Here is a 53,788-nt window from a genome sequence, read left to right as displayed (position 1 = left end):
GGAGGGTGGAGATGATCCTTTCTACCATCTGAACCAAATCACGATATCTTTCCCGAAAATATTCGTCCGGGAGTTCGGAGAAGGCCTTCTCGTATCTTTTCAAGACCTTAAAGAGCGCCCATTCCGCGTTGAAGCCCTCCCGGATGAGTTCCTCGGCCTCAGAAATCAAAGAGGGATCTTTGACTATCAGACGCTGGGCTTCAAGGATGGCATGGACTTCTCCTAAATTGGGAGGAAGCTCTTTCTTGAGTTTTTCGATTTCTTCGGCGGTGGCCTCAATGGCCTTTTTGAGCCGGGCAATTTCGGACTCGGTTTCCTCTGGAGCGATCCGAGTACGAGAGACCTTGATGTGTCCAGGGAACATCAAATGGGCTGGTCCTACAGCTACTCCAGCCGAAACCCCGAGCCCCCTCAAGACCTTCATGCGTAAGCCTCGAGCACGCGTTTTATTTCGTTTAGCGCTTTTTCGGCCTCCTCACCCTCGGCTACAATCCTGAGTCGAGTCCCGGCGGAGGCCGCCAGCGTGAGTACGTCCAAAATGCTTCGGGCGTCCACGAGTTTCTCACCACGGCCAATCAGAACCTGGGCCTTCAAGCCGTTCAAGGCCTTGGCGAGTTTGGCCGCCGGACGGGCATGTAGCCCTAACCGTCCCTTGATCTCTATCTCCTCCTCAATCTTCATCTTCACCTAGGCCTCCGGCCTCCTCCTTTTTCTCGCCTGAAAGTTCGCTTTCCATCTCCTCCCGAGCTCCCTCCATGACCTCGTCGAACTCGTCCCCAAGTTCCTCTCCGAATTCCGCCCCCATTTTTTCCATGAATTGCATCATACTCTTAGGGTCTTCCTCATCAATTCCGGAAAGAAGGGCTGGATCTGCAAGCCGCTCAAGCCTGGTATCCAGGGAGAGTTTTACTCTCACTCGAGAGACCAGTTTTTTTACTTTGCGGGAGCCGCAGCCTCGGCAGTAGGGCTCGAAATCTTCTTCTCGAAACACTAGATGTTCCGAAATTTTTCGGCACTCGAGACAAAGATATTCAAAAATCGGCATTTTTTTTGGCCTCGTTTTTGAGATCTTTGAAATGCTTCTTGAGAAGCTTGATTAAGAAGAGGGTGTTGATGGTCTTATCCCCATTTAGTTTTAGATTTTCAAGAGGGATTTCCGCCCGGGCCTTTTCCCGATGTCCTCCGGCATACCCTAAAGAACCGAAGGCCCGTTCCGCGAGTCTGCCTGCATTTTTGCGATAGCCGTCGCACCGGATGATGATAATGAGTCTTTGGCGGTGTTCTCCGGAGACGAAAACCCAGCCGGCCTCTTGGACGTGATTTAGAAGGTCAGCAATGACCACCAGGATGTCGGCGTTGGGTACTTTCCCTACATGGGTAAATAGCCTTTGTTTGCGAAATTTCATATTGTCCAGGGCCAGGCGGATATATTTCAGCTCCGAGCGACGAATGTCTGAAGACTCTATCTTGTGAAGGAGGTGACGATTGAGCCGTTTGAAGAGATAGTGGAAACAGATGACATCCTGGAGGGCACAGTGTTTCTCGAAGTTGTCGGTATCGGTCTTGATGCCGTAAACCAGGGCCGTAGCCAAGGCTACCGAAGGTTTGATGCCAGCCGTTCGTAAATATTCCGTAAGTATGGTGGAAGTAGCCCCATATTCCGGGCGAATGTCGGCAAAGGCGGCTTGCCAGCCATCGTTTAGGGGATGGTGATCAATGACCACGTCGAAATCGATATTCTCGAAAGCAGGGTTGTGTGTGGGTTGCGAATCTAGAAGGACTTTCTTGGTGAAATCATTTACGGCCACTTGAGACTTCTTCATTACTGGGATCTTGAGGAGTTTGATCATAAGTTGGTTGTTCACCCGCCGGATTTCATTTACGTGCGCGATGACCACCTGGGACACTCTTTGCGAAAGCAGGCGTCTCATGGCTAGGGCGCTAGCCAGGGCGTCCGGGTCCGCCCAGATAAGGATGAGGACTCGGTCTTCCTTCTTGAAAAGGGAAAGAAGGGCGTTTAGCCGTTCCCGGTTAGAACGAAACCGAGGAAAACGGTTCCCGTTTCCGTTTTTACTTCGACCAGCCATCCCTATAAAAAAAGCCTCCCTCATAGATCGCCAGGGAGGCCGCCTCATTTCGGTATTTAATTAAGCCCCCATTTAGATAAAAATCAAGCCCCTCGAGGTCCATTTTGCCATTAATAAAGTCCACTAATTCCCTTTTACCAAGAATTATTTCAATAGGTAAGTGTTTTTCTTCGAATTCGTAAGGGGGAAGTCTGAAGGTAAACTCCGGGTGTGTTTCCCTAATAATCCTGAGAAGCAGCAAGGTGGTCTTTACCGCTTGAAAGCGATAAGGGGCTTGGACGTGGATTTCAAAGCCGTAGCAGATTCGGCCTTGCCATTTGTCGAACACGGGTTTAAAGGCCGTTGGTCTTAAAACTGCACCGGGAAGATCGAATCTTTCAATTCTCTTGAGGACAATTCTTTGGTCGAGCCAAGGGGCCCCGAAGAGCTGAAAGGGGCGGGTGCTGCCACGGCCTTCGGAGAGATTGGTGCCCTCAAGGAGGACTTGCCCGGGATAGACCAAGGCGGTCTCAAAGGTGGGCATGTTGGGAGAGGGCATGACCCAAGTAAGCCCGGTTTCGGGAAAGAGTCGGTCCCGACGCCAACCTTGAACCTTGACCACTCGTAGGGGAAGCGAGAGTCTTCGGCGAGTCTTGAAGAGTAAAGCCGCCTCACCCAGGGTGAGGCCATGCCTCAGGGGGAGCTCGGAAAGCCCTACGAAGGAAAAATACTCCGGGGAAAGCAGCGGACCTTCCAGGAATCCCCCCAGAGGATTAGGACGATCCAGGATGGCTATCTCCACCCCGGCCTCCTCCGCGACTTCCAGTAGAAGATAGAGGGTCCAGAGATAAGTATAGACCCGGCAGCCTACATCCCAGAGATCAACCAAGATAAGATCCAGATCTTCAAGATGGGCCTTCTCGGGTTTGAGACGAGGGCCGTAGAGGCTTACCACCGGAACCCCGGTCAAGGGATCAGTAAAATCTTCGGAAGAGATCATGTTGGCTTGATCGGTACCGTAAAGACCGTGCTGGGGGGAAAATAGTCGCACAAGACCTTTCCCGAGGAGCTCCTTTAAGGCCATATGGGCTGGAATGAGTTCGGCGGTTACCGAGGCCTGATGGCAAAGTAGACCTACTCTCCGGCCTAAAAGCCAGTTGGGGGCATCTTTTAAGATGCGGTCGAGTCCGGTAAGAACTTTCATTTCCCCGCCACCTGGATTTCCCTCACGTAGTTCTTTATGCCTTCGGCAATGCCTCGCGCTACCTCTCGGAGATAGGCTTCAGAGCGCAGTCTTTTGGCCTCGGTGGGATTGGTGATGAAGGAGATCTCCACCAGGATGGCCGGCATTCGCGTGCCCACCAGAACTACGAAGGGGGCCTTTTTTACCCCTAGATTTCGTACTCCCCGGTATTTTCTGGAGAGCCTTTTTACCAGGGCGGTTTGAACTTTTTGGGCCAGTCTCTTTGATTCCTCGATCTTGGTGTTTCGAAGGATTTTTTTGAGGAGGTTTTGGAGATCGCTTAACGATTGGTTGGAGACCGCATTTTCTAGGGCCGCTACCCGCATGGCTTCAGGATCGGTAGTAAAACTAAGGTAGTACGTTTCTATGCCCCGGCTTTTCCGATTGGGAGCGGCGTTCACATGGATGGAAACGAAGAGATCGGCTCTCTTTAGATTGGCTATGGCTGGCCGTTTGATGAGGGGAAGGAAGATGTCACGATCCCTGGTGAGAATGACTTCGCAGCCGAGACAGTTCTTGAGTTCCTCGGCTAGATATTTAGAGACCTTAAGGGTGATATGTTTTTCCTTTAACCCGTAAAGTCCAAGAGCCCCTGGATCGCGGCCTCCGTGTCCGGGATCTATCACGATACGGTGGATTTTGAGTCCGAGTTGCTGGGCCAAGGAGTATTTGCCTGCCGGAAGAGGTTTGAATCTGGCCTTTTCGGCCTCTTCCCCGATGAGGTCAATGACGAGTCTCGGAGGATCGCCAAGGTAAAAAGTGCGGTGAGAGGTGAAACTTTTGAGATCCAGTACTACCCTTACGGTATCCGGGAGATACTGGCCCAGACGAACCCTGGTAAGGAGCCCATCCTGAATGGGAATTTCGGGTTTCACGTAAGGGGAGAGTCTTGCCGGCTTAAGGTCCACATAGACCCGAGGAGGTTTGCCCTGATGGGCTTTGAGCACGTGATCATCGAAGTGAATCCTTTTGGTGAGATCTACTACTACTCGACTGTAATCCTCACCTGACCAGTGTCTCACTCCCTTGACTAGAGCCTTTCCAGAGATTTTTGGTTCTTTGTCCGGCTTTTTCGGAGAATAGGTTTCCGGGGTGGACTTTGGCCCCCTAACCTTGGGAGCCATGTCACCGTTGGGGTAACGTTTGAGGAGGATATCCCGTAATTCCTGGACCTTTTGAGGGTCCTTGAGAAACTTTTCGTAGATCTCCGCAGCTTCATAAAGGGCGTCATCCGCAAGTGCACTCTTGGGATAATGTTCCCAAAGCATGCGGTAGCGCCGCAGGGCCTCCTTGAGATCTTTCTGGTTGTGAGAGTAGCCGTAAAGGTTTCGGTACAGACGAGCGGTCCAGATTAGGGCCTTGGGGGCCTCAGGGCTTTCGGGATACCTCAGATATACCCGACGAAATCGGTTGATGATGTTGAGCCAGTAGCGCCGGTATTTGACCCTGGGAGATTTGGCAAACCTTTCGAGTTCCTTTTTGGCTGAGAGAAAAGCCTTCTCCGAAGCTGTCAAGGCCTGGAGCTTAAGGGGGAACAAGAAAATAAGAAAGAGGAGGAGAAAGACACGCCACAGAAGAAAGTTCATAGTCCTGATTTTACAAGAAAGTCCCGTAATTCGAAAACCAAGTTTAGGGCCTCACGGGGAGTGATTTCCTCGGGATTTAGGGCCAGGAGTTTTTCTTTTAAGGGGAGATAGGGATCGAAGAGGGGAAGTTGTTTCGGGCTTTCTTTGGGTTTTCTCACTTGATGAAGGTTTCCCTTGGCTTCGAGATCTTCTAAGATCTCGCGGGCCCTCTCGATGACTTCCCGTGGCAGACCTGCGAGTGCCGCCACTTGGATCCCGTAGGACTCACTGGCGGGCCCGGGCTGTAGCCGATAGAGGAAGACCACCTCCTCGCCCCACTCTTTGACCGCCACGTTGTAGTTTTTGACCGCCGGGAGTTCTCTCGCAAGTTCTGTAAGCTCGTGATAATGGGTGGCAAAGAGGGTGAGGGCCTTCTTGCGGTGGAGGTATTCCGCTACCGCCCAGGCGATGGCCAGACCGTCGTAAGTGCTGGTTCCTCGGCCGATCTCATCTAGGATCACGAGGCTTCTCTCGGTGGCGTTATTGAGGATGTTGGCACATTCCGCCATTTCCACCATGAAGGTGGAACGACCGCGCGAGAGTTCATCCGAGGCCCCTACTCGGCTGAAAATCCGGTCGCAGAGTCCGATGCGGGCGGACTCCGCCGGCACGAAACTTCCCAGGTGGGCCATGAGTACGATGAGGGCGGTCTGCCTCAAAATCGTTGACTTTCCGGCCATGTTCGGCCCGGTGATGATGAGAAGCCGCGCTTCTTCGGGATCGAGCCTGACGGTGTTCGGCACGAAGTTGCCAACCGGAAGGACCTTTTCCAGCACCGGATGTCGACCTTCTATGATTTCTATCCCGGGGGTCTCGGTGATTTCCGGGCGCACGTAGTCGTTTTTCTCGGCTACCTCGGCCAGCGACAACAGGGCATCGAGCTCCCCCAAAGCCCTTCCGGCCTGCCGCAGGGCCTCGGCCTCCTCAGCTACCGCCTCCCGCAGTTCGAGAAAGATTTCGTATTCTAATTCCTTTATCCGCTCATCGGCTGAAAGGACCTTGGCCTCAAATTCCTTGAGCTCCGGGGTGATGAAACGCTCGGCGTTGGTCAGAGTCTGCTTGCGTAGATAATCCTTAGGAATACGGTCCAAATAGCTTTTGGTGACCTCAATGTAGTAGCCGAAGACCCGATTGTAGCCTAGACGGAGATTAGGAATCCCGGTGCGTTGGCGTTCCCTGGCCTCGAGTTCCGCAAGGTACTTGAGGGCATTTTCTTTGAGATCCCTAAGTTCATCAAGCTCGACATGGACTCCCGGGCGAACGAGTCCCCCTTCCTTGGGGCTGGCCGGAACCTCTTCTAACAGGATGCGGACTAGTTTTTCGTAAAGGGTGGAAAAGTCTCCGAGTCTTTCCCTAATGCTAAAAAGTAAGCCCTCTGTTCCAGTAAGGTATTCTTTGATCTCCGGGATCACCGATAGGGCTTGACGCAGGGCTACCAGGTCTCTGGGACCGGAAAGCTTCAGGGTGCATCGGGTAGTAAGCCTTTCCATATCTGTGACCCGGGAGAGGGCTCGGCTTAAGGCCCCCCGTAGGTCTGGATTTTCGAGCAAGTACCGTACGGCTTCCTGTCTTTCCCGGATGGCGGAAAGATCGCGAAGGGGATATAAGATCCAGTGTCTTAACGTCCTTCCTCCCATGGGGGTTTTGGTGTGGTCAAGGACCCAGAGGAGGGTGAAACGCCCGGTACCATCGAACTGGTTGCGGACGAGTTCGAGATTGCGTTTGGTGGGCTCGTCGAGAATGAGGTAGTTTCCCAAAAAATAGGGCTTCGGAGAGGAGAGACGGTTCAGGGCCTCTTTTTCGTTTTCGCGCAGGTACTCTATGATGGCGGCCACGGCCGGAAGGGCCTCCGGTATTTCCGAGAGTCCGAAACCGGCGGGATCCGCCACCCCGAAGAGTTCAGAAATGAGCTCTCGCCCCCTCTTTTCTGAGAACCATTCCGGAGCCACCCTTGTAAGATGAAGGCGGGGGAGGACCTCTTTGAGCTTTTTAGTAAGGGCTTCCTCCTTTTCTTCCGGTAAGAGAAGTTCTCGCGGTTCGAGCCGGAATATCTCGTTTAGGAGCTCGTTTTCGTCTTCAAGGGCGGTTACACGGAAGTCTCCGGTGGAAAGATCAAGTACCGAAAGACCAAAGCGTTTTCCTTGCGAGAGGGCGCAGAGATAATGGCTTTCCTTTTCGGAGAGACCTTCGAGATCCACGAAAAGCCCGGGAGTGACGACCCGGATGACTTCCCGTTTTACCAAACCTTTGGCTTCTCGAGGATCTTCCACCTGTTCACAGATGGCCACCCGGTGGCCGGCCTCGACTAATTTCCGGATATAAGGGGCCGCGTTTGACACCGGTACCCCGCACATGGGCACCCGTTTGCCCCCTCCGGCCTCCCGTGAAGTAAGGGCGATGTTGAGGATGCCGGCGGCCTTCTCCGCATCCTCAAAGAACATCTCGTAAAAATCACCCAGACGGAAAAAGAGAATACAGTGCGGATAGCGGCGTTTGATCTCAAAGTACTGTCGGAACATGGGGGTGAGTTTCTGCATGGCCATTAAAACTTTAAAGGTAAAGACGGTGTTTCTCAATGTATAGGCGGACGCTCTCCGGAACCAAGTATCGGATGGAACGACCGGCCCAAAGACTCTGACGTATGAGAGTAGAGGAAATTTCCAAGGGCGTTACTTGTAAAAAGAGGATCTTTTGATTTTTAGGACCCAAAAGACGATCTCTTCGGAACTCGAAAGTCGGGAAAAGTTGTCTAGCCTTATTGACAGCGGATTTAACGCCTAGGGGGCCTCGGTTGATGACTACCAGGGCCGCCAGTTCCGGAAGTCGGTGATACTCGTGCCAGGTCTCGAATTCAAGGAAGGCGTCTAGCCCCAGAATGAAGTAGAATTCGTATTGAAGATGAGACTTGCGGAGCTCGGTCAAGGTGTCCACGGTGTAGGAAGGGCCCTGCCTACGGCCTTCAATATCCAGGACCCGAAAGGCCGGATTTCCCTCGATCGCAAGCTCAACCAGTTTTAGGCGTTCTTTAAAAGGGAGGTGAGGGGCGTTTCTTTTGTGAGGTGGGGTCCCCGCTGGAATGAACCAAACTTCGGAAAGACCAAGACCCTCCCTTACCTCTTCCGCTACCCGCAGATGGGCTATGTGGATGGGGTCGAAGGTCCCGCCGAAAATTCCTATTTTCATGAGTTCCGCTCCTTTTCCCAAAGGATATGGGGTAGAATGATGAAAGTCAATTATGGAGAAGGAAAGACTCGATCGGCTTCTAGTCCAAAAAGGTCTGGTTGAAAGTCGGGAGAAGGCCCAGGCCCTCATTATGTCTGGAGTGGTTTATGTAGATGGCCAGCGGATGGAGAAGGCCGGTACCCGGGTGTCGGTGGCTTCACAGATTGAGATCCGAGGGTCAGGGCTCCCCTATGTTTCTCGAGGTGGACTTAAACTCGAGGGGGCCCTCAAGGTTTTTGATCTCAAAGTCGAAGGCCTGGTGTGTGCGGATATAGGAGCCTCAACCGGTGGTTTTACGGACTGCCTTCTAAAACACGGGGCCCGGAGGGTTTATGCCATCGATGTGGGCAAAGGCCAGCTTCATGAGAAATTGAGACAAGACCCCCGGGTGGTGGTCATGGAGGGGGTGAATGCCCGCTATCTCAAAGCTGAGGATCTTCCTGAAAGGGTGGCTCTCGTGACGATTGATGTCTCTTTCATTTCATTAAAGAAGATCCTTCCTGCGGCCAAATCTCTTTTGAGACCCGAGGGCCTGATATTGGCTCTCATCAAGCCTCAATTCGAAGTTGGCCCTAGGGAGGTCGGTCGCAAGGGGGTAGTCAAGGATCACCGTAAACACCGACGGGTGATGGAGGAGATATGGGCCTTTGGTGAAGACGAGCTTGGATTTCGAGCTCTGGGAGTGGCCGAAAGCCCCCTTCCAGGTCCGGCTGGTAACCGAGAATTTTTTATTCTTTTTCGATTTTTGCCTTTACAATCACGGGAGACCTTGTTATTTTGCCAGGAGAACGGCACGGAAAGGGAGGGAAGCGGTGAAGATCATCTTTGATCCTGAGATACCGGAAGACTTGCGCGAGGATATCAAAGCCGCGGTAGAAGAGGAGGGACTGGAGGAAAAATGTCCCGAATGCGGGGCCAAAGAAATATATGTGGCCCTTCTTGGAAAAGTTTTAGATGTCAAATGTTACGATTGTGGCTATTCTTATGCAGAAATTGAGATGGAGGAGGAATAGATCTTAGTCTTTCCAACGTTCAAGGTAGGCGTAGGCGTTGTGAGCGTGGATGGATTCCAGATTTTCGGCGGAGACGGCAAACCAGATGATGTCTGGATGGTCAAGTAACCTTCGGCCTACTTCTCTTACCACATCCTCCACAAAGCGAGGTCGCTGGTGGGCCCATTCCGTAACGTATTTTTCATCCGGTCTTTTGAGTAAGGGATAGACCGGGCTTGAGGCCGAGGCCTCCACGATTTCGATGAGCTCTTCGAGCCAAACGAATCGTTTGAACCTCACCTTTAGGGTCACTTCCCCTCGTTGATTGTGGGCTCCGATTTCACTTATAGCCTGTGAACAGGGGCAGACCGTCATAACCGGTACCCTAACCCCCAACACGATATCGAGTTCTTCTTCGCTTTTGGCCCCGGAGATAAAACACTGATACTCCATGAGAGAAGGAGCCTGGGTTACCGGGGCTTCTTTTTTGAGAAAATAAGGAAACGAGATCTCTAAATGAGCCACTTTAGCGGAGAGCTTTTCCCGCATGCGATCTAGGATAAAGGGGATGTTCTTGATGTAGATCTCCTCCCGGAATTCATTTAGGATTTCGATGAAACGGCTCATGTGTGTGCCTTTGAATTCCCGGGGAAGATCTACGTACATGTTGATTTCGGCCACGGTGTGTTGCACTCCGCGGCGTTTGTCTAGTACCGAGACCGGATAACGGATGCCTTTTATACCGACCTTATCGATAGAAATTTCGCGAGGATCGTAAAGACTCTGGACGTCTTTAAGTTCCATAGCTCGAAAGCTTCTTTACCAGTTCCCGGGCCTTCTCCCGGGATGGTCCGGGAAGCTCCAGAAGACTTTTGCCTTTCCGCTCGGCAAGGAGTACCTCCCGATCTTCCGGAAAAGACACTAAGGGTTCAACCCCTAGAGTTTCCTGAATGAAGGCCTCGTCTTCGGTATCCCTTACGGCGTTTCCCACTACGACCACCCTTTCCATTTTAAGTTCCTGGGAGAGCCTGAGGATCTGTTTGGCGGTCTCAAGACTTCCTCGGTAAGGTTGCGCGACCACCAGTATGAAGTCCATAGGGACTACGGTAGCCCGTCCGAAGTGTTCCACTCCGGCTTCCATGTCCACTACCACCGCCTCCTTGGCCTGAAGGATGAGGAAGGAAAGTAGACGTCTAAGGACGGTTTGCTCCGGGCAGGCGCATCCGCCGCCGGCCTCCCGAATGGCCCCGAGGACCATGAGCCGGAGCCCGTCTTTTTTGAGCATAAATTTTTCGGGTAAATCGTCAATCTTGGGGTTCAAGTTGTAATAAGGCCCCTGTTTTTCCGCACGTTCAGCAAGCAAATCTCGCATTTCCGCTAGAGGCGTAAGGCTTTCGGCCTCGGCGAACCCTAAAAGGCGGCCTAAGTGTGGGCTAGGGTCGGCATCGATGGCGAGCACTCCGTAGCCAGATTCTAGCAACGCCCCGCAGAGCAGGGCCGCAATGGTACTTTTCCCTACGCCACCTTTGCCGCAGAAGGCGATCTTCATGGCTCTATTTTACCACTTCTTCCCAGGGAATAACCCCCGGGCGCAAAAGCACAGGCTTGCCTTCGACCACCGAGACCAGGGTGGAGGGCCTTTCCCCCGGGCTTGGGCCCCCATCGAGGACGAGATCTATTCTCGGGAAGTATCCTTCGACTTCTTCAGCGGTGCGGGCCGGAGGCTGGCCCGAGGGATTGGCGCTGGTGCCCGTGATCGGTTTCCCAAAAAGTTGTGGTAATTTCCGGGCCACCGGATGAGAGGAAAGCCTTACGGCTATCGTTTCCGTTCCTCCGGTGATCCATGGCGGGACTTCCGGCCGGGCTCGAAAGACCAGGGTAAGGGGGCCAGGCCAGAAGCGGGCCGCCAGTTCTTGGGCTATCTTCGGGATTTCGGTCACAAGTTGCTTCAAGTCTTCGAGATCCCCAATGAGAAGGATTACCGGTTTCCCTGGCTCGCGCTTTTTAAGGGCGTAGAGCCGCTTCACCGCCGACTCCGAAAAGGGATCCACAGCCAGGCCGTAAAAAGTTTCCGTGGGGAAAGCCACCACCCCACCCGAAGAAAGTATCTTTACGGCCTCGTCCAAGGCTTCTGGACTTTCAGCCTTGATTGTGCGCTTCATGCCGAGGCCAGGGCCTTCCGGTAGTCCTTGAGCTTGGCTCTCAGTTTTTCGTCCGAGAGCGAGAGAATGGTAACGGCCAAGAGAGCAGCGTTTTCCATGTTGCCGATACCCACGGTAGCCACCGGGACCCCCTTCGGCATCTGCACGATGGAAAGAAGGGCGTCCATACCGTTGAGAGGGCCGGCTGCTACCGGCACGCCGATTACTGGAAGAGTGGTGTGCGCGGCCACTACTCCGGGAAGATGGGCCGCAAGTCCGGCGCCGGCGATGATGATCTTGAGTCCTCTTTCCTCAGCGGTTTCGGCATAACGTCTCACCTTTTCCGGGCTCCGGTGGGCGGAAGCCACCTCTACCTCATAAGGTACGCCGAACTCCTCCAACACCTTTTGGGCCTTTTCCACCGCCGGCAGATCACTCTTGCTACCAACCAAAATGCCTACTAGGGGTCTTTTTAAATGCCTTAGGGCCTTGGAGCCAATGTCTCGACGGAAATGGGCGCCCTCGAAATGGATCTTTTCTACGGCCTCATAGGCTCGTTTGATAGCGGAAGGAATATCCGGCGCAATGGCTGTGACCCCTAGGACCCGTCCTCCAGCAGTGACAATCTTGCCGTCCTTTTTGGCCGTTCCGGCGTGAAAGACCTTAACCCCCGTCATTTGAGCGGCCTCTTCAAGGCCTGTAATCACCTTGCCTTTTTCGTACTTTCCGGGATACCCCTGGCTAGCCATCACCACGCAGACCGCGGCCTCCGGGCGAAGCCGAATCTCGATTTCGGAAAGTTTGCCGGAAAACGCCGCTTCCATTAGTTCCACGAGGTCGGACTCCAGACGCATGAGCACCGGCTGGGCCTCGGGGTCCCCGAAACGGCAGTTAAACTCTAACACGTAGGGCTTCCCCTCACTTATCATGAGTCCACCATAAAGGACCCCGAAGTAAGGAGCGCCTTCCTTGGCCAGGGCTTCGATGGTTGGGCGCATGATGGTTTCCATGATAGTTTCGGCAAGCTCAGGCGTTACTACCGGAGCTGGAGAATAAGCCCCCATGCCTCCGGTATTGGGCCCTTGATCTCCATCGAGAAGGGGTTTGTGGTCTTGAGAGGTTGGCAACGGAAGCACGGTTTCTCCATCCGTAATGACCATGAAAGAGGCTTCCTCTCCGAAGAGACACTCTTCGATGATTACCCGTTTGCCAGCCTCACCGAACACCTTTTCTACCATGATACGGTCGATGGCTTGCAAGGCTTCTTCCACCGTACGACAGACTACCACCCCTTTCCCGGCGCAAAGGCCATCGGCCTTGACGACGATGGGGGCTCCTTTCTTTTCTACATAGCGTTTGGCCGCTTCTGGATCGTCAAAGACTTCAAAGGCTGCGGTGGGAATACCATAACGGGCTAATAGCTCTTTGGTGAAGACTTTGCTGGCTTCTATCTGGGCGGCCTTGGCCGAGGGCCCAAAGACGCGAAGCCCCTTCTCTCGAAAATAATCCGCAAGCCCCCGGGCCAGCGGATCCTCCGGGCCCACCACCGTGAGATCAACCCCTTTTTCTCGGGCGAATTGAGCCAGGGCTTCAAAATCAAGAGGAGAAAGAGGAACACATTCGCACTTTTCCTCCTCGGCGATCCCGGCGTTTCCCGGGGCACAGAAAACCCGTTCCACCTGGGGACTCTGGGCCAGTTTCCAGGAAAGGGCGTGTTCCCGCCCGCCTCCTCCGATCACCAAGATCTTCATCTCTAGACCTCCTCCGGTATGGTTTCCAGACGCACTAGATCTTCGTAGGTTTCCCTTTTTCTTACCACAAAGAAACGCTCGCCGTCCACCAGGACTTCCGCGGCTCGAGGCCTCGAGTTGTAGTTAGAGGACATGACAAAGCCGTAGGCCCCGGCGCTGAAGACGGCCAGCAAGTCTCCAGGAGATATCGGCGGTAGGGTCCTTTCTTTGGCCAGGAAGTCTCCACTTTCACAGATAGGCCCCACCACATCGGCCACTATCGTTTCTTCTCCGGAAATCTCTCGTACAGGAAGGATGCGATGATAGGCCTGATAAAAGGCCGGGCGGATGAGATCGTTCATGCCGGCATCTACAATCACGAAGTTTTTACCTTCCTTTTCACCGGGCGAGGGAGGATTGCTTTTGACATAAAGTACCCTGGTTACGAGTATGCCGGCGTTTCCGGCGATTACCCGTCCGGGTTCAAGAATGAGGGTACAGGAGAGGTCCCGGAGCTCTTGCTTCAGGGCTTCGGCGTATTCAGCCGGGGGGGGCGGTTCTTCGTTTCCATAGACAATCCCTAACCCTCCTCCGAGATCCAAGTAGCGGAGCTCAAAGCCCTCGGCAAGGAGCCTCTGATAGAGCTCCTTGAGACGTCTTAGGGCCTCGGTAAAAGGAGAGATCTCGGTGAGCTGAGAGCCGATGTGACAGTCTATGCCCAGCGGGTGGAGGAAAGGATCATCTTTAGCCTTTCGATAGGCCTCGAAGGCTACTTCCTCCGGCAACCCAAACTTGTTCTTTTTTAGACCGGTTGAGATGTAAGGATGGGTCTTGGGGTCTACGTTGGGATTTACCCGGATGCTGAAAGGGGCGGGCTTTCCTATTTTTTGGGCCACGCGACGTAAGGCCTCTAGTTCCCCTAGGCTCTCTACATTGAACATGAGGATGCCGGCCGAAAGGGCTTCCTCCATTTCGCGTTCGGTCTTACCCACTCCGGAAAAGACGATCTTTTCGGGAGGGATACCGGCCTTTAAAGCCCGGTAGAGTTCGCCACCGGAAACGATATCCGCTCCCGCCCCCAGTTTTCCCAGTAGTTTGAGAATGGCCAGGTTGGAGTTGGCTTTGACTGAATAGCAGATGAGATGCGGAATGTCGGAAAAGGCCTCTGAGAAAACCTGCAAATGGCGCCTCAGAGTGGCTGCGGAGTATATGTAGACCGGGGTTCCCACTTCTTCCACGATCTTTTTGACAGGTACCTTTTCGGCCAAGAGTTCTCCATGATGATATTCAAAATAATGCATGCGCTTCGGCCTCCTTTACGGTCTTGCGCAAATCTCCGGGGTTCTGAAGCCCGGAATCAGGGTGCCGTAATATGGTAAAAGAGGCTCTACGGAGTAGCAATAGGTTTCTCCTGCCTGGACGGAAAGATCGTAAAAGGCATTATCCGGGATTGGTGGGAAGACTCGAGTTTCTCTAGAAGAGCGTCGGTATATTCGATAGAGGGGTTTGCCCGGGAGTGCGAAGTCGTTCAGATCCCGAGTTACCGGTTTCCAGGTGAGGAAGACTTGGTGAAGAGGCAGGGTCTTGATCTCAAAACCCTCAGGCGTCTTGGGAGGCGTGAACCAGCAAAATTTTTGGGGAGGAGTCCAGTCACTTTCGGACCGGAAACCCTTTATCGCCGAGACTCGGTATTCGTAGCAAAAACCCGGTCTCAGGTTTCGGTCGCGATAATAAAATCTTTCTTCTTCGCTCAGTTTCCCCCGAAAGGGGATTTTGAGGGTCTGAACCATGGTAAGGCGCGGATTTTCGGCAGGGTAGCGCCGTTTTTCGATCCGAAAGGCCTTGATCCGGGAGAGGGCCTGACCTCGGATGTTTTCGACTGGAATTTTAAAAGAAAGTTCGGCAAAGAAGGGTTCGAGCCGAATTCGGAAATCCTTTGGAGGTTCAGGTCTAACCGCTTCTGGGGGCAGAGGAGGGCCTTTCTTTCCACAACCCGTAACTCCGGAAATGAAAAGGAATAGGACGAAAAGCCTGATAAACATTGAAAGAATAAGCCCCTCAATGGAGCCGGCGGGGGGACTCGAACCCCCGACCTGTGGATTACGAATCCACTGCTCTACCTGCTGAGCTACACCGGCTTGAGCAGCAGAATTTTTTGCTATTTGCGAAAATTAACATGCTTAAAGGTCTTTCGCAAGTTAGCATAGGCTTTTGGTACGATTTTAATCGCCCTTGCCCTAATAAATGAGCCGTGATAAATTCTTTGAAAAATTAGAGTATTTAAAGCCCTGCCCCCGTAGCTCAGGCGGATAGAGCACGGGATTCCTAATCCGCTCAAGTCCTTTAGAAAATTAAGCCTTTTCATTCTGGTGCAAGCAAACTGCAAGCGAAATTTACTTCCGACCGCCTTCTATCACCCGCAAGTGCGGCTCCTGCCCGAGGTTAAGCCGCTCCATGGCTTCCCGCAGGTGGTCCGGGCTCAGCTGGGCGTAAACCATGGTGGCCTTGATGTCCGCGTGGCCCATTAGCTTCTGCACCGTGCGGATGTCCACTCCGGCCATGACCAGGTGGCTGGCGAAGGTGTGCCGCAGGTCGTGGAGCCGAACCCCGGAAAGCCCGGCTTTCCGAGCATACCTCTGGAACCGGTGGCTCACATAGCTCCTGCTCCAAGGAAAGAGCCTGCCCTTGACCCCCAAGGCTCTCAGGTCCTCGATCACCTCCCGCAGGCGGCTTGAAATGGGCAGAAACCGCTCCTCCGTGCCCTTCCCCAGCGGAACCCGAACGAAGCCCCGTTTGAGGTCCAGGTGCTCCCAAGTGAGGGCGAGGAGCTCGCTCCTTCTCAGGCCCGAAAAGAGGGCGAACCTCACGAAGGCTCGGAAGTGCGGGTCCTCGATGGCCCGGAGGAGCCGCAGGATCTCCCCCTGGGAGAGAAAACGCGGGAGCTCCCTCTGGACCCGCAGGGGGTTCCCCCTCTTGACCGGGTTCTCCCGCAGGTAGCTCCACTCAACGGCTTTGGAAAAAGCGGCCTTCAAGTGCCGGAAGACTTTGTTCACTGAAACCGGGGAGAGGCCCTTTTGGCGCAGGTGGACGAGAAGGGCGTCGAGATCCCGGCTCCTGATGGAGTCAAGCGTCCGCGAGGCCCCGAAGACCTCCAGGGCGTGCTTCAGGGCGTGGCGGTAGGTCTCGGACGTGGCGGGCTTGAGCGTGCTCTCGGCCCAGCGCAGGAACTCCTCCACAAAGCGCCCAAAGGGAACCTTCGGCCCCCGGTCGAGCTCCACCAGCTTTCCGGCGAGCCACTGGCGCTTGAACTGGTTGAAGATGCGGCGGGCGAGAGCCTTGTCCCGGGTGCGGGTGGAGCGCATCCGCTGGCGCCCGTCCCGGTCCCGCCAAACGATGTAGTAGATGCCGTTTTCCCGCCGCCAGAGGTGCATCAAGATCTTCATAGCATCCTTTCCACCACCCTGGCAATAAAGCCCGCCTCAGAGCCGTAGAAGGCGTCGATGGAGAGCCGGTCAACTATCCACTTTCCGTCGAGCCGCTTGGCGGTGATGTAGCCCTCGTCAATGAGCCTCCGGAGGGTGTTTTTTGAGACCCGGGCGTACCTGCAAGCCTCGCGCAGGGTGAGCCACCTCTGGGAGGCCCCGGCCTCAGCCAGGGCCTCCCGCACGGCCTCCTGGATCAGCGCTCGGAGGGTCTCAGGCGTCAGCTCCATTCTCGATTTCCTCTGCAGGGGTGGGTGCAAAGCCCGCCAAGACCACGATCCAGGAAAGCACGGAGCGCAGGGCCTTGGCGCAGGCCCGGGTCTGGGCCATGGAGCGCAGGGCATAGGCCGGGCGCTTGGCCCAGCCCTTCTCGTCCTTCCCGCACATGGCCTCGGCCGCGGCCACCTCCCGGCCCTCCTCATCCACCACCACGGCCCGGGCCTCCCAAGCAATTACCCGCCCCTCGTGCCAAATGGGCTTTGACCACTCTACCTTGGGCGTTAATTTGAAAAACCGTCCTAGGGTGAGCCAGGCCTCGTAAAAGAGGTACTCCTTTCCCTCTATCTTCTTGGAGAGCCCCTGCCGGCGCACCACGTCCATGAGGGCGTCGGCCGCGGCCTGGCCCAAGGCGATCTGCTCCTGGGGCTTGAATCCCTGGGGAAGCCTTGCCTGCCTCTCCTCCTCCCGAAAGTCCTTGATGGGCTTGAGTTCGCCGAGCCTCTTCATGCTCCACCTCCTAAAGCGGCATGTCCTCGGCGGCGGAAAGCTCCGGCCGAGAGATCTCAAAGACCAGGTCCGGCTTCTCCACCACTACGACTTTTTGGCGCACCGGCCGAAGGTAGGCTCGGTAAAGCTCAGGATGCTCGCGCTCGAAAGCCTTGGCGTCAAACCGCCTCTGCTCCCGCTCCCGCACGTAGGCCACAAGCTCCCCCTCCTGCCTTGGCCGGTTGTCGAGCTCCTCAAGGAGCTTCTTGCGCAGGAGATCCCGCCCGCGCTTGAGCCCCTTCAAGAGCTCGTTCACCAGGTAGAACTTCTGGACGTTCGAGAGGCCGTAGAGCATGTTGAGGAGCATCTGCTCCAGGCCCGAAGGCGAGATCACCTCGCCGGTCACCGGGTTCACGAACTCGTCCGTCTGCTTCACCCTCAAAGATTGCTTGGCTTGCTTCATCTCTCCCTCCTTTCCCCGGCCCGCCGAGGGGCCGGGCTGTTTTTTTCACGGGGCCAGGAGATCGAGGCTCTCGGCGTAGCGGTCGAAGGGATCGTCGTCCGCCCAAAACGCCGAGGACTCCTCCTCCTCCTCCTCCCACTCGCCGGGGCGCTCGTAGCCCCCAAAGGCCCAGTACTCGTTCCTCAGAAAGGCCTCGAAGCTCTCGTCTTTTCCAAACATTCTTTCCTCCTTTTTCGGACTTTTGTCCGAACACTAGGCAAAAAATTTTGAGTTTCTGTTCTTGTCCCAGGTCCAAAGCCAGCGCATTATGCGAAAAACCTCGTCTCCGGACAGATCCTTCAAGCCGCTGAACTCCATGTATCCCAAGAAAAACCACGGATTCAAAAAGTTCTCTCCCATTTCTTCGCTTGCTCTTATAGCCGCCTTGTAAGCCTGTTTTAAAAGTCTTTTTGTTTCTTTTCTCATCGTCCCACCCCCTCTCTTATTGGCTTCATTTTATCGGACATTTGTCCGAATGTCAAGCCCCCAATTTGAAGAGGGAGCCCTGGCGGGGCGGGCGCCGGAAGGGGCGGAAGCCGCACCCCGGGCCGGGGGAGGCCACGGCACAGCGGCCTAGGCGGGCGCAGAAGGCGCACCGGGGCCGGACGGAGGAGAGGGCCGAGGCCGGCACCACCACGGCAAAGCCCCCGGAGGGCGCCCGGAAGGCCCGAGCCGGGGAGAGCCCGCAGGAGAGGGCGAAGGCCTGGGCCAGAAACCCGGAGGGGAACCAGACCGTCACCGCGGGGCCGAGAACCCGGAGCACCCGGCCCCCGGCCGCCGAAGCCCACCCCGGCAACCTAACCACGGCACGCCCCCACCCGAGGGAGCACCGGCACGGAAACCACCCACCCCGAGGCCGGAAACGGCGCCCGGCGCACCACCACGCCCCGGCACGCGGCCGGAAGCCGCCCGGCCCAGAAGGAGGCCCACCGCCGGGCAAGCCCCCAGGACGGGAACCAGCACCAGGCCACGAACCCGGAGAGCGACCGGGACGAGCGCCGGAGCACCGCCCCGCCCCCGAAGGCCACCGCCGAGACCGAAACCGCCGAAAAAACCGGAAGGCAAGCCAAGGGAGAAACGCCGCCCATAGCCACACCCCCAAAAGTTTTTTTAACGGGCCGGCCCCACCGCAGGCGGAAGGGCCGGACCCACAGGCCCCGGAGGCACAGAGCCCCAAGGCCCCCAGGCCAAAAAAACCCAAAAGCCTTTTTCCCCAGCCGAACCCCGCACTTTTGGAACAGCCCGGAGGCCCCGCGGGGCAAGGCCGAGCGGAGGGGCAAAGCCCCGGAGCGAGCTTGCGGAGGCCCCGTCAGGGGCCGGAGGCCTTGCGCCGCATAAGGGGCCGGAGGGCTACAACTGAAAGAGGGGGAAAGGCTGGAAGGTTTCTATTCCACGGGCTTTTCCCACCGCAGGACGCTTCCAGCCTTTCCCACGGCACCGGAGGCACCGAGCCTCAAAGACAGCGCAGGCCCCCTCCCCCTGGAGCGGGGGCGAGGCCGACGGCGCGGCGGGGGGAGGGGGCCGAGCACTTCGGGGGAGGGGGGCGCCGGTGGCGGGGGAGGCTGTGGCGAGCCAGAAACTCAACTCAAATCATGACCCGGTTAGGTGGCCCTAGCCGTTAGGTGGTCCCAGGACAAGCCCGGTGAAAAATCCGCTCAGATTCGCCCCAGAATCGATTTTCTCGCCCCGATATGTTCGATACTATTGGCCAAAAAAATCCTCTTAGAGGCCAAATATGGGCCGTTTAGAGGCGCATTTTCGGTGGGTTAGATTTCTTTTTCGGGCCGGACCCCAGGTGCGGGCGAGCCCACCCGGACGGGCCGGATCGCCCGGTGGGGCCGAGGCCCGCCCCCCGGCTTAGGCGGGGCGAGGCCCCCGGCCCGCAAGGGCCGCAGGAAGGGCGGGTGGGTGGGGGATGGAAGGCGGAGGCTAGTGCCTGCGGTGGCGCCTGCGCCACTGGTAGGGCGTTTCCGAGAGCCCGCCCTCGGCCCAGAAGCCCCGGCCGTGCTCCCTGGCCCACCTCTGGGCCTCCCGGAACCTCTCCGCATGCTTCACGTTGGGCGGCACGGTGTAGATCAGGCAGAGCCCCTCCCTGACCAGGGTCTCGTTCACGAGCTCGCCGTCAAGCCACACATAGGCCAGGAGGCGCCCGTAGCGATCCCAGGGATCAACATCCAGCTCCAGGCGCACGGTGCGGTGCAGGACGAGCCGCCTCAGAAAGTCCCTGGCGCGCTTTCCCCAGGGCCTTTGACGGAGCTCCGGGCAGTCTATCCCGATGAGACGGACCCTCTCGCGCCGCCCACCCAGCAGAACCGTTACCGTGTCCCCGTCGTAAACCTTAACCACCCGGGCCTCAAGGCTCTTCGAGTAGGCGCTCCACAGAGGGAGGAAGGTGCCGAGAAGGAGGAGGGCCAGAGTGGCGCCAAAGAAGAAGATCGAAAAGGGCCTTCTTTCTCTTTTCGTACTCATACCTGTCTATCACCCCCTGCTGGTAGAGGTCCTCAAGGCCACCGACCTTCACGGCTGGGGCCACGGCGTAGGTGGTGAACGCGAGGGCCAGCACCGCCACGAGTTCGGCGAGCGACCCCGTGCGGATCTTCCCTCCGAAAAGGGTAACCCTGCGGTGCCTCCCGTCAACCACCGGAACGCCCATCACGGTGAGGGCGTCGAGAAGCAGGTGCCCAAAGAGCACCCCGGCGAAGAAGCTCCGGATCGGGAAGATTCCCCAGCCTGCAAGGAGGCAAAGCCCGGCGAAGAGCAGAGAGTGGGTGTAGGTGCGGTGGGCGATCTGGGGGAGGCCGACGAAGACCGCTTTCCCCCGGACCACGATGCGCCTCGCAAGCATCTCGGCAAGATCCGGAAACAGGCTCCCGGCCACGCACCAGGGAAGCGAAAGGTCGAAGCCCTTGGCAAGCGCGATCCCCATGAGGATGTGGCTCGGCCAGGTCATATCCTTCGGCCCCCGATCCTGATCCCCTGGAAGAGGTAGCGCACGGCCGCGGCCAGGAGCACCAGGTGGTGCATCCCGGAGAGCGCCACCAAGATGATGAGCACGGCTACGAGCACGTAGGTGGCGTCGAAGGTGTCGGCCCCGCAACCCAGGGAGACCACCTTGGCCTCACGCAGGCGGGCCTGGAGCCTTGGGTGGAGGGAGGAGTAGGATCGCCCGGCCACCACCGCGGTGCGGGCCCTGGCCAGGAGCTCCAGCACCACCTCCAGCTTCTGGCCGTCGGCCACCCGTTCGGCGTTGTCGAGAAGGAGGTAGAACCGCTCCGGCAGGTTCGCAAGCCTCCAGGAGAGGGCCTTCCTCGCGCTCAGGGGCACCGGGGGCGTGACCTCGGAGAGCCACTTGGTCACTGGGGAAGTGGCATCAATGAAGATTACGGGCTCCCGGAGCTCGGCGAGCTGAGAGGCCAGGCGCCGCAGGAAGGCCGTTTTCCCGGAAAGCGGCCCGCCCTCGATGAGCACGCTCATCCCGGCCCGGAGCCGGAAGTGATCCACCCTGCGGCCGAAGGCCTTAACCGAGACCGTGCCGTAGAACCTCCGGCCGATCCTCTGAAACGAGCTAACGATCCTCCGCATCCAGGATCTCCTTGAGGCGCTCCCTGTCCCCCGGCCCCACCATTGAGAGCACGGTCTCAAGGGCCTCGGAGAGCTCCTCCCGGAGCGTCTCGAGCTTCTCCTTCTGGCCCTCAAGCTCCTTCACGCAGGAGATGACCCGCTCCGAGGGCTCAAGCCCGGCCTCCACCCTGCGCTTGAGCCAGAGGCACTCCTCCCGGACGGCGGCGACCAGGGCCTGCCTCCTGGCCACGGTCTTTTTGAGGCTCCGGTAGCGGGCCACAGCTCTAGCGGCCTCCTGGCGCACCCTCCGCCTGAGCCTGAGCTCCCTGAGCCTCATCTCCAGGCGCTCCTTGGGCGAGAAAAGCGGGAGCTCGGCGATGAGCCTGAGGTCGTAGCCGACCCGGGCCCTCTCCTCCGCCGTGAGGCCGGAGAGCGTCTCCTGGCCCTGCTTTACCGTGCCCCGGAGCTTGACCGTGAGGTTGGAGAGCCGGCTCCGGTTGAAGCTTGAAAGCTCGGAGAGCTCCGGGCTCCGGGCCACGATGAAGGACACCGGGTCCTCGGCCAGGGCCGGGGCCGCCGCAAGGAGGGCGAGGCTAATTAGCAGGGCGAGACTCAACCTTTCCCTCCAGGGGAAGCCTCTGTTGCGGCGAGTGGAAGCTCACCGTGACCAGGGGCAACTGCTTGAGGCGCACCAGGTCCATGATGAAGGAGAGGTCCTCCGTGTCCCGCACCACCATCTCAAGCTTGACCTCCACTACGTTCTGGTCGCTCTTTTCCTTCAGAGCCACGCAGCGGATAGCAAACTCGTGGGTGTAGCTCGGCATCCGTTCCTCCTTTCAAGGGATTTTGAGCTGGACTCCCCGGGCTCCTTTACGACGATTTCCACCCCGGGCACGGCCCCGTAGAGCTTTCCAGCCCGGAGCTCCACGATCTGCCGGTCGTCGAGCACGGCCACCCCCAGGATGGCGTCGAGCACCGCCTTGACCAGGTTGTCGAGGTCGGGCTTTTTGGCCGGTAGGATCTCCCCGGAAAGGGCCGCAAGACGCTTTTTCCTTGAGAAACTTTTCGGCACTGGAAGGTAGAACCAGAGCTCCAGGGCCACCGGCCCGGAGAGGGGCTCGGCCACCCTCTCGGCCACGCACATCCGCACGTAGTTCTTCCAGTCCCGGCTGGCCTCCGGGTCCTTGAGCCCGGCCTTCCCGTTCGCGAAGCGCACGATCCGCGGCCGCCCCTGGGGCCTGGGCACCCCTCGCACGAAGACCGCAAGCATCAGGCCCTCCTCTCAAGGGGCTTCACCGGGCACCGGCGGCAGTAGCCGCAGATCTTCTCGTGGGCAAGCCTGCGCCCGGTCAGAAGACACCTGCCGGTCACCCTCACCCAGCGGGAGAGGGCCTCGGAGACGGCGCTGAGCACAGCCTCCGGCCCGAACTCCGCCATGAGCTTTTTGATCTCGTGCTCCACCATGCTTACCCCCTTTGTGAAAATTTTCACTTAACCCCTATTGGGTTTGGGCCACAAGGGGCCTGAGCTCCTCGGGGACCTCGACCGGCCAGCCCTCGGCCATCATGCGGGCGTAGAGCTTGGCGAGCTGTTGGCGGTTGAGCTCGCGCATCCGCTCCTCTGCGTCCCGGGCCGCGGCCCGCCGCTCGGCGAGGCTCGGGAAAGGCTCAAGCTCGCTCGCGGCAAGCTTTCTCAGGTAGGCCGAGGGGCGCTTCACCGCGGGGAGCCTCCCGGCCTCGTGAAGGTAAAGCATGAAGTCCGCCGCCCTCACGCTCTCCGGCGCCCTCTCAAGGGGAAACGCCTCCCCGAAGACCTCCTCCCACTTGGAGATCACTTCTTTGAAGTCGTCCTCTCTGTAGATAGATGATGTTTCTTTAAAGTTTTCTTTATATATTTTCTTTAGGGGGCCGTGAAACGCTTGAGACTCAAGGGATTGAGGGGTGTGGGTGTTCCCCTTTTTTGGGACACCCTGTTCCCCAAAATTGGGACACCCTGTTCCCCGTTTTTGGGACACCCTTTTTTGGGACAGTCCCAATTTTGGGGTACCCCGTTTTTGGGACACCCCTCCCGTCCACTTGGAGTAGTCTTTTTGCAGTCCCAGGATCAGCCGGCCATTTTCCTTGCTGACCCGCAGGACATTTTTCCGCTCAAGGGCTTTGACCACTTCTGAGAGCCTCTCTCTTCTCAACCCCGTCATTTCCGCAAGCTTTCCCAGGGAGATGGTGTTTTCTTTGCGCAAAAAGCCGTATGTGAGCCTCACCACCGCCAGCACTACCTTGAGCTCCCGGCTCCCGAGCCTGGCCCGGCAGAGGGCCTCCAGGAGCTCGTTCGCGATCCTGGTGTAGCCGTTTTCCACCTGGGGGCTAGCCATCTTTTTGCGGACAAAAGTCCGAACACGGGCCAAAAAAATCGTCGAGCCTTGCGCCGAGGGCCTGGGCGACCTGGGCCAGCCTCCGGGCCGAGGGCGTCCTTCGGCCACTCTCCCAGGCGTAGATGGTGTCCCGGTCCACGCCGCTTCTGGCCTCAAGCTCGGCGCGGGTGAGCCCCATCTCCTCCCTTAGCCTCCTCAGGACCTCCGGATTAAAGTGAACGGTGGACATGGTTTTATTATCGGACAAAAGTCCGAAATTGTCAAGAGAAAAGTTTTTGGATAGGACAAATGTCAGGAGGTGTGGCTGTGAGCTTCGGCGAATGGGTGCGCAGGAAGCGGGAGGAGGCGGGGCTCTCCATAAACCAGCTCGCGAAGCGGAGCGGGCTCTCGGAGAAGTACATCCGGCTCCTTGAGCGTGGCGAGCGAAAGCCCAAGGTGGAAACGCTGAAGAAGCTGGCCCTGGGCCTCGGGGTGCCCTTTGAGGAGGTTGCCGAGGCCGCGGGGCTTGAGGTGAGGAGGGTTGAGAAGGTGCCGGTGGTCCCCTGGAGCTGGATCAAAACCTGGGGAGCTACAGAGCTCTCTTCCCACGGCCTCAAGGTGGCCGACCGCGCCTCTGAGGAGCACTGGGACTGGGTGGAGGTGATCCCTGCGAGCCCGCGAGCCTTCGCCCTGAGAGTCAACGACGACTCCATGGAGCCCGAGTTCACGGAGGAGGACATCATTGTGGTGGACCCCACCCGCAGGCCCATCTCCGGGAGCTACGTGGTGGCGTGCAACGGCAGGGGCGAGGCCGTGCTGAGGCAACTCAAGGTTTACGGCGACAAGCGGATCCTCCGCCCCCTGAATCCAAAATACCCGGAAATCGAATTGACCGACGAGCACGAAATCGTGGGCGTGGTGTGCCAGAAGATCAAGAAGTACTAAAAACTCGCATCTTATTGAGAATGCGTACTAAAAAAGGAGTATCATAAGATGGCGAATAGAAAGGCATTTAAATCTGATGAGAGTTTTTTAAAAAAAATTTCTCTTGGCGCAACAGGAACCATAGCTATCTTTGATCATTTAAAAAAGTTAGAACATAAGCCTATTGAATTAGAACGAGGATCAATGAGCTTTAAAATTTGGAAAAAGATAAAAATTAAACGCATTAGAGTTCCTGATTTGCTTTGTATAAAATGCGGAAGATGTATTGAATGTAGAGCAAAAAGTAAACTTGAAATTTCTATGTCTCATTCTGAATCTAATCAAAATCGGAAATGGGATTATGGCTTAAAAGATGACGATTTTGTTGCATTTGTTGCATGCAAACAAATAGGAAATAATCCATTATCTTGGGAAATAGACGGTCCTATTCAATATGTGTCTGTTAGAGATTTACGATTAGCCCACCAAAACAATCTTACCATTTTAACCCAACCAAAAGGAGCAGAAGAAGGTTTTGAGATGAGAATACAATGGCCGGCAAGTATTGCTTCGGCAGCCGGGACTGTTATATCAATTGAGTCTGATCGGTTGAAATATCGAAAAGAAAGTAACGGAAGAATTATACCTTTAAAACTTTGGAAGCAAAACAAAAGATTGAAGCCTTTGGTCAAAGAAGGTGAAAAGATTACTAAAAATCAGATCATAGCTTCTGTAGTTCCTGTAACCTCAACTTTGCCATGTGAGAGGCTATTTTCAGAAGAAGATTTTATAAAGTGGCTCTCTAGTTCATTATTAACTAATAAATATGCTGCTATAAAAGCCCTTGCTTTTTTTCATTCTTCCGAGATTACTGATCTTCTTGTTAAGAAACTTAAAGATCAATATGAACATTTCCTTATAAAACTTGAAGCAGCCGCAAGTCTATTTCGACAAGGAAATGATATTGGATATGAATTTATTAAACAATGCTTAACAAATGATTCTTTAGAATGCAGATTAGAAGCTGTGATAATATTAGGAGAAATTAATAATGATGCTTCTTGCCAAATGTTAATAGAAATTCTTTTAGATAAGAAGCAAGATGCAGAAATACGTGCTGGAGCGGCTTGGGCTCTTGGAGAACTGAGCAACAAAAGAGCTATAGATGCACTCATTGAAGCTTTTAATGCCACTGAAAAAAATATACAAATTGAAGCTGCTAGGGCTTTAAGTAAACTTGCTCGACAATTTACTTTTGAAATAATAAAAAAATTTTCAGAAAGTAATGAATTAGAAAGAGCAGGAATAGCATGGGCATTAAGCCAGACAGGAAAATTTAGACTCGAAGAAATGTTAGATCTTTTGACTGATGAAGAAGCTCGGAAATGGGTTGCTTATATTATTGGTATGCAGGATCCCCAGAGATATATCAATGGAATGGAACAAATTAAGATGAAAGATAAAGAGGTATATTTTGCTGTGACTGTATTTTGGAAAATAATGTCAAGCTGGATTTGGAGATTAGAGGAGAATTTATGAAATCTTCGTTCAAATTGTTGTATAAAACGCGTTTAGGGGAAGCTTATGTAGGAGATGCTTTGAGTTTACTTAAATTCCTACCAGAAGAATCGATAGATCTTGTAATAACTTCACCTCCATTTCCATTACAACGTCAAAAAGATTACGGCAATGTAGATCAAAATGAATATATAGATTGGCTTTTAAATTTTACCATTGAAGTAAAGAGAGTATTAAAAAAAACAGGTAGTTTTGTACTTGACCTCGGAGGAGTTTATCTTAAAGGGAGACCTGTACGTTCACTTTATAACTATAGACTTCTTATAAGACTTTGCGATGAACAGGGATGGAATTTAGCAGAAGAATTTTTTTGGTATAATCCATCTAAACTTCCATCTCCTATAGAATGGGTCAACAAACGCAAAATTCGTGTTAAAGATGCTGTTAATACTATATGGTGGTTATCAAAATCCGATTTTCCCAAAGCAAATGTTACTAAAGTACTAGTTCCTTATTCTGAAAGAATGAAAATTCTTCTTCAGAATAGTGAAAAATATTATTCTCCCAAAAAAAGGCCTTCCGGACACAACATAAGTAAACGCTTTTCTGAAAATAAGGGAGGAGCAATCCCTTCTAACCTACTTGAGATACCAAATACTGAAAGTAATTCGCAATATTTAAGGTGTTGTAAAATAGTAGGTGTAAAACCTCATCCTGCAAGATTTCCGCAAAAGCTCCCTGAATTTTTTATAAAGTTTTTGACCGACCCAGGAGATGTGGTTTTAGACATTTTTGCTGGTTCAAATACTACTGGAGCAACGGCAGAAAAATTAGGTCGCAAATGGATTGCCTTTGAAATTAATCAAATTTATCTTGCAACCTCTGCTTTCCGATTTTTAGACACAATAAACGAAAAGATAGTTAAAAGCATTTATAGTAAATTAATTTCTGAAGAAAATGATGTTATAGATCTATCCGAGCTCAAAAAAACAACATTCAATTTATTTGAAAAAGAATTTAAAGAGTTTTTAATTGATAATCTTAAAGGTCAGGAAAAATTTGATAGATTTTAGCTTAATGTTGGCTCTGTCGTGAAGTAGCGTGACGAGAAAGATAACTGGAACCTCAAAGACTAACTTATCCTGTACAACGGAGTGAAACAGTGCTGTAACGCAATTAGTCCTAAGTATTTTCAGTGATTAGTCCTAAATTTAGGGCTTTCGAAATCGTTTTCGGCAGGATATCGGTGGCTAAAGTCGGTTGCCAGCATTTAAAAGAATTGGGCGTGATAAAGGCACTTTTGAAAACTCTCCATGAGCATGCTAACGGGTGCAAGCAAACTGCAAGCAAAATTGATTGCAATTGGTCTGTTTTGACCCGATTTGAACGCTCTTGAAGCCAGGGGCTGATCCTGGTAAGATTCCTACAGAATAACAATTTCGGCACTTTGCCCCCGTAGCTCAGGCGGATAGAGCACGGGATTCCTAATCCCGGAGTCGGAGGTTCGAGTCCTCCCGGGGGCGCTTGATTAAAAAACTCCTTTCGAGCCCTCAGATTTCCTAGTATCCTTCGCATTGTATGCTTACTTGGGCCAACCTGGTTACGGTATTTCGACTGTTGCTAATTCCTGTTATCGTAATTGCCCTTCTTTCTGGCCGAAGGACGGAGGCTTTCGTTCTTTTCTTGGCGGCAGGGACTTCGGATGCCCTGGACGGCTTTTTGGCGCGAGTTCTCAAGCAGAAATCGCTTCTGGGGGCTATCCTTGATCCCTTGGCCGACAAGTTTTTGCTGGATACCATTTATATACTGTGTGCCTGGAAGGGTTATCTTCCCGCCTCTTTGGCCGTGCTGGTAGTGAGCCGAGATGTCCTCATCGTGAGTGGTTTTCTAATCCTTTATCTCTTTGTGGTTCCTCCAGAGGTAAGACCCACCCTTTTGAGCAAGATAAACACTACTTTTCAGGTGATCACCGCTGCGCTCGTCCTGGCCGGGATTTCTAACAGGTTCCTGAACCCTTTTTTTTCCCTTACGGCTTTTTTTACCGTAGCCTCAGGGCTGCACTACCTCTATCTCGCTTTTAAAGCCTTTCCCCATAGATCTGAAAACCCTTCACCCCGACGACCTTAACTCTTACAATCTTACCCTTCAGGTCTTCGGGACCCTCAAAGAGGACCGGGACGTAATTTTGAGAAAGACCTTTAAGAAGCCTGGTCTCCTCGTCTATCCCTTCTACCAGAACCTCTAGTATTCGGCCTAATTGGGCCTGGAAGAAGGTCCTTTTTTTTCTGACCGCTAGTTCTCGCAGGAGTTTGGTTCGGCGGGAGACTTCTTCCGAGGGGACCAAAGGTCTACCATAAGCCCTGGTTCCAGGTCTTGGGGAATAGGGGAAGACGTGTAGATAGGTGAGAGGACTTTCGGCTATTAGTTTATAAGTTCTGGAAAAATCTTCTTCGGTTTCTCCAGGGAAACCGACCAACACATCCGCTCCTAGGGCGGCCTCCGGAAAGCTTTGTCGAATTTTTCTCAGGGTCTCAAGGTATAGTTCCCCGGAATAGTTTCGTCCCATGGCTGCAAGTACCTGGTTGGATCCGCTCTGAAGAGGTACGTGGAAATGGGGGCAAAATTTTTCAGATTCGCGGGCCCAGGAAAGAAGTTCATCGGTGATTTCGGTGACCTCGAGGGAGGATAGCCTGAGCCTGAAATCTCCCAGACTTTCAAGTTTCCGGAGCAGGCTTGTGAGGGACTGCGGAGGGGAGAGATCTCTGCCCCAAGCCCCAAGATGGATGCCGGTTACTACAATCTCACGATAGCCAGCCTCAACGAAGGCCTTGGCCTGCTTTAATATTTCCTCCTCGGGAAGACTCCGGGCCGGACCGCGGGCCAGGGGCACAATGCAATAAGCACAACGGGCGCTGCAACCATCCTGGATCCTCAAGAAGGCCCGACTGTGGCCGGGGAAACTCTTGATGGGGGCTGAGGCAGCCTTTTTTAGTTCTTCTACCAGGGAAACCAGGATTTCGCCGGCAAGAGTGCTTGGGGTTTCCGCAAGTAGGATTTCGACCAATCTAAACTTTTCGGCATGACCTAGAACCGTTACGGGGCCTTTCCCGGCCTTGAGGATCTCTTCCGGAAAGGTCTGGGCATAGCAACCGGTAACCACTACTAGTTCCGGTGAGGCTTCTAGGGCCCGTCGCAAGAGCTTTCGGCCTTCATAGGCGGCTTTGGCGGTGACCGCACAGGTGTTGAGGACGTAAAGGTCGGCTCGCTCCCTGAAAGAGACCAAAATACCCCCCTGGGCCTCCAGGGTTTCCCGCAGGAAGGCCCCTTCCACCTGGTTGACCTTGCAACCCAGAGTTATGACTGCTATGCGCCTTCCAGAAAGCTTCATCTTCTTGCCGACTTCCTTAAAAAAGATTACTGTAAATCGCACTATGACACCTAACAAGTGGGAGAAACTTGAGGCCGCCAGAAGACTTCTCAAGCTCCCCCGGGAGACCTCCCGGGCCGAGATACGGGAGGCCTACCGCCGATTGGCCGCAAGTTTTCATCCCGACCGGGGCGGAGATCCTGAAAAGATGAAGGCCCTGAACGAGGCCTATAACCTTTTGATGGAATATTGTGAACACTATCGTATAGAACTGACCCCCAACGACCGGGGGGCGAGTGCTGAGGAATGGTGGGTCATACATTTCGGAGAGGACCCTGTTTGGGCAGGAAAAAGAGGGTCTAAAAATGAGTGAGGGAGAGGAAATGCTCATCGTACAAAAATACGGAGGGACTTCGGTAGCGGATCTTGAAAAGATCAGGAATGTGGCCCGCAGGGTGGCCCGCTATCGGGATGAGGGGCATGATTTAGTGGTAGTGGTCTCGGCTATGGCCGGAGAGACCGACCGGTTACTTTCTCTGGCCCACGAGATCACGCCGGAGCCCTCGCCCCGGGAGCTCGATATGTTAGTCTCTACCGGGGAACAGGTTACGGCTTCCCTTTTAGCCATTACTCTCCAGACTATGGGTTATCCTGCGGAGGCCCTTCTGGGGTATCAGATCCCTATCTTAACCAATGAACTTTTTACCCGGGCTCGCATCCAGGACATTAAGACCGAACGGTTGAAGGCGATCCTCTCTCAAGGGAAGGTCGCGGTGGTGGCTGGCTTCCAGGGGGTGACGGAAAACGGAGACATTACCACCCTGGGACGTGGAGGTTCGGACACCACGGCCGTAGCTCTGGCAGCGGCCCTCAAAGCCGATCTCTGTGAGATTTTTACGGATGTGGAGGGGGTTTACACTGCCGACCCCCGTATCGTGGCTAAGGCTCGTAAGATTCCCAAGCTTTCTTATGAGGAGATGCTAGAGTTGGCCAGCGCCGGGGCCAAGGTCCTTGAGATTCGGGCGGTAGAATTTGCCATGGTTTATAAGGTTCCCATCCATGTACGTTCTACCTTTTCGGAGGCTCCGGGAACCATTATTACCGAGGAGGATGAAGATATGGAAAAGGTCCTGGTATCAGGGGTAACCTACAATCGAAACGAGGCCCGTATCAGTCTTTACGGGGTACCGGATGTGCCGGGGGTGGCAGCCAAGATTTTTAGTCCTATTGCCGAGCGAGGCATTCTGGTGGACATGATCATCCAGACCGCAAGAACAGACGGTAAGGCTGACCTTACCTTTACCGTACCCAGGACCAATCTGCGTGAGGCCTTGAAGATTATCGAAGAAGTGGCCCGGGAAATAGGGGCCGAGCGGGTTGAGGGAGACGAGAACATCGCCAAGGTCTCCATTGTGGGGGCAGGGATGCGGACTCACTCCGGCGTGGCCTCCAAGATGTTTGAGACCCTGGCCAAGCACGGAGTTAACATCATGATGATCTCCACCTCTGAGATCAAGGTTTCCTGTGTGATCGAGGAAAAATATACCGAACTTGCGGTCAGGGCCTTGCATGAGGCCTTCGGTTTGGATATTCCTCCCGAGGAGGAAAAATGAGCCGCCGGATTGAGATCTATGATACTACTCTCCGGGACGGCACACAGGCCGAGGAGTTCAATCTTTCACTTGAGGACAAGATCCGGGTAGCTCTGAAACTTGATGAACTGGGTATAGATTACATTGAGGGCGGATGGCCAGGTTCAAACCCCAAAGACGCCCGTTTTTTTAAGGAGATTCGGGACTATCAACTCAAACATGCCAGGATCGCGGCCTTCGGAAGCACGCATCATCCACGGAAAGAAGCCCATCTTGACGAAAACTTAAAGGCCCTGCTTGAGGCCAAGACTCCGGTGGTGACCATTTTCGGAAAGTCCTGGACGATACATGTGAAAGAGGCCTTAAAGACCACTCTGGAACGGAATCTCGAGATCATTGAGTCCTCAGTGAAGTTCCTTAGGCCGCACGTGGAAAAACTCTTTTACGATGCCGAACACTTTTTTGACGGCTTCAAGGAGGATCCGGATTACGCCGTGGAAACTCTGAGACGAGCCTGGGGAGCCGGGGCGGATTGTCTGGTGCTCTGCGATACCAATGGAGGCACTCTTCCTCATGAGCTGGTAGAAATTATCCGGGAGGTCAAAAAACGCCTCGGACAAGAGATTTCTTTCGGTATCCACGCCCACAATGATTCGGACTGTGCGGTGGCCAACAGTCTTTTTGCGATTTTAGAAGGTGCAACGCAAGTTCAGGGGACCATGAACGGGGTGGGGGAAAGGTGTGGGAACGCCAATCTTTGTTCCATCATTCCGAATCTGGTCCTCAAGATGGGCGTGGAGTGCGAGGCCGGCAAGAATCTCCCTCGTCTTACTGAAGTCTCAAGGTTTATTTTCGAGTTAGCTAACCTTCCCCATCCTAGAAATCTTCCTTATGTAGGCCGAAGCGCCTTCGCTCACAAAGGGGGAGTACACGTTTCAGCCATCCTGCGGCATCCCAGGACTTACGAACACATCGAGCCGGAGTTGGTGGGGAATACTCGTAGGGTTCTGGTTTCGGACCTCTCTGGACGGAGCAATATTGTGTATAAAGCCCGTCAATTTGGCCTTGAGCTTTCCCAGGAGGACCCGGTAGTAGGCAAGATCGTAGAGGAAGTAAAAAAGAGAGAGGCCGAAGGCTACGAATTTGAGGCTGCAGAGGCTTCTCTGGAACTTCTCATGTATCGTCTCTTAGGAGAGCCGAAACAGTATTTTGAGCTCCTAGGATATCGGGTGCTTGATATGAAACCCACCAAGGAAGGCCCACTTCTGGTAGAGGCCACGGTGATGGTGAGAGTCCCGCCCGGGGTGGGGGAGGTGGAACATACGGCGGCCGTAGGAAATGGTCCGGTAAACGCCCTGGATCATGCCATCCGTAAGGCCTTGGAGAGATTCTATCCCCAGCTGAAAGAAATGAAGCTTGAGGACTACAAAGTACGGGTTCTTCCGGGGACTCCAGGGACCGGGGCTAGAGTTCGGGTCCTTATTACCTCCCGGGATGGAGATGGTCAGTGGGGCACGGTGGGGGTCTCCCATGACATCTTAGAGGCCAGTTGTCAGGCCTTGATCGAGAGCTATACCTATAAATTGTTCCGGGATCGTCAAAGGAAGGAGGCCTAAATGGCGGTAAGGATTGCTCTGGCTGGCAAGGGGGGGACCGGGAAAACCACGACCGCTGCGCTTCTCATTCGCTATCTGGTGGAAACTGGCAAGGGGCCGGTGCTGGCAGTGGACGCCGATCCCAATGCCAATTTGAATGAGCTTTTAGGGCTTGAGGTGGAAACCACTTTGGGAGAAGTCAAGAACGAGCTTAGGACCAGTGTCCCTGAGAGTATGTCCCGGGGAGATTTTATGGAGATGAGGGTCCATGAAGCCATGGTAGAGGCCGAAGGTTACGATCTTTTAGTGATGGGACAGCCTGAAGGGCCGGGATGTTATTGTGCGGCCCATTCTTTTCTTTCTCAGGCCTTACAGAAAATTGAGAAGAGTTACGCTTACATGGTAGTGGACAACGAGGCCGGGATGGAACATCTCTCCCGATTAAACATGACGGAGATCGATCATCTCCTGGTGGTCTCAGACGCCTCTTCGAGGGGGGTTCTTACGGCGGCTCGAATTGCTGCCCTGGTGAAACCCCTTCAGCTTCAGGTTGGGCACAAATGGTTACTCGTCAACCGAGCCCCTGAAGAGATTCCTGAAGCCTTGGACAAATATGTTAGAGAGACCTGCGAAAAGGAAACCCTCTCGTTTCTAGGCTATCTTTCGGAAAGTAAAGAGATATTTGAACTAGAAGTCAACCAAAGACCTATTTGGGACTTGCCCTCAGAACACCCTCTTCTTGTGCAGGCGTATAGACTCTTTGAAGAAATGTTAGCTTAAAAGGGGCGGGCTAACCCGCCCCCCAATTTTCTATGGTTTTAGCAACCTTCAACAGCGGCCTTTTTCTGAACTTTGATTTTTACGTCCTGGCCAGCTTCAGCCTTGCACTTACCCTTGATTTTAACTACCATGGTCTTGCCGTCAAATTCTTTAATGGTTCCCTTGCAGGATTTGGCCAGGGCACCCATAGGAGCCGCAAAAACCACCGCCATGGCAAGCGCTACCAATTTCTTCCTCATAGCCATACCTCCTTTAAGATTTGGTTTAATTTAAGATATTATTATAATAAGGCTCTATCCCGAAATTTTCAAATCTGGTTTTGAGATAAAAAATCGGTTTGGTATATGCTAAAAATTTTTAAAGGCTTTTTTAGGCTTTTTTCACTTGCGGGAATAATTTTTTTGTTTTTAGGGGGATTTTCTTTTCCATTCCAAACCAGGAAGGATGATAAATGGATTGTGATCGAGAAGGCCTCTAAGACATTGACTCTCTATCAGCAGGGAAAGGAGATAGCTTCTTTCCCCTGTTCCTTTGGACTTAACCCGCTGATTTCCAAAAGCAAAAAGGGAGATTTGGCCACCCCTGAAGGACTTTATAAGGTGAGGTATAAGAGACCTTCCCGTAAATATTACCTCTTTGTAGGGCTGGATTATCCCAATCTTAAAGATATTCGAAAGGCCTTTTGGGAAGGAAGATTGACGGAAGAGGAATATCAACAATATTTGGAGGCTTATAAGGCTGGTCGAAGTTTGGATGGTCCTCTTGGCAATGGGATAGGTATTCACGGGGGAGGCCTTTATCGCAAAGGCAAGTCCAGATTGGTAAGGAACTGGACTCACGGATGTATAGCCCTTGCCGATCGAGACATGGAGAGTGTTTACCGTTTCGTGGAACCTGGAACTCCCGTCTTAATTTACAATCGTAACCGGTCGTTTTTTGAGATCATGAGCGAGTTAGTAGTGCCAGACTTTTTGAAAGAGGATGGCTGGCAGGCTCGGTTGAATTTGTTCCTGAGTGAATATCAACTAGACCTTAAGATTCTTCTTTCGGCCAAAAGAAATGGTGCTAGAGCTATTGAGGTTGTGGGGATAGAGTCCTTTTCTGGAAGACCTCTTTTTTATGTCCGGGATCTAAATGGCAACGGGGCCCTGGAACCCCTTGACCGGTTTTATTCTCGTCTTGGGGGCTTCCCCGGAGGATATCCGTTTCTCCAGAGGCTTGTCCTTGATGAGGTTCCTAAGGAGGTATTAAACTTAATTCAAAAGGAAGATTTCCGGATGGCCCTAAAAGATGGAGCTCATTACTAAAGTCAAAGACATGCAGGCAAGGTCTGAGGCCCTCCGTCAGGCCGGAAAACGCATTGGTTTTGTGCCTACTATGGGGTATTTCCATGAGGGGCATTTGGCCCTTATGCGGAAGGCCCGGGAACTTTCGGATGTGGTAGTGGTGAGTATCTTTGTGAATCCTACCCAGTTTGGTCCGGGAGAGGACTACGAACGGTATCCTCGTGATCTTGAAAGGGACTTCAAGTTGGCCGAGGCCGAGGGAGTGGATCTCCTCTTTGCGCCGAGTGCGGAGGAGATGTATCCCGTTGGTTATCAAACCTATGTAGAGGTGACCGACCTCTCAAAGCCTCTTTGCGGAGCGAGTCGGCCGGGACATTTCCGAGGGGTGGCCACGGTGGTCCTAAAACTCTTCAATATCGTGAAACCGCATCTGGCGGTCTTTGGCGAGAAGGATTATCAGCAACTTCAAGTTATAAAACGGATGGTCCGGGATCTGAATCTGGAAGTGGAGATCGTGCCGCACCCCATCGTGAGGGAGCCTGATGGCTTGGCCATGAGTTCCCGGAATGTCTATCTCTCGCCGGAGGAGCGAAAGTCGGCCCTTTGCCTTTACCAGGCCCTGGAGCTCGCCCGCCGTAGAGTAGCCGAAGGTAAACAGAAGGTTCCCGAGCTCAAGGCCGAGCTAGAGGAATTCATATCCTCCCATCCCTTTACCCGCATAGACTACGTGGAATTCCGAGATCCAGAGACCTTGGAGGAAAAGGGGATGGTGGATGGCCCCACCCTTCTTGCTCTGGCGGTTTTCGTGGGCAAGGCCCGCTTGATTGACAATACTATACTCTATCCGTAGGAGTGATATGTACCGGAAATTTTTGAAGAGCAAGATCCACCGGGCACGTGTTACCGGAAGAGAGCTTTTTTATGAAGGCAGTCTTTCTCTTGATCCCGAGCTTATCCGGGCGGCCGGGCTTTCCCCTTTTGAGGCCGTCTGGGTCTACAACCTCTCAAATGGGGCCCGGTTTGAGACCTATGTCATTGAAGGCCGGGCCGGCTCGGGGGAGGTGGTCCTTAACGGTGCGGCCGCCCGACTGGGGGAGATCGGCGACGAGGTCATCATCGTGGCCTATGCCTGGGTGGCTGAGGGGGAATTCGGGGACTTAAAGGTGCGCCTGGTCTATGTAGATGAGGGGAACCGGGTCCGGGAGGTTAAGGAGGTTTCCCCCAGTTGAAGGTCTACGCCGTAAGCCTGGGCTGTCCCAAAAACCGTACGGATACGGAAAAACTGCTTGCCCGCCTTTCCGCCCTCGGGGCCGAACCGGTGCTCTCCCCCGAGGAGGCCGATCTCCTTTTGGTGAACACCTGCGCCTTTATCCGGCCTGCGGTGCGAGAATCTATCGACACCGTGCTCGAGCTTGCCGAAACCAAGAGACCGGAGCAGAGGCTTGCGGTGGTGGGTTGCCTCGTGGCCCGCTTCCGGGAGGAGGTGGTCTCCGCCTTCCCGGAGGTGGATGTCTTCATGGGCATCGAGGCCTTCCGGACTCCCGAATCTTTAATGGACGGAAATAAAAAACTCTACCTCAAACCCGAAGGGCCGGAGACCACCGCACGGGTCCTGACCGAGAGCCCCTTTTACGCCTACCTCAAGATCACCGAGGGCTGCCGGCACGCCTGTTCCTTCTGCACCATTCCACGGATAAGGGGGCCCCTGCGGAGCCGTGCGAAGAGGGATATCCTTGAAGAGGCTCGGAAACTCGTCTCGCAGGGCGTAAAAGAGATCATCCTGGTGGGGCAGGATGTCTCGGCCTATGGTTTAGAGGCCGGGAGGAGAAGTCTTGCGGACTTGATAGAGCGTCTGCTCACCGACGTTCCCGGAATAGCACGTTTGAGGCTCCTCTACCTCTATCCCGAAGGCTTAACCCCTGAACTCCTGGAACTGTTTGAGACCGAGCCCCGGTTGGCCCCGTATCTGGATCTCCCCGTCCAGCACGCCCATTTGGAAATCCTCAAGAGGATGCGGAGATCTTACCGGGCCGAGGAAATACTGGACCTGATTAGCCGCATCCGCCGGGTGAGACCGGAGGTGGGTCTCAGGACCTCTGTCATCGTGGGTTTCCCTGGGGAGGGAGAAGAGGAGTTTGATACCTTGCTTCGGTTCCTTGCGGAGGCCAGGTTCGACCACCTGGGGGCCTTTGTCTTTTATCCGGAGGAAGGTACTCCGGCCGCCAAATTTAGTCCTCGGGTGCCCTACCGCGAGGCCGTAAAACGGCGGCACCGGGTTATGGTCCTTCAGAGGGAGATCTCCCGTGAAAATCTAAGGCGCCGGGTGGGCACCCAGGGGACGGTGCTCATCACCGGCTATGACCTCCGGGGACGGCCGGTGGGCCACGCCGAATTCCAGGCCCCGGAGGTGGACGGCCTTACCATCATTAAAAAAGGCCTACCGGTCTCTCCGGGGGATCTGGTGCGAGTGCGCTTTATCCGGAGCTTCACCTACGACCTCTGGGCCGAGGCCCTAGAGGTGATTGGCTAGCGAGGCCCAGACCGCCTGGCCGTAGGAAACACCGCCGTCATTGGGAGGGACCTCTTCGGAGAAGACGGGTTTTAGGCCTTCCCGCATGAGGCCTTCGAGGGTGGCCTCAAGGAAAACGGCGTTCTGGAAACAGCCTCCGGAAAGACAGACCTCTCTCACCTCGAATCTCCGGGCGAGTTCCCTGCAGGCACGCACCAAGGCCCCGGAAAGCCCAAGATGGAACCTCAAGGCTATCAGCTCCCGGGGGATACCTCTTTTGAGATCCTTGAGTACTGAAAGAATTAGGTCCCTCCCGGAGATGAGCCCCGACTCCGGGGAAAAACCCGCGGCATAAGGTTTTACCTTTTCCTCCGAGGTCCGGGAGGCCAGACTCTCAAGCCTCAGGGCCAATTCACCTTCGTAGTGATTGCGCCACCCTAGCCCAAGAAGCACGGCCACGATCTCAAATAGCCTTCCGGCACTGCTCGTAAGAGGGGTGTGGAGTTTCCTCTCGATCTGAAACCAGACCGTTTTGAGTTTTTCTTCCGGAAGGGATTCAAGCGAACCCGTAAGGTGATAGAGGGCGTCCCCGCCGTAAAGATCCCTCAGAAAGGCCAGGGCCACCCGCCAAGGCTCACGCTCGGCGGCCTCGCCCCCTGGAAGCAGAAAGGGCTCCAAACTCCCCACCCGGCGAAAGTGTTCACCCTCAAGGAGAAGGATTTCCCCGCCCCAGATGGTTCCATCCAGACCGAGACCGGCTCCGTCGAGAACCACGGCCAGGGCCTTTTGTCCGGCCCGGACCCCCAAAGCGGCGTAAGCGTGAGCCGCGTGATGCTGTAATCTCAGATGTAGGAGCCCTTCCTTTTCGGCGATCTCCTCTGCCAGTCTGGTGGAGAGATAGTCCGGATGGAGGTCACTTACTACTATTCTCGGTCTTACTCCAAAAAGCTTTACATAGTGTTCAAAGGTTCGCTCCCACAGGGCCAGGGTTTCGGCGTCCTCCAGATCCCCGAGGTGGGGACTCAAAAGGGCTTCTGCTTTTCGGGTAAGGGTGAAGGTATTTTTGAGGAGGGCCCCACGGCCAGAACCGGAGGGCCTTCGCGAGGAAGAGGAAGCGGTTCCGGGGCAAACCCCCGGGCCCGACGGACAAGGATGCGGATCCCTCCGGCAAACCTCACCACGGAGTCATCCACCGGGGCTACGATCTCGCGGTCGTGGAGAAGAAAGTAATCCGCAAGGGCCTTGAGTCTTTCCAGGGCCTCCTCGTTCCGATAGCAGAGGGGTTCCTCGGAGAGGTTGCCGCTGGTCATGACCAGGGCGAGCCCCGGCCAGGCCCGGAACAGGATATGATGGAGGGGGGTGTAGGGTAGCATGAGACCCACCAAAGCGATACCAGGGGCCACAGCTTCGGCAAGGGGGAAAGGGAACCTTTTCCGACAAAGAACGATGGGCGCTGCCCGGGAAAGCAGAGCCTCGGCCTCCACCGCCGAAACTTCGGCCACCAGTCTGGCCCGTTCCAGGTCTCTCACCATCACGGCCAAGGGTTTGGTGGGCCTTTTTTTGCGTTCCCGTAGCTTTTGTACCGCGGTCTCATTTTCGGCATCGCAGATCAGATGAAAGCCCCCGAGACCCTTGATCGCCCAGATGGCCCCCTCCCTGAGGGTACGGACCACGAAATCCCAGGCTTCTTCGACCGCCAAGACCTCCCCGGAGGCCTCCGTGATCCAGAGTTTTGGGCCGCACACCGGACAGGCGTTCGGCTCGGCGTGAAAGCGCCGGCTTCCCGGATCCAGGTATTCCCTCTCGCACTCTGGACACATGGGGAAGACTTGCATACTGGTCCGTTTGCGGTCGTAGGGCAGATCCTTGATCACCGTGTATCTCGGGCCACAGTCCGTGCAGTTAGTGAAGGGGTAAAGGTAGCGGCGATCCGAAGGGGTAAAGACTTCTTCAAGACAGGCCTTACAGGTAGCTAGATCCGAAGGTACATAGGTTTGGGGATGTCCAGCCCGGCTTTGAGTTATTTTGAAGGTCTCCGGAGGAGCTTCTGTAAGCGGCCTTACCGCAAGGCTTTTGATGTGAGAGACCTCCGGAGCTTCGGTCCTCAGCCGATGGAGAAAGCTCCTGAGATTTTCTTCCCTTCCGAAGATTTTGATCTCTACCCCTTCCGGAACATTCCGGGCTTCGCCGGAAAGGGCAAGCCTTTTAGCCAGACGGGCTAGATAGGGCCTGAACCCTACACCCTGAACCCTTCCCGAAACGAGAATGAGGACACCGGTTTTCAAGGCCCTAAAAATTCAAGCCAGGCTGAAAGCCCCTCCCCGGTTTTGACCGAAAGGGGGAATATTCGAAGTTCGGGGTTGATCTTGAGTACAGTGTTTGCGACCCTCTCCAGGTCAAAGTCTACATAGGGCAGAAGGTCTATCTTAGTGATGACCAGGGCTTTGGCCCGGCGGAAGGCTTGGGGATATTTTTCGGGTTTGTCTTCACCCTCGGTTACCGAAAGCACCACCGCCAGCAAGTCCTCACCCAGGTCAAAATCTGCTGGGCAGAGGAGGTTCCCCACATTTTCAATAAAAAGAATCTCGGGGTGCGTTGGTTCCAGTTCATGAAAAGCCCGGTGCACCATGCGGGCATCCAGATGACAAACTCCGCCGGTGGTCACTGCGGCTACCGGGATTCCTAAGGCTTGGAGTCTTTCAGCATCTCGGCGAGTCTCGGGATCACCCTCAATGACAGCCAGTCTCCTCCCCGAAAGTCTCTGAGCCGTGGCTTCAATTAAAGAGGTTTTCCCAGAGCCCGGGGAGCCCACCAGATTGATAACCCTTAGGCCAAGGCTCTTAAACCATTTCCGGTTACGCTGGGCCAATCTTTCGTTTTCCGAAAGGATGGCTTTCTCTACAGAGAGTTTAAGACTCCTTTCCCCACAGCCACAGCTCTCACACATTTTTAGACCTCTAGTTCTACCTCCCGGAGTTCAAGTTCTTCCCCTGAGAGGATGGTTTTTATATAACTTCCACACTCCGGACAGGCTGAAAAATAATCTCCGGAAAACTCCCGTTGACATTCCTCGCAACGTAGCCTGGCCGGGATTTTAATAATCTCCATCCGGGTATCTCTTAACTCTTCAACAACGCCCTTTAAGGCCTCGTAAGCCATGTTAAAGGCTTCCTGATCTACTCCGGAAAGTTCTCCCATGGCTACCTGGAATTTTACGATCTTTTTGGCTCCTTCTCGAGCCTTCAGATCCAGCAGGCTCTCTACCAGGGCAGAGACTAAACTGGCTTCATGCATTTCCAAGGGCACTTCTTAGAAGTTTCCAGGTTTCCCGGGCCTCCTCAGCCCGTAATTTCTGAATGGCAAAGCCCACGTGTACGATTACCCAGTCCCCAGGGGAAAGTTCCTCTTCCGGGATCAGATGGAGATAAACGGGCATCTCCACCCCCTCGGCCTCAGCTGTCCCCACCGGGTAATTTATCTCTTTAAGTCTCATGGGCACGCCTACGCACATGGACCTTTCTCCACCCTAAATCCAGCTGAAACCAGTTCTTCTTCAAGCCATTTAAGGGCTACCGGTATGGTCTTCTGCAACGCCGGCGAAAGTTCAAGACCCGGGGAGAGCTTTTTTGGAACTGCGGCAAAAATCTTGAACCTTTCAGGCCTAAGTCCCGCAAACTCCGCAAATTTGAGGGCTTCGATCAGGCTTGTTTGGTGACAGGAATTGAGGCCCACGGTGGGAAAACTTTCCAGTTCCTGAGCCGAAAGGACCCGATAACTTCCCGGAGGAGCCTCATCCGCAATTACATCCACAAGTAACACCAGATCCTTTTCCCGCAGGTAATCTGCAAGCGAAAATCCTACGCAACCGCCATCCACTACTTCCACCTCCGGCGGAACACGGTACTTTCTCTCGAATTCTCTTATCACGTGGACTCCAAAACCCTCGTCCGAGAGAAGAAGGTTTCCCACCCCCATTATCAAGGCCTTGGCCATTAATCCTCCTTCACATCCGCGGGCATGAACTTGGAGCCGGAGAAGGCACCGGAGATGATGGCCTCCGGAGCCTTAAAGTCGTTCCAGATGGCTATGTAGAGATGCACGATCACAAAGAAGATGAAACACCAGTGGAGGATATAGTGGATAAAACGGGCCATCTGGGCCGAACCGAAAAGGGCCACCCCCATTTTGCTTATCCAGGAGATATCCGGATAGAGGAGGTAGAGCCCGGTGATACTCATGACCACCGCCGCCAGGAACAAGAGAAAATAGATGGTGCCCGCGAGCACGGTGTGCCCCATGCGCCACTCATGCTCGTCCGTGAGGTAGAGGTAAAACTTGAGGGAACGCCAGAATGATCTAAGGTTTCGGCGGTTGATGGGCAGAAAATCCGTGAAGCGCTCGTAGCGGTTCCCGAAAAATAACAGGTAAAGTCTTACGGCCAAGGCCGCCATGAAGAAGTATGCGGCCGTGAAGTGATAGTATCGCAGGGTTCCCATGAGATACTGGGGTTTGAACTCCGCCCACTTGGTGGTGATGGGGGGATAGTGAATGTAGATCCCCGTTAGGATCAGGACCGCGCAGGAAAGGGCAAAGGTCCAGTGAAATATCCTGAGGGCCCAACTCCATACAAACACCCGACGGTAAAGGATCTCTTTTTTCTTAGCCATGGCTACCTCCTCAGAGGGCCTTAACCCTCGCTATTTCCTTTCTTTTGGGATCGAGTACATGTACAGCACAGGCGATGCAGGGATCGAAGGAGTGAATGGTTCGGAGCACCTCCAGGGGCTTTTCGGGCTGGGCCACAGGATTGCCGATCAGACTCTCCTCGTAAGGTCCGCGTTTTCCAAGCTGACACCGGGGGCTGACATTCCAGGTGGAGGGCACCACCGCCTGGTAGTTTTTGATCTTGCCGTTTTCGATGACCACCCAATGGGAAAGAGTTCCCCGCGGGGCCTCGTGAAAACCGAAGCCCATGATCTCGCCCTTGGGGAAGGTCGGCGGCTTGCGGTAAGGATAGATTTCAAGATCTCCGCGTCCAATATTTTCAATTAGGAGATCCAAATGTTTCAGGGCCAGTTCTGCTAGTACTGCGGTTCGGATGGCTCGAGCTATCTGCCGGCCCATGGTGGAATGCAGATCTTCTATGGTGATGCGTTTCCCCGAGATGGACGAGATCCTCTTGAGGGCTTCGTCTGTCCATTTTTTAATAAGTTCGTGACCAAGGGCATAACCTACAAGTACCTGCGCTAGTGGCCCTACCTGCATGGGCTCTCCTTTGAAACGAGGGGCCTTGGCCCAAGAATATTTGCCTTCATCCTGAAATTCGGTGTATTTGGGGACGGTATCCTCCTGCCAGGGGTGCCGAGTCCAATCCCCATCGTACCAGGAGTGCATCACGCATTCGGTTACATTGTCCCGGAAATAGGCATCGTTGAAACTGGTAATGGGTTTAACTGTAGAAAGATCTCCGTTAAAAATCGTTCCCCCTGGTAAATCGAACTCCGTTCCTTTGGTATCTAGGGGGAGATCAGGCACCGCCAGATAATTGGTGACCCCGGCTCCGATTTTGAACCAATCCGAATAAAGGGCCGCCAGGGCCACGGCGTCTACGAAATAAACTTGGTGTACAAAATCTCGGACTTGAAGGAGGAGTTCTTTGGCCCAAGCCAGCCTTTCCATGTTTAAAGTGGCTTCGTTTTCAGGATTGATGGCCAGGGCCACTCCACCTACCACTAAGGTCTGAATGTGAGGGGTCTTCCCGCCGAAAAGGGCTACCACTTGATTGGCTTTGTATTGGTAATCCAAGGCCGCGAGATAATGTCCTACGGCTAGAAGATTGACTTCCGGTGGAAGTTGCATGGCCGGATGCCCCCAATAACCGGTGCTAAAGGGGCCAAGCTGGCCACTTGAGACAAACTTTTCCAGTTTTTTCTTGACGTCCATGAAAAAGGTTACGCTATTCCCTGGCCAATCCGAAAGACTCTGGGCCAAAGCTGCAGTCTTTTTAGGGTCGGCCTTCAAGGCCGAGACCACATCCACCCAGTCGAGGGCTGAGAGATGATAGAAATGTACGATGTGGTCGTGCAAGGCGTGGGCGCATAGAATGATATTCCGTACATACTGAGCGTTTAAAGGGATTTCCATTTGAAGGGCGCTTTCCACCGCCCGAACAGAAGCTATCGCGTGTACCGTGGTGCAGACGCCGCAGAACCTCTGTGTGAAGGCCCAGGCATCCCTAGGGTCGCGCCCCTTAAGAATGACCTCTATACCTCGCCACATCTGAGCCGAAGCCCAGGCTTCTTTTACTTTCCCTCCCTCGACCTCCACATCGATCCTTAAATGGCCTTCAATGCGGGTAATAGGGTCTATGGTTACTCTTTTTCTGGCCATAATAAGCCTCCTTATTCTTCAGACTCCTGATTTCCTTTGCGGCCAAAGCTTTTGACCGCTTTTTTGATGACCCCGGCGGCAGCATGGGCTGCTACCACGGCCGCGGCTCCACCAACCGCCACTTTCCCAACTTTTTCGGCCTCGGCTCGGATACCGCCGCCTGCAGGGATGTAAATCTTGGGGAGATGTTCGTAGAAGGGGGTCATCCGATCCCAAAAGTTGGGTTCCGTGCACCCTATGCAGGGATGCCCCACGCCTACCGGCCAGGCCCCTACATCACAAAACCGAACTACCGAGCAGTTGGAGTAGGTCACCGGCCCTTTGCACCCCACCTTGTAAAGGCAGTAACCTTTCTGGTGAGCGGGATCGCCAAAGGCCTCCACAAATCGCCCCTCATCAAAGTGGGGGCGCCTTTCGCAATGATCGTGAATTCTCCGGCCGTAGGCGAACTTGGGTCTTGAAAGCTCGTCAAGTTCTGGGGGGTGTTTGAAGGTTAAGATATATAGTACCGTGGAAAGGAAGTTATAGGGATTCGGGGGACAGCCGGGTATGTTGATGACAGGCCGATCAAGGACTTGACCTACCCCTACCGCCCCGGTGGGGTTGGGGTGGGCCGCTTGTACCCCTCCGAAGGCCGCACAGGTTCCGATGGCGATGACCGCCGCGGCTTCGGAAGCCACCTCTTTTACAATTTCTAGGGCCGTACGTCCACCTATCTTGCAGTAAATGCCCCCGTCCTTGGTGGAAATGCCACCTTCTACTACACAGATGAATTTGCCCTTGTATTTTTCTAGGGCCTTCTTCAGGGCCTCCTCAGCCTGCTTGCCGGCCCCGGACATGAGGGTCTCATGATATTCTAAGGAGATCAGTTCTAGAATAAGGCGGGCCAGTGGGGGATGTGAGGACCGCAGGAGACTTTCCGTGCAGCCTGTACATTCCATAAAGTGCAGCCAGATGACTGGTGGCCGTTCCGGCGATTTTACAGCCGCGGCCACTTTGTCTACCATTTCCACTGGGAGTCCCATGGTGGCCGTGGCGATGGTACAAATCTTCAAGAAATCTCTTCGGGAAAGACCTTCCATCCTTAAAAACGGGATTCTGGACATGACCCCCTCCAAAATATCTAAAATGTTTTTAACACTACCTTCTTACCAGAAAGGCAAGGTTAAGTCAATGTTTGTTCTGGAAAATATCGACTGATAAGCTAAAATACAATATTTTTATTTTAATAAATTGGCAATTTATGTCGTTTATAAATTAAAAACTCTTATTTTGAATGGCGATTGATAATTTGGCCGCGTCCTTATTGGAGGGGATGATATGTAGCATGCATGGAACGCACGGATCAAAGGCTCTTATGATTTTTTCGATATCTTTAGTTAATTTTTGAGGATTGTTTTTTGGAGAAGATTTTAGGTAGGCCCTTATAGTCATGAAAATGATCGGAGAGTTTTGGGCTGTGGGAGTGATGATATTAACCTTTGTGATAAGCCCTTTTTTGTCTACCTGGTAATGGTGGATCAGAAGACCCCTAGGGGCTTCGACTACTCCTATGCCTTCTCTTTGAAGCTCAAATTTCGGCTCTTTTTCATCTTTTCGCTGAATTTCAATCTCTTGAGATAGGCTTTCTATTTGTTCGCAAGCCAATAAAATTTCGTAGGCCCTAAAGAGATGGGCTATTTCGTAGTCCCTAAGTTGTTGGTGTTTTAAACAGTTCTTGATTTCTCGGTAGGCCTTTTGGGCCAGGGGGGTAGAAGGTTCTGGCCAAAGATGAAAGCGTGCCAAAGGTCCTACGAGATAGGGGCCTAAGGATTTTAATTGAGTGGTTCGAAGGTTTGGGCATTCTGTAGAATCTTCTTCAACTATATATTCTTGAAATTTTTCTGCGCGGAAATCCTTATAGGGTTTCTCTTCTGAGGTCAGGATGCCAATCCTTCGACCTAAAAAGCCTGGCAGATTGTCCGGTAAAAGGGCCAAAAAAGGAATTTTTAGGGGGTTTTGATATTCTTTCTTTAAAAGAATTTCACCAAAAAAATCGAACGTTTTAGCCGCAAAGGCTCTTTCTTTTTGTGTAAGCTGTATTAATTCTTCTTTTTCTTCAGCAGTTATTGATTTGCTCCAGCTGCCAGGGAATCCTCCTACTGCCTGAAGTCCCCGGCCCCCTACGATTTCAAGTATTCGTCTGATTCGAGAGCGGCTTTGGAGAAAATCGTGTAACAGTCCATTTTCTTTTAGCCAGGCCAAGGCCTCCCTATTTTGTGGGCTGGGCTTGAGGTCTGGGCCTGAAAAAAGGTAAAGGACGGTAAGGTGGTCTCTTACGAGAGAAGAGAGTAAGAAGATGGCCCTTACTTTTTGGGCCCAAGGGGGGGGAGTTAACCCGAAAATTTGATCCACAGCTCTGAGGGAGGCTAAATGGTGAGCTTCGGCACAAATACCGCAGATGCGACTGGTTAAAAAGGGCATTTCTTCTACTGGTCTTCCCAGACAGATTTTTTCGAAACCTCGGAAAAGCTCCGAAAGCCATCTTAGACGTTTAAGATTTCCCTGATCATCGAAAACTATTTCTAGGGAGGCATCACCTTCGATGCGAGTGAGAGGATGAATTTTTAGCTTCTTCATCCTTTCTTTCTCACCAAGGGATTTTGAGCGAGGGTAAAACGGTAGAAGGTTCCTACCGGATCTACTAGTTGCTCAAGGGCCAAGGCAGCCTTAGCCGGTATAAGAGACGAGACCAAGGCTGAGAGTAACTTTTCGCCAGGGGCTTCAAGCGCTGTTAGGGGGCCATAGCAACCGAAACAAGGATAACCGGCTTTAAGACAGGCGGCCTTGCAACCAGCCCTAGTAATTATACCCGCACAGACCATTCCAAGTTCAAAATAACACGTGGAATCGTGGGGATGGATTTCATGAAATCGTTTTAAAGTTCGCAGGCGAAAGGGGCGTCTTTCCCGAGGGCACTCCTCGCACACCGGAACCTCTTTGGCTCCGGCTATTTCACCCTTATTGAAATTTCCTCTGAGGGCTTTATCAAAGGCTATTTGAATGGTTTCAATTTCTGGAGGACAACCTGGAACCAAGAGATCACAAGCCACTATTTGAGTGACAGGTTTAGGGCCTTCGCCATAAAGCCAGTTTAACCCTGGAAGGCCTCCCCAAAGGGCACATGTTCCTATCGCTATTAGAAGGCGCGATTTTTCTCTGAAGATTTGGGCTATCTTTTCTTGTTCGACGGTCTTTATACCTCCAGAAAGGATGCCGATGTCTATGGAATCTGCAGGCTGTTTCTTGAGATTTTCAAAGCGGGTCTCGCTCACGTGAGGCCAAAATACGATTTCCGTCTCTGAGAAAATGAAGGTCAGCTTTTCAAGAAAGAACATAGGATCGCAACCAGTGCAAGAAAGGGTATTATAAAGGGCTACCTTCACCCTTTAGTTCCTCCCAAAAACGCCAAATTTCTTGATAGAGTTTTTCTCCTTCGCTAGCCGAAACCCAGACCGCTTTAAGTTTTCTAGGATTTAATCCTAGAGCGGAGAGAAGTTTTTGATAAGCTATAATCCTCAAACCGGCTCGTAGATTCCCCTCTCTGAAATGACATTCTCCTTGAGGACAACCACCTACCAGCACTCCGGAAGCCCCTTTTTCAAGGGCCTTCCTTACGACTTCTAAATCTACCGTGCCACTACAGGGGACTCTTATAGGATAGAAGCCTTCTGGTAACGTCTTTCTTTTGAAAGCTAGGTTTTCCAAAGCCTTGGCCGCACACCACTCGCAAAGGAAGCCTATAACTTTGAGGCTCATGCCAAGATCTCCTCAACCTGTCCCTTGAAGGCCTCTATTCCCAAAGGCCTGAATTCCAAGGCCCTTGAGGGGCAAGCGGTAACGCAAAGTCCACAGGCGGTACAAAATTCGGAGTGGATCTTTATTTGATCCCCTATGGGCCTTATAGCTTGATAGGGACAAGTCTCTACACAAAGATAACATCGTCCGCAGCGTTCCTTTTGCCAGGTTACAAGATCGGTTTCAAAAAGATGTTTCCCTTTTTTAAGAAAACTTATGGCCTCTAAGGCGGCCGCTTCTGCGGAAATTACGCTTTCGGAAATATCCTTAGGGCCAGAAGTTGCGCCTGCAAGCCAGACCGCTTTTCGCACCGTTTCTACAGGAGAGGTCTTGCTCTCTCGGGCTTCAAAAAATCCAAGGCTGTCTGTGCATAAACCGAGAAGATTCCCGATTTCTCTGGAACCAAACTCTGGAATGAAGCCTGGCACCAACACCACCATATCTACCGCCAGCTTTACCTTCTTGGAGAGGAGAGTGTCTTCAGCTAGGACCAAAAGACGCCCTTTGTCCTTTCTATTAAAAGGTACATCCGAAATTTCCGCTACCCGCCCTCTTATGAATTTTACACCGGCTTCTCGAACTCGGTCGTAAAGTTCCTCGCCTTCTTTGCCTTTTAATCTTAGATCGAGATAAAAGTTATAAACTTCTGCCCCCAAGACTTCTTTTATTCTTAAGGCGGCCTTCAGGGCCAGCCCGCAGCAGATTTCTGAACAGTAAGGAAGGTGCCTCCGGTCTCGACTTCCGGCACAATGGACTATCGCCACCCTTTGAGGTGGCCTATCGTTGATTCCTAACAGCTCTTCTCCAAAGGTGAATTTTTTTTCCAGATCGAATAGAGTCCAAACTCCGGGAAGCCTCTGGTATCCGTAGAAAGAAATCTTTTCGACCGGATAAGGTCTAAAGCCAGTGGCTACGATAAAACCCCCTACCTGTAGATTTGTTCTCTGAAAGGTGGCCTTAAAATTGATAGCTTTTTGAGGACAAGCCCTTTGACACCTTCGGCAAGTTTGGCCTTTGAGACGCAAGCAAGCGAAGGGATTTATGACCGGTACTCTAGGGACGGGATGTGGATTGTGGAAGGCGATGGCTGGAGGGTTAAGGGGACAGGCTTCCAAGCATTTGCCGCAACCGTTGCACTTCTGAAGATCTACGTATCGAGGACGAATCTCTAATTCCACTTCATATTTCCCAGGAAGTCCTGTGATTTTGACTATGCGAGCCTGGGTAATGATCTGGACACGTTTCTCGTGGAGTAAGGTCGAGAGTTTAGGGGAGATTACACAAGAGGCGCATTCAAAACGGGGGTATAAGCGATCAAGAAAGACGGCTTTGCCCCCGACAAAGGGTTCTTTTTCGATTAGGTACACGGGAATTCCCTCTTGGGCGGCTTTGATAGCCGCTACGATGCCTGCAATGCCTCCTCCAATAACCATTAGATTGGGAACAATTAAGGATTCTTGAATCTGGGGAGGCACCATACCTTTTAAGGCCTTAAGCGCGCCTTTTATGAGGCGTAAGGCCTTTTCTTCTGGGGTGTTCCCGTCGGTCCAGGCAGCTTCCTCTCGTATGGCTACTATTTGGAAGGTATGAATGCCAATTTCCGCCAGTAGGGTCTTAAAGGTTTCTCCGTGGAGGTGGGGCGAGCAGGCTCCAATAAGGACTTTGGTACCTTTTTTTAGTTTTTGGACCAGTGCAACCTGTCCTTTGGGAGAACATAAAAAGGGATGAATATGGACGTCCAGGTTTACATCCTCTTGTAGCTTAGTACTCAACTTTTTGAGATTGATACGATCGCTTATATTGCCGCCACATTCACAAAGGAATATCGACACTTTCATTTCATTCTCCAGGAAGACCAAGTAGAGAATTAGGAAGCCCTAGTCTTAATCCTATGAGCTGGGTGAAATAGATTATCCGAGGGAGCCCTTCACGGAAGCCATAAATTTCTAAGTTGAGCTTGCATACCGGACAGGTCACAGCGATAAAGTCCGCTCCCCGCATCTCGGCTTCCAGTAAAATGCGACCACATAATTCCTGTATTGTGGGAGAGTTTGTTCGGGGAAGGTGTCCTCCACAACAATGACTTTTGAGTGTGAAAGGCTTTACTTCATAACCTAATATTCGAAGAATTTTTTCCATGGTGGAAAGGTCAAAAGGGAACGGTCGCGAAAGAAAACAACCGTAATAGGGAACCACAGAAGTTTTGTCTTCGCCTTTAATTTGTTTGAGGAGTCGCGAGAAATTTTCCTTAATGGAGAGGAACTCTAGTAAATGCAAAATGTGGACCTTTCCAGGGTGATAAGAGAGATCCGCTTCTCCGAGAATTGTATTAATCTTTTGCAAGAGATCTTGATCTTCTCTGAGGATTTTTTCAGCCCGTTTTAAATTAAAGAAACAGAGGCTACAAGCCGTAACTAAAAGGTCTCCTTTCTCGGCCAAAGCCAAATTTCTCGCCGCCAGAGACAATCCCAAAAGATCTTGATAGTCGTGGATTTCGCGGGCTCCACAACAATTCCAGTCTTCGAGGTTCTCGATCTCAATTCCCAGGACCGAAAATAGAGTTTCTACAGATAGATGGAGATCTCTGGCCAGATGTTCCGAAGAACATCCGGGGTAATAGAACGCTCGCATCTAACAAAACTCCTTGGCTTTAGCCAGCATCTTTTTAAATCCCTGAAGGTCTTTAATGGGCTCCGGAGCGGAAACCTCTTTTTCGCCTTTTTCCCAAGGAAGCCGCAGGATAATACGTCGGTCATTGCCCGAGCCGGTTATTTTTATCTGGTAGGCGTGCACGGCTCCAAAATCAAAAGAGCGGCCCCTTTCTTCGACGAGTTCCCAGAAGAGCTGGCTCCATTCTGGAGCTTGAGATAGTTGTATATGTCCCTTTGATAGGGCCTCTCTTTTCAAAAACCTCAAAAATTCCACAATAGGAATTTCCTCCGGGCATCGCTCTTCACAGAGATAACAACCTATGCATATCCAGGGAGTATTACTTGTGAGCTTTGCGTCTTTTCGGTGGGCTAGGACTTGAATTAAACGCCAGGGAGGGTCCTCCATTTCTTCATAAACGGGACATATCCCCCCGCAGATTCCACAACCAGTGCATCTTTTTAATTTTTCCCAGTCATAAAATTGGGGGGGAGCCTTCTTTTCTTTTTTTTTGGCGGAAGGAGTAGAGAGCCTTTTTTGGATTTCTTTTAATTTTAAACCCTGTTGTTTTAAGTGGAGAATTTCTTTTAAACGCTCTATAGCCCAGAAGGGATAGTAAAATTTTACGCCCCCCTTTTTCTGGCCTACCCGCTTTCCTTTGGGGAGAAGGCCAAGCTGGACATAGTAGAGGAAGGTCCTTTTAGTGAATTTATAACCTTCGAAAGAAAGTTTTTTTAGAATTTCATCAATGGATAACCATTCCTCCATATCTTTGTTTTTAACAGGGAAGCATCGGTTTCGAAAGAGGGGAGTGGATTTTTGCTCGGGAACGTTTAGATTTAGTTTGGAAATTTATTTGCTAGGGAGGAATGAGATATGGGGGAGATAAAAAGTGCCCTTGAGATTGCCCTGGAAAAAGCGGAAAAGATCGGAAGGGCTTCCCGAGAGGAATTAAAGCTTGAGGAGCTAAAAGAAAAAGGTCAAAGGCTAGCGGCTAAGTTCTTGAACAGCGAAGAGGAGATTGATCTTGCAGCCGAGATTGCTCGCCTGAACCCTTCTGAGAAGGGGCCTTTTATTAAAGGCATAATATTTACCTTACTTAGAAATATCAACCTTCCGAGGGATGAATATGCCTTGGAAGGGGCCAAAAAAGCCCTTTTGGGGCTAGAGATCGTCTTTTCAGCTTTCCCGGATGTGAAACAGTTGACTCAGGAAATAGAGAGGCTCCTCAGTCAGTATCTCCAGCACCGGAAGGCCCTTTATGAACAATTAAAACAGCAATTTGAATCTCAGTTGGCCGGAGTGGAAGAGGCTCTACGTAATCAGATGGGTGTTCAGGTCCAGGTGGACGTAGAGATGCAGCCTCAATTTCAGGAAGAATGGCGCAAGGTGCGGGACCAGCTCGATCCTCAATATGAAAGGCAGCTTGAATACCTCAAAAACATCTTTGCAAAAGCGCTAAATCAATGACGCCTAAAACCCTCAAAAATCTTCTTTCGGCTCTTGCAAGGGGAGAGCTTTCTGTTGAAGAGGCCTATGAAAGGCTCCGAGATCTACCTTATGAGGATCTAACGACCGTTCGTCTTGACCATCATCGCGGACTCCGGAAACATTTTCCAGAGATCATATACGGTCCTGGAAAAAACGAAGAGGAACTTCAAAAAATTGTGGAGTCCTTTCTCGAAAAGGAAAGCCCTTTTCTCGTTACCCGTATATCGGAAAAAATGGCTGTAAGATTAAAGAACAGGTTCCCGCAGCTTGAATACTACGAACGGGCAAGGCTTCTTGGCGTAAAACCCGAGGGAAGTCTGGTGGGGCAGGTGGCAGTGGTCTCGGCTGGAACCGCGGATCTCCCGGTAGCTGAAGAGGCTAGGATAGCTGCCGAGTACTTCGGCAACCGGGTAGAGGCCATTTATGATGTAGGAGTGGCCGGTATACACCGGCTTTTCCCTGAACTCGAGAAATTGCGAGCGGCTAGAGCCATTATTGTAGTGGCTGGCATGGAAGGGGCCCTACCCAGCGTAGTGGCAGGGCTGGTGGATCGACCGGTCATTGCCGTACCCACCAGCGTGGGATATGGAGCCAATTTTGGGGGACTGGCCCCGCTTCTCGCTATGCTAAACACCTGTGCTATGGGAGTTACTGTGGTAAATATTGACAACGGTGTCGGAGCGGCCTATTTTGCAAGTATGATAAATCACATGCTAGAGGGTGAAAATGGGAAAAAGAGGTCGTAAAAAAAAGGATAGTCCCGAGGGAATGCTCCTTGAGATGCTAGAAATCACAGATCAGGATGGTAATGTAGTAGGTCTTCTCCCGCGCGGCCAGATTCACGAACAAAAACTCTTTCATAAAGCTGTGCATGTCTTTCTATTCAACCCCGAAGGGAAGATATATTTGCAAAAAAGATCTCGCTTAAAGGATGAAAATCCTGGAAAATGGGATTCTTCGGCCTCAGGCCATGTTTCTCCCGGAGAGCCCTATCCGGTAGCTGCTCGTCGTGAACTTAAGGAAGAACTAGGGCTTTTATGTGGTTTAAGTGAAGTGGGACGTCTCCCGGCATCCCCAGAGACCGGTTACGAGTTTGTGGTCCTTTTTAAGGGTACCACCCGCAAAAGTCCCAAGCCCAATCCCCTAGAGATCGAAGAAGGACGCTTCGTGGACCCAGCGGAACTTGAGGAATGGCTGGCTAAAAAGCCGCAGGATTTTACGCCTACTTTTAGGTTACTATGGGAAAAATTTGGAAAGCAACCGGTTCCACGAAAGCATTAATTGAATTTATATTTTTCGAGTTTGTACCTTAGAACCCTTTCGGAAATACCTAAAAATTCAGCGGCTCTGGTCTTTACTCCTCCTGCTTTTTCTAGGGCCTCCCTTATGCGGATCTTTTCCAAAGTCTCAACCGCTTCCGTTAGAGGGAGTGTTAAAAGTTTTTGGGTTAAGTCTTCAGGACCTTCTGGCATTAAGGCCAGATCCTTGATGGTTATAGTTTCCTCTTCGACTAGGATAACGGCGCGTTCGATGAGGTTTTTGAGTTCTCTAACGTTTCCGGGAAAGTGATAGGTAAGCAAGAACTCTAGGACCTCACGGCTAAATCCTTGGACGGCCTTGCCGTATTTTTCAGAAAATTTCTGCAAAAAATACTTTGCCAAAGGTACAATGTCCTCTCGCCTTTCCTTTAACGGTGGGAGTCGGAGGCTGAAGACGTTTAACCGCCAGAAAAGATCTTCCCGGAAAGCGCCCTTTTTGACCATCTCTTCGAGATCTCGATTGGTGGCTGCGATAATCCGGGCATCCACTTTGATTTCCTTGGTATCCCCTATTCGCCGGAAGGTCCCGTCCTGTAGCACTCGAAGGAGCTTGGCCTGCAAGGGCAGTGGCAGTTCCCCAACCTCGTCAAGGAAAATGGTTCCCCTATGAGCTTCCTCGAAAAGGCCCGGTTTAGCACGGTCGGCTCCGGTAAAGGCCCCCTTCTCATGCCCAAAGAGCTCGGATTCTAATAAACCCTCCGGAATGGCGGCACAGTTTACTTGAACGAAGGGGCCCTCTTTCCGGCTACTCAAATGGTGAATGAGATGAGCCAGGACTTCCTTTCCGGTTCCAGGTTCTCCGGTGATGAGTACGGTGGCCTCGGTGGGAGCCACTTTGGAGACCAAGGCCAAGATTTCTTTCATTTTATGACTTTCGGCTACAAAATCTCTGATTTCTATAGGTAGAAGTTC

66 protein-coding genes and 2 tRNA genes (2 of these 68 only partly in view) are annotated in these 53,788 nt (G+C 53.0%); 18 read left to right on the top strand and 50 right to left on the bottom strand.

Going from position 1 to position 53,788, the window contains the following annotated elements:
- The 8 genes in view from ptsP to nadD are tightly spaced (at most 13 nt apart) and all read right to left on the bottom strand, a layout consistent with a single transcriptional unit that may run on beyond the window.
- Positions 1-424, bottom strand: partial view of a phosphoenolpyruvate--protein phosphotransferase gene (gene ptsP, locus TDIS_RS04800; protein WP_068669870.1) — the beginning only. Its footprint begins 1,319 nt before the window's first position; only the first 424 of its 1,743 coding nucleotides appear in the window; it begins with the start codon at positions 422-424; its stop codon lies off the left edge, out of view.
- The gene (locus TDIS_RS04795) at positions 421-681 is read right to left on the bottom strand and encodes an HPr family phosphocarrier protein (protein WP_068669868.1); all 261 of its coding nucleotides are present in this window, start codon (positions 679-681) and stop codon (positions 421-423) included. The genes ptsP and TDIS_RS04795 overlap by 4 nt, the downstream gene beginning before the upstream one ends.
- Complete coding sequence (locus TDIS_RS04790) at positions 671-1,045, bottom strand: FmdB family zinc ribbon protein (protein WP_068669866.1); 375 nt, start codon at positions 1,043-1,045, stop codon at positions 671-673. The genes TDIS_RS04795 and TDIS_RS04790 overlap by 11 nt, the downstream gene beginning before the upstream one ends.
- Entirely contained in the window at positions 1,032-2,087 is a 1,056-nt protein-coding gene (locus TDIS_RS04785) for a DHH family phosphoesterase (protein WP_068669898.1), read from the bottom strand. Before TDIS_RS04785 ends, TDIS_RS04790 begins: the two co-directional genes overlap by 14 nt.
- Entirely contained in the window at positions 2,071-3,270 is a 1,200-nt protein-coding gene (locus tag TDIS_RS04780; protein WP_068669864.1) for an exo-beta-N-acetylmuramidase NamZ family protein, read from the bottom strand. Before TDIS_RS04780 ends, TDIS_RS04785 begins: the two co-directional genes overlap by 17 nt.
- Complete coding sequence (locus tag TDIS_RS04775) at positions 3,267-4,895, bottom strand: N-acetylmuramoyl-L-alanine amidase (RefSeq protein WP_068669862.1); 1,629 nt, start codon at positions 4,893-4,895, stop codon at positions 3,267-3,269. Before TDIS_RS04775 ends, TDIS_RS04780 begins: the two co-directional genes overlap by 4 nt.
- A complete protein-coding gene (gene mutS / locus TDIS_RS04770; protein WP_068669893.1) occupies positions 4,892-7,471 on the bottom strand; it encodes a DNA mismatch repair protein MutS in 2,580 nt (859 codons plus the stop codon). The genes TDIS_RS04775 and mutS overlap by 4 nt, the downstream gene beginning before the upstream one ends.
- Before the next feature lie 13 nt (positions 7,472-7,484).
- Positions 7,485-8,117: a nicotinate-nucleotide adenylyltransferase gene (gene nadD, locus TDIS_RS04765; protein WP_068669860.1), complete on the bottom strand. Its 633-nt coding sequence runs from the start codon at positions 8,115-8,117 to the stop codon at positions 7,485-7,487.
- A 52-nt stretch (positions 8,118-8,169) separates the two neighbouring features.
- Between nadD and TDIS_RS04760 the strand changes: the two genes are divergently transcribed.
- Both TDIS_RS04760 and TDIS_RS04755 read left to right on the top strand, forming a co-directional pair.
- Complete coding sequence (locus TDIS_RS04760) at positions 8,170-8,985, top strand: TlyA family RNA methyltransferase (RefSeq protein ID WP_068669858.1); 816 nt, start codon at positions 8,170-8,172, stop codon at positions 8,983-8,985.
- Entirely contained in the window at positions 8,969-9,169 is a 201-nt protein-coding gene (locus TDIS_RS04755; protein WP_068669856.1) for a hypothetical protein, read from the top strand. Before TDIS_RS04760 ends, TDIS_RS04755 begins: the two co-directional genes overlap by 17 nt.
- A 3-nt stretch (positions 9,170-9,172) precedes the next feature.
- Here TDIS_RS04755 and folE2 read toward each other — a convergent pair whose 3' ends face one another.
- The 24 genes from folE2 to TDIS_RS04645 form a co-directional block, all read right to left on the bottom strand.
- Complete coding sequence (gene folE2, locus TDIS_RS04750; RefSeq protein ID WP_068669854.1) at positions 9,173-9,952, bottom strand: GTP cyclohydrolase FolE2; 780 nt, start codon at positions 9,950-9,952, stop codon at positions 9,173-9,175.
- Positions 9,942-10,697, bottom strand: coding sequence for an ATP-binding protein (locus TDIS_RS04745; protein WP_068669853.1), 756 nt, complete (start codon positions 10,695-10,697; stop codon positions 9,942-9,944). Before TDIS_RS04745 ends, folE2 begins: the two co-directional genes overlap by 11 nt.
- Before the next feature lie 4 nt (positions 10,698-10,701).
- Positions 10,702-11,310, bottom strand: a complete 609-nt coding sequence (locus TDIS_RS04740) for an L-threonylcarbamoyladenylate synthase (protein WP_068669850.1) — start codon at positions 11,308-11,310, stop codon at positions 10,702-10,704.
- On the bottom strand, positions 11,307-13,040 hold the full coding sequence (gene purD, locus TDIS_RS04735) for a phosphoribosylamine--glycine ligase (protein ID WP_068669848.1): 1,734 nt from the start codon (positions 13,038-13,040) through the stop codon (positions 11,307-11,309). Before purD ends, TDIS_RS04740 begins: the two co-directional genes overlap by 4 nt.
- Positions 13,041-13,042: 2 nt before the next feature.
- Positions 13,043-14,320, bottom strand: coding sequence for a diaminopimelate decarboxylase (gene lysA, locus TDIS_RS04730; RefSeq protein WP_068669846.1), 1,278 nt, complete (start codon positions 14,318-14,320; stop codon positions 13,043-13,045).
- A gap of 15 nt (positions 14,321-14,335) precedes the next feature.
- Positions 14,336-15,061: an LptM family lipoprotein gene (locus TDIS_RS04725; protein ID WP_068669844.1), complete on the bottom strand. Its 726-nt coding sequence runs from the start codon at positions 15,059-15,061 to the stop codon at positions 14,336-14,338.
- Between the two features lie 20 nt (positions 15,062-15,081).
- Positions 15,082-15,157 (bottom strand) — tRNA-Thr (locus TDIS_RS04720).
- Between the two features lie 255 nt (positions 15,158-15,412).
- Positions 15,413-16,462: a tyrosine-type recombinase/integrase gene (locus tag TDIS_RS04715; protein WP_068669842.1), complete on the bottom strand. Its 1,050-nt coding sequence runs from the start codon at positions 16,460-16,462 to the stop codon at positions 15,413-15,415.
- Positions 16,459-16,731, bottom strand: coding sequence for a helix-turn-helix domain-containing protein (locus TDIS_RS11150; RefSeq protein WP_161939479.1), 273 nt, complete (start codon positions 16,729-16,731; stop codon positions 16,459-16,461). The genes TDIS_RS04715 and TDIS_RS11150 overlap by 4 nt, the downstream gene beginning before the upstream one ends.
- Entirely contained in the window at positions 16,715-17,227 is a 513-nt protein-coding gene (locus TDIS_RS11145; RefSeq protein WP_068669838.1) for a hypothetical protein, read from the bottom strand. Before TDIS_RS11145 ends, TDIS_RS11150 begins: the two co-directional genes overlap by 17 nt.
- Before the next feature lie 10 nt (positions 17,228-17,237).
- Entirely contained in the window at positions 17,238-17,669 is a 432-nt protein-coding gene (locus TDIS_RS04700) for a hypothetical protein (protein ID WP_068669836.1), read from the bottom strand.
- Between the two features lie 45 nt (positions 17,670-17,714).
- Positions 17,715-17,888, bottom strand: coding sequence for a hypothetical protein (locus tag TDIS_RS11010; protein ID WP_153303760.1), 174 nt, complete (start codon positions 17,886-17,888; stop codon positions 17,715-17,717).
- A 33-nt stretch (positions 17,889-17,921) separates the two neighbouring features.
- Complete coding sequence (locus TDIS_RS04695; protein WP_068669833.1) at positions 17,922-18,134, bottom strand: hypothetical protein; 213 nt, start codon at positions 18,132-18,134, stop codon at positions 17,922-17,924.
- 52 nt (positions 18,135-18,186) lie between these two features.
- Positions 18,187-18,447: a hypothetical protein gene (locus tag TDIS_RS04690; protein WP_153303759.1), complete on the bottom strand. Its 261-nt coding sequence runs from the start codon at positions 18,445-18,447 to the stop codon at positions 18,187-18,189.
- Positions 18,448-18,505: 58 nt separating this feature from the next.
- A complete protein-coding gene (locus TDIS_RS11005; protein ID WP_153303758.1) occupies positions 18,506-18,802 on the bottom strand; it encodes a hypothetical protein in 297 nt (98 codons plus the stop codon).
- Positions 18,803-19,637: 835 nt separating this feature from the next.
- Positions 19,638-20,054, bottom strand: coding sequence for a thermonuclease family protein (locus tag TDIS_RS04680; protein WP_208595671.1), 417 nt, complete (start codon positions 20,052-20,054; stop codon positions 19,638-19,640).
- 7 nt (positions 20,055-20,061) lie between these two features.
- Positions 20,062-20,658, bottom strand: coding sequence for a metal-dependent hydrolase (locus TDIS_RS10810; protein WP_084270963.1), 597 nt, complete (start codon positions 20,656-20,658; stop codon positions 20,062-20,064).
- Positions 20,655-21,290, bottom strand: coding sequence for a P-loop NTPase family protein (locus tag TDIS_RS04675; RefSeq protein WP_068669825.1), 636 nt, complete (start codon positions 21,288-21,290; stop codon positions 20,655-20,657). Before TDIS_RS04675 ends, TDIS_RS10810 begins: the two co-directional genes overlap by 4 nt.
- Positions 21,274-21,885, bottom strand: coding sequence for a hypothetical protein (locus tag TDIS_RS04670; RefSeq protein WP_068669823.1), 612 nt, complete (start codon positions 21,883-21,885; stop codon positions 21,274-21,276). Before TDIS_RS04670 ends, TDIS_RS04675 begins: the two co-directional genes overlap by 17 nt.
- A complete protein-coding gene (locus TDIS_RS04665; protein WP_068669821.1) occupies positions 21,863-22,093 on the bottom strand; it encodes an ACT domain-containing protein in 231 nt (76 codons plus the stop codon). The genes TDIS_RS04670 and TDIS_RS04665 overlap by 23 nt, the downstream gene beginning before the upstream one ends.
- Positions 22,048-22,539 (bottom strand): RusA family crossover junction endodeoxyribonuclease, encoded by a 492-nt coding sequence (locus TDIS_RS04660; RefSeq protein ID WP_068669819.1) that lies wholly within the window; start codon positions 22,537-22,539, stop codon positions 22,048-22,050. Before TDIS_RS04660 ends, TDIS_RS04665 begins: the two co-directional genes overlap by 46 nt.
- Positions 22,539-22,733 (bottom strand): hypothetical protein, encoded by a 195-nt coding sequence (locus TDIS_RS04655; RefSeq protein WP_068669817.1) that lies wholly within the window; start codon positions 22,731-22,733, stop codon positions 22,539-22,541. The genes TDIS_RS04660 and TDIS_RS04655 overlap by 1 nt, the downstream gene beginning before the upstream one ends.
- A gap of 34 nt (positions 22,734-22,767) precedes the next feature.
- Complete coding sequence (locus TDIS_RS04650) at positions 22,768-23,640, bottom strand: replication protein (RefSeq protein WP_068669815.1); 873 nt, start codon at positions 23,638-23,640, stop codon at positions 22,768-22,770.
- Entirely contained in the window at positions 23,633-23,869 is a 237-nt protein-coding gene (locus tag TDIS_RS04645) for a helix-turn-helix domain-containing protein (protein ID WP_068669814.1), read from the bottom strand. The genes TDIS_RS04650 and TDIS_RS04645 overlap by 8 nt, the downstream gene beginning before the upstream one ends.
- A 77-nt stretch (positions 23,870-23,946) precedes the next feature.
- On the opposite strand from TDIS_RS04645, the gene TDIS_RS10805 reads away from it, so the two are divergent.
- From TDIS_RS10805 to TDIS_RS04620, 5 genes are all read left to right on the top strand, one after another.
- Positions 23,947-24,564 carry a LexA family protein gene (locus TDIS_RS10805; protein ID WP_161939478.1) on the top strand — a complete coding sequence of 206 codons (618 nt, stop codon included), beginning with the start codon at positions 23,947-23,949 and terminating at the stop codon, positions 24,562-24,564.
- Between the two features lie 48 nt (positions 24,565-24,612).
- A complete protein-coding gene (locus TDIS_RS04635) occupies positions 24,613-26,082 on the top strand; it encodes a HEAT repeat domain-containing protein (protein ID WP_068669812.1) in 1,470 nt (489 codons plus the stop codon).
- A complete protein-coding gene (locus tag TDIS_RS04630; protein WP_068669810.1) occupies positions 26,079-27,134 on the top strand; it encodes a DNA-methyltransferase in 1,056 nt (351 codons plus the stop codon). Before TDIS_RS04635 ends, TDIS_RS04630 begins: the two co-directional genes overlap by 4 nt.
- A 376-nt stretch (positions 27,135-27,510) precedes the next feature.
- Positions 27,511-27,584, top strand: a tRNA-Arg gene (locus tag TDIS_RS04625).
- Between the two features lie 55 nt (positions 27,585-27,639).
- Positions 27,640-28,188 carry a CDP-alcohol phosphatidyltransferase family protein gene (locus TDIS_RS04620; RefSeq protein ID WP_068669808.1) on the top strand — a complete coding sequence of 183 codons (549 nt, stop codon included), beginning with the start codon at positions 27,640-27,642 and terminating at the stop codon, positions 28,186-28,188.
- Here the strand turns inward: TDIS_RS04620 and mtaB are convergent.
- On the bottom strand, positions 28,139-29,491 hold the full coding sequence (mtaB, locus tag TDIS_RS04615) for a tRNA (N(6)-L-threonylcarbamoyladenosine(37)-C(2))-methylthiotransferase MtaB (RefSeq protein WP_153303757.1): 1,353 nt from the start codon (positions 29,489-29,491) through the stop codon (positions 28,139-28,141). The two genes, TDIS_RS04620 and mtaB, sit on opposite strands and share 50 nt — an antisense overlap.
- A 1-nt stretch (position 29,492) precedes the next feature.
- On the opposite strand from mtaB, the gene TDIS_RS04610 reads away from it, so the two are divergent.
- From TDIS_RS04610 to TDIS_RS04595, 4 genes are read left to right on the top strand one after another with little or no spacing between them, the layout of a single operon-like run.
- A complete protein-coding gene (locus tag TDIS_RS04610) occupies positions 29,493-29,801 on the top strand; it encodes a DnaJ domain-containing protein (protein WP_068669889.1) in 309 nt (102 codons plus the stop codon).
- Positions 29,794-31,041 carry an aspartate kinase gene (locus tag TDIS_RS04605; RefSeq protein ID WP_244147478.1) on the top strand — a complete coding sequence of 416 codons (1,248 nt, stop codon included), beginning with the start codon at positions 29,794-29,796 and terminating at the stop codon, positions 31,039-31,041. Before TDIS_RS04610 ends, TDIS_RS04605 begins: the two co-directional genes overlap by 8 nt.
- Positions 31,038-32,636, top strand: a complete 1,599-nt coding sequence (cimA, locus tag TDIS_RS04600; RefSeq protein ID WP_068669803.1) for a citramalate synthase — start codon at positions 31,038-31,040, stop codon at positions 32,634-32,636. Before TDIS_RS04605 ends, cimA begins: the two co-directional genes overlap by 4 nt.
- On the top strand, positions 32,637-33,395 hold the full coding sequence (locus tag TDIS_RS04595; protein ID WP_068669801.1) for an ATP-binding protein: 759 nt from the start codon (positions 32,637-32,639) through the stop codon (positions 33,393-33,395). It begins immediately after the preceding gene.
- A 38-nt stretch (positions 33,396-33,433) separates the two neighbouring features.
- On the opposite strand, the gene TDIS_RS04590 is transcribed toward TDIS_RS04595, so the two are convergent.
- Entirely contained in the window at positions 33,434-33,634 is a 201-nt protein-coding gene (locus tag TDIS_RS04590) for a hypothetical protein (protein WP_068669799.1), read from the bottom strand.
- Positions 33,635-33,853: 219 nt separating this feature from the next.
- Here TDIS_RS04590 and TDIS_RS04585 point away from each other — a divergent pair, with 219 nt between their 5' ends.
- The 4 genes from TDIS_RS04585 to rimO are packed head-to-tail and all read left to right on the top strand — an operon-like array spanning position 33,854 to position 37,211.
- Positions 33,854-34,702 (top strand): L,D-transpeptidase family protein, encoded by an 849-nt coding sequence (locus TDIS_RS04585; RefSeq protein ID WP_161939477.1) that lies wholly within the window; start codon positions 33,854-33,856, stop codon positions 34,700-34,702.
- Complete coding sequence (gene panC, locus TDIS_RS04580) at positions 34,686-35,531, top strand: pantoate--beta-alanine ligase (RefSeq protein WP_068669795.1); 846 nt, start codon at positions 34,686-34,688, stop codon at positions 35,529-35,531. The genes TDIS_RS04585 and panC overlap by 17 nt, the downstream gene beginning before the upstream one ends.
- Positions 35,532-35,538: 7 nt before the next feature.
- Positions 35,539-35,910: an aspartate 1-decarboxylase gene (gene panD, locus TDIS_RS04575; RefSeq protein ID WP_068669793.1), complete on the top strand. Its 372-nt coding sequence runs from the start codon at positions 35,539-35,541 to the stop codon at positions 35,908-35,910.
- Entirely contained in the window at positions 35,907-37,211 is a 1,305-nt protein-coding gene (rimO, locus tag TDIS_RS04570) for a 30S ribosomal protein S12 methylthiotransferase RimO (protein WP_068669791.1), read from the top strand. The genes panD and rimO overlap by 4 nt, the downstream gene beginning before the upstream one ends.
- On the opposite strand, the gene TDIS_RS10800 is transcribed toward rimO, so the two are convergent.
- From TDIS_RS10800 to TDIS_RS04500, 15 genes are all read right to left on the bottom strand, one after another.
- Complete coding sequence (locus tag TDIS_RS10800) at positions 37,194-38,216, bottom strand: Kae1-like domain-containing protein (RefSeq protein ID WP_084270961.1); 1,023 nt, start codon at positions 38,214-38,216, stop codon at positions 37,194-37,196. The genes rimO and TDIS_RS10800 overlap by 18 nt on opposite strands.
- Positions 38,213-39,475, bottom strand: coding sequence for a carbamoyltransferase HypF (gene hypF / locus TDIS_RS10795; protein ID WP_161939476.1), 1,263 nt, complete (start codon positions 39,473-39,475; stop codon positions 38,213-38,215). The genes TDIS_RS10800 and hypF overlap by 4 nt, the downstream gene beginning before the upstream one ends.
- Positions 39,472-40,137, bottom strand: a complete 666-nt coding sequence (hypB, locus tag TDIS_RS04560) for a hydrogenase nickel incorporation protein HypB (protein ID WP_068669789.1) — start codon at positions 40,135-40,137, stop codon at positions 39,472-39,474. Before hypB ends, hypF begins: the two co-directional genes overlap by 4 nt.
- A 2-nt stretch (positions 40,138-40,139) precedes the next feature.
- Positions 40,140-40,484: a hydrogenase maturation nickel metallochaperone HypA/HybF gene (locus TDIS_RS04555; protein ID WP_068669787.1), complete on the bottom strand. Its 345-nt coding sequence runs from the start codon at positions 40,482-40,484 to the stop codon at positions 40,140-40,142.
- Positions 40,477-40,701 carry a HypC/HybG/HupF family hydrogenase formation chaperone gene (locus TDIS_RS04550; RefSeq protein WP_068669785.1) on the bottom strand — a complete coding sequence of 75 codons (225 nt, stop codon included), beginning with the start codon at positions 40,699-40,701 and terminating at the stop codon, positions 40,477-40,479. The genes TDIS_RS04555 and TDIS_RS04550 overlap by 8 nt, the downstream gene beginning before the upstream one ends.
- A complete protein-coding gene (locus TDIS_RS04545) occupies positions 40,692-41,183 on the bottom strand; it encodes a hydrogenase maturation protease (RefSeq protein WP_068669782.1) in 492 nt (163 codons plus the stop codon). Before TDIS_RS04545 ends, TDIS_RS04550 begins: the two co-directional genes overlap by 10 nt.
- The gene (gene cybH / locus TDIS_RS04540; protein WP_068669779.1) at positions 41,183-41,857 is read right to left on the bottom strand and encodes a Ni/Fe-hydrogenase, b-type cytochrome subunit; all 675 of its coding nucleotides are present in this window, start codon (positions 41,855-41,857) and stop codon (positions 41,183-41,185) included. The genes TDIS_RS04545 and cybH overlap by 1 nt, the downstream gene beginning before the upstream one ends.
- Before the next feature lie 10 nt (positions 41,858-41,867).
- Positions 41,868-43,580, bottom strand: coding sequence for a nickel-dependent hydrogenase large subunit (locus TDIS_RS04535; protein ID WP_068669777.1), 1,713 nt, complete (start codon positions 43,578-43,580; stop codon positions 41,868-41,870).
- Positions 43,581-43,591: 11 nt separating this feature from the next.
- Positions 43,592-44,686 carry a hydrogenase small subunit gene (locus tag TDIS_RS04530; protein WP_068669775.1) on the bottom strand — a complete coding sequence of 365 codons (1,095 nt, stop codon included), beginning with the start codon at positions 44,684-44,686 and terminating at the stop codon, positions 43,592-43,594.
- A 151-nt stretch (positions 44,687-44,837) separates the two neighbouring features.
- Positions 44,838-46,199 carry a Ni/Fe hydrogenase subunit alpha gene (locus TDIS_RS04525; protein WP_068669773.1) on the bottom strand — a complete coding sequence of 454 codons (1,362 nt, stop codon included), beginning with the start codon at positions 46,197-46,199 and terminating at the stop codon, positions 44,838-44,840.
- Complete coding sequence (locus tag TDIS_RS04520) at positions 46,196-47,005, bottom strand: NADH-quinone oxidoreductase subunit B family protein (RefSeq protein WP_068669771.1); 810 nt, start codon at positions 47,003-47,005, stop codon at positions 46,196-46,198. The genes TDIS_RS04525 and TDIS_RS04520 overlap by 4 nt, the downstream gene beginning before the upstream one ends.
- Positions 46,986-47,378 (bottom strand): hydrogenase iron-sulfur subunit, encoded by a 393-nt coding sequence (locus TDIS_RS04515; protein ID WP_068669769.1) that lies wholly within the window; start codon positions 47,376-47,378, stop codon positions 46,986-46,988. Before TDIS_RS04515 ends, TDIS_RS04520 begins: the two co-directional genes overlap by 20 nt.
- Entirely contained in the window at positions 47,375-49,255 is a 1,881-nt protein-coding gene (locus tag TDIS_RS04510) for a CoB--CoM heterodisulfide reductase iron-sulfur subunit A family protein (protein ID WP_068669767.1), read from the bottom strand. The genes TDIS_RS04515 and TDIS_RS04510 overlap by 4 nt, the downstream gene beginning before the upstream one ends.
- Position 49,256: 1 nt before the next feature.
- The gene (locus TDIS_RS04505; protein ID WP_068669765.1) at positions 49,257-50,048 is read right to left on the bottom strand and encodes a CoB--CoM heterodisulfide reductase iron-sulfur subunit B family protein; all 792 of its coding nucleotides are present in this window, start codon (positions 50,046-50,048) and stop codon (positions 49,257-49,259) included.
- Positions 50,049-50,834, bottom strand: a complete 786-nt coding sequence (locus TDIS_RS04500; protein ID WP_068669762.1) for a 4Fe-4S dicluster domain-containing protein — start codon at positions 50,832-50,834, stop codon at positions 50,049-50,051.
- A 108-nt stretch (positions 50,835-50,942) separates the two neighbouring features.
- On the opposite strand from TDIS_RS04500, the gene TDIS_RS04495 reads away from it, so the two are divergent.
- Genes TDIS_RS04495 through TDIS_RS04485 form a run of 3 tightly spaced genes read left to right on the top strand, consistent with a single transcriptional unit; the run spans position 50,943 to position 52,838 of the window.
- The gene (locus tag TDIS_RS04495) at positions 50,943-51,536 is read left to right on the top strand and encodes a DUF6657 family protein (protein ID WP_068669760.1); all 594 of its coding nucleotides are present in this window, start codon (positions 50,943-50,945) and stop codon (positions 51,534-51,536) included.
- Positions 51,533-52,303 carry a nickel pincer cofactor biosynthesis protein LarB gene (gene larB, locus TDIS_RS04490; protein WP_068669758.1) on the top strand — a complete coding sequence of 257 codons (771 nt, stop codon included), beginning with the start codon at positions 51,533-51,535 and terminating at the stop codon, positions 52,301-52,303. The genes TDIS_RS04495 and larB overlap by 4 nt, the downstream gene beginning before the upstream one ends.
- Positions 52,284-52,838: an NUDIX hydrolase gene (locus TDIS_RS04485; RefSeq protein WP_084270959.1), complete on the top strand. Its 555-nt coding sequence runs from the start codon at positions 52,284-52,286 to the stop codon at positions 52,836-52,838. Before larB ends, TDIS_RS04485 begins: the two co-directional genes overlap by 20 nt.
- Here the strand turns inward: TDIS_RS04485 and TDIS_RS04480 are convergent.
- Positions 52,835-53,788, bottom strand: partial view of a sigma-54-dependent transcriptional regulator gene (locus TDIS_RS04480; protein WP_068669756.1) — the 3' portion only. It continues 411 nt past the right edge of the window; the window shows 954 of its 1,365 coding nt (coding positions 412-1,365); its start codon lies off the right edge, out of view; the stop codon is at positions 52,835-52,837. The two genes, TDIS_RS04485 and TDIS_RS04480, sit on opposite strands and share 4 nt — an antisense overlap.

Origin of the sequence: Thermosulfurimonas dismutans (assembly GCF_001652585.1) — a bacterium.
GTDB classification, from domain to species: Bacteria; Desulfobacterota; Thermodesulfobacteria; order Thermodesulfobacteriales; family Thermodesulfobacteriaceae; genus Thermosulfurimonas; species Thermosulfurimonas dismutans.
This window is presented reverse-complemented; position numbering and strand designations above follow the sequence as displayed.

Bases quoted from the DNA above. Each gene is read 5' to 3' on its own strand.
- TDIS_RS04635 (WP_068669812.1), top strand. From the start codon at position 24,613: ATGGCGAATAGAAAGGCATTTAAATCTGATGAGAGTTTTTTAAAAAAA.
- lysA (WP_068669846.1), bottom strand. From the start codon at position 14,320: ATGCATTATTTTGAATATCATCATGGAGAACTCTTGGCCGAAAAGGTA.
- TDIS_RS04725 (WP_068669844.1), bottom strand. From the start codon at position 15,061: ATGTTTATCAGGCTTTTCGTCCTATTCCTTTTCATTTCCGGAGTTACG.
- larB (WP_068669758.1), top strand. From the start codon at position 51,533: ATGACGCCTAAAACCCTCAAAAATCTTCTTTCGGCTCTTGCAAGGGGA.
- TDIS_RS04510 (WP_068669767.1), bottom strand. From the start codon at position 49,255: ATGAAAGTGTCGATATTCCTTTGTGAATGTGGCGGCAATATAAGCGAT.
- TDIS_RS04740 (WP_068669850.1), bottom strand. From the start codon at position 11,310: ATGAAGCGCACAATCAAGGCTGAAAGTCCAGAAGCCTTGGACGAGGCC.
- TDIS_RS04620 (WP_068669808.1), top strand. From the start codon at position 27,640: ATGCTTACTTGGGCCAACCTGGTTACGGTATTTCGACTGTTGCTAATT.
- TDIS_RS04545 (WP_068669782.1), bottom strand. From the start codon at position 41,183: ATGGCCAAGGCCTTGATAATGGGGGTGGGAAACCTTCTTCTCTCGGAC.
- hypB (WP_068669789.1), bottom strand. From the start codon at position 40,137: ATGTGTGAGAGCTGTGGCTGTGGGGAAAGGAGTCTTAAACTCTCTGTA.
- TDIS_RS04665 (WP_068669821.1), bottom strand. From the start codon at position 22,093: ATGCCGAGCTACACCCACGAGTTTGCTATCCGCTGCGTGGCTCTGAAG.
- TDIS_RS11150 (WP_161939479.1), bottom strand. From the start codon at position 16,731: ATGGAGCTGACGCCTGAGACCCTCCGAGCGCTGATCCAGGAGGCCGTG.
- TDIS_RS04780 (WP_068669864.1), bottom strand. From the start codon at position 3,270: ATGAAAGTTCTTACCGGACTCGACCGCATCTTAAAAGATGCCCCCAAC.
- TDIS_RS04515 (WP_068669769.1), bottom strand. From the start codon at position 47,378: ATGAGCCTCAAAGTTATAGGCTTCCTTTGCGAGTGGTGTGCGGCCAAG.
- TDIS_RS11010 (WP_153303760.1), bottom strand. From the start codon at position 17,888: ATGTTTGGAAAAGACGAGAGCTTCGAGGCCTTTCTGAGGAACGAGTAC.
- TDIS_RS04785 (WP_068669898.1), bottom strand. From the start codon at position 2,087: ATGGCTGGTCGAAGTAAAAACGGAAACGGGAACCGTTTTCCTCGGTTT.
- TDIS_RS04660 (WP_068669819.1), bottom strand. From the start codon at position 22,539: ATGCTTGCGGTCTTCGTGCGAGGGGTGCCCAGGCCCCAGGGGCGGCCG.
- cimA (WP_068669803.1), top strand. From the start codon at position 31,038: ATGAGCCGCCGGATTGAGATCTATGATACTACTCTCCGGGACGGCACA.
- TDIS_RS04700 (WP_068669836.1), bottom strand. From the start codon at position 17,669: ATGAAGCAAGCCAAGCAATCTTTGAGGGTGAAGCAGACGGACGAGTTC.
- panC (WP_068669795.1), top strand. From the start codon at position 34,686: ATGGAGCTCATTACTAAAGTCAAAGACATGCAGGCAAGGTCTGAGGCC.
- TDIS_RS11145 (WP_068669838.1), bottom strand. From the start codon at position 17,227: ATGAAGAGGCTCGGCGAACTCAAGCCCATCAAGGACTTTCGGGAGGAG.
- TDIS_RS04645 (WP_068669814.1), bottom strand. From the start codon at position 23,869: ATGTCCACCGTTCACTTTAATCCGGAGGTCCTGAGGAGGCTAAGGGAG.
- TDIS_RS10810 (WP_084270963.1), bottom strand. From the start codon at position 20,658: ATGACCTGGCCGAGCCACATCCTCATGGGGATCGCGCTTGCCAAGGGC.
- TDIS_RS04595 (WP_068669801.1), top strand. From the start codon at position 32,637: ATGGCGGTAAGGATTGCTCTGGCTGGCAAGGGGGGGACCGGGAAAACC.
- purD (WP_068669848.1), bottom strand. From the start codon at position 13,040: ATGAAGATCTTGGTGATCGGAGGAGGCGGGCGGGAACACGCCCTTTCC.
- TDIS_RS04530 (WP_068669775.1), bottom strand. From the start codon at position 44,686: ATGTCCAGAATCCCGTTTTTAAGGATGGAAGGTCTTTCCCGAAGAGAT.
- cybH (WP_068669779.1), bottom strand. From the start codon at position 41,857: ATGGCTAAGAAAAAAGAGATCCTTTACCGTCGGGTGTTTGTATGGAGT.
- TDIS_RS04610 (WP_068669889.1), top strand. From the start codon at position 29,493: ATGACACCTAACAAGTGGGAGAAACTTGAGGCCGCCAGAAGACTTCTC.
- TDIS_RS04630 (WP_068669810.1), top strand. From the start codon at position 26,079: ATGAAATCTTCGTTCAAATTGTTGTATAAAACGCGTTTAGGGGAAGCT.
- TDIS_RS04790 (WP_068669866.1), bottom strand. From the start codon at position 1,045: ATGCCGATTTTTGAATATCTTTGTCTCGAGTGCCGAAAAATTTCGGAA.
- nadD (WP_068669860.1), bottom strand. From the start codon at position 8,117: ATGAAAATAGGAATTTTCGGCGGGACCTTCGACCCCATCCACATAGCC.
- mutS (WP_068669893.1), bottom strand. From the start codon at position 7,471: ATGCAGAAACTCACCCCCATGTTCCGACAGTACTTTGAGATCAAACGC.
- TDIS_RS04715 (WP_068669842.1), bottom strand. From the start codon at position 16,462: ATGAAGATCTTGATGCACCTCTGGCGGCGGGAAAACGGCATCTACTAC.
- TDIS_RS04775 (WP_068669862.1), bottom strand. From the start codon at position 4,895: ATGAACTTTCTTCTGTGGCGTGTCTTTCTCCTCCTCTTTCTTATTTTC.
- TDIS_RS04650 (WP_068669815.1), bottom strand. From the start codon at position 23,640: ATGGCTAGCCCCCAGGTGGAAAACGGCTACACCAGGATCGCGAACGAG.
- TDIS_RS04485 (WP_084270959.1), top strand. From the start codon at position 52,284: ATGGGAAAAAGAGGTCGTAAAAAAAAGGATAGTCCCGAGGGAATGCTC.
- TDIS_RS04760 (WP_068669858.1), top strand. From the start codon at position 8,170: ATGGAGAAGGAAAGACTCGATCGGCTTCTAGTCCAAAAAGGTCTGGTT.
- TDIS_RS04555 (WP_068669787.1), bottom strand. From the start codon at position 40,484: ATGCATGAAGCCAGTTTAGTCTCTGCCCTGGTAGAGAGCCTGCTGGAT.
- TDIS_RS04525 (WP_068669773.1), bottom strand. From the start codon at position 46,199: ATGAAGAAGCTAAAAATTCATCCTCTCACTCGCATCGAAGGTGATGCC.
- TDIS_RS04745 (WP_068669853.1), bottom strand. From the start codon at position 10,697: ATGAAGATCGCCTTCTGCGGCAAAGGTGGCGTAGGGAAAAGTACCATT.
- TDIS_RS04590 (WP_068669799.1), bottom strand. From the start codon at position 33,634: ATGAGGAAGAAATTGGTAGCGCTTGCCATGGCGGTGGTTTTTGCGGCT.
- TDIS_RS04500 (WP_068669762.1), bottom strand. From the start codon at position 50,834: ATGGAGGAATGGTTATCCATTGATGAAATTCTAAAAAAACTTTCTTTC.
- TDIS_RS04695 (WP_068669833.1), bottom strand. From the start codon at position 18,134: ATGAGAAAAGAAACAAAAAGACTTTTAAAACAGGCTTACAAGGCGGCT.
- TDIS_RS04505 (WP_068669765.1), bottom strand. From the start codon at position 50,048: ATGCGAGCGTTCTATTACCCCGGATGTTCTTCGGAACATCTGGCCAGA.
- panD (WP_068669793.1), top strand. From the start codon at position 35,539: ATGTACCGGAAATTTTTGAAGAGCAAGATCCACCGGGCACGTGTTACC.
- folE2 (WP_068669854.1), bottom strand. From the start codon at position 9,952: ATGGAACTTAAAGACGTCCAGAGTCTTTACGATCCTCGCGAAATTTCT.
- TDIS_RS04550 (WP_068669785.1), bottom strand. From the start codon at position 40,701: ATGTGCGTAGGCGTGCCCATGAGACTTAAAGAGATAAATTACCCGGTG.
- TDIS_RS04495 (WP_068669760.1), top strand. From the start codon at position 50,943: ATGGGGGAGATAAAAAGTGCCCTTGAGATTGCCCTGGAAAAAGCGGAA.
- TDIS_RS04535 (WP_068669777.1), bottom strand. From the start codon at position 43,580: ATGGCCAGAAAAAGAGTAACCATAGACCCTATTACCCGCATTGAAGGC.
- TDIS_RS04675 (WP_068669825.1), bottom strand. From the start codon at position 21,290: ATGCGGAGGATCGTTAGCTCGTTTCAGAGGATCGGCCGGAGGTTCTAC.
- TDIS_RS04605 (WP_244147478.1), top strand. From the start codon at position 29,794: ATGAGTGAGGGAGAGGAAATGCTCATCGTACAAAAATACGGAGGGACT.
- TDIS_RS04655 (WP_068669817.1), bottom strand. From the start codon at position 22,733: ATGGTGGAGCACGAGATCAAAAAGCTCATGGCGGAGTTCGGGCCGGAG.
- TDIS_RS04795 (WP_068669868.1), bottom strand. From the start codon at position 681: ATGAAGATTGAGGAGGAGATAGAGATCAAGGGACGGTTAGGGCTACAT.